The sequence below is a fragment of the Niabella sp. ZPM-14 genome, assembly GCF_055693045.2.
Genome location: NZ_CM181148.1, coordinates 3916311 through 3973981 on the forward strand (window position 1 = coordinate 3916311; position 57671 = coordinate 3973981).

At 47.1% G+C, this 57671-nt stretch carries 46 protein-coding genes and 2 tRNA genes (2 of these 48 cut by a window edge); 25 read left to right on the top strand and 23 right to left on the bottom strand.

Going from position 1 to position 57671, the window contains the following annotated elements; translation table 11 throughout:
• A protein-coding gene (gene secA, locus ACU37H_RS16655) for a preprotein translocase subunit SecA (RefSeq protein ID WP_472704988.1) crosses the window boundary here: on the bottom strand, positions 1–205 show its beginning. 3125 nt of this gene lie to the left of the window's left edge; the window shows 205 of its 3330 coding nt (coding positions 1–205); its start codon is at positions 203–205; its stop codon lies off the left edge, out of view.
• A gap of 213 nt (positions 206–418) precedes the next feature.
• On the opposite strand from secA, the gene ACU37H_RS16660 reads away from it, so the two are divergent.
• On the top strand, positions 419–2350 hold the full coding sequence (locus tag ACU37H_RS16660) for an LTA synthase family protein (RefSeq protein ID WP_472704986.1): 1932 nt from the start codon (positions 419–421) through the stop codon (positions 2348–2350).
• Positions 2351–2356: 6 nt separating this feature from the next.
• Here the strand turns inward: ACU37H_RS16660 and ACU37H_RS16665 are convergent, their stop codons facing one another.
• Positions 2357–4072, bottom strand: coding sequence for an ArnT family glycosyltransferase (locus tag ACU37H_RS16665; RefSeq protein ID WP_472704984.1), 1716 nt, complete (start codon positions 4070–4072; stop codon positions 2357–2359).
• Between the two features lie 80 nt (positions 4073–4152).
• On the opposite strand from ACU37H_RS16665, the gene ACU37H_RS16670 reads away from it, so the two are divergent.
• The gene (locus ACU37H_RS16670; RefSeq protein ID WP_472704982.1) at positions 4153–4665 is read left to right on the top strand and encodes an acyl-CoA thioesterase; all 513 of its coding nucleotides are present in this window, start codon (positions 4153–4155) and stop codon (positions 4663–4665) included.
• A 48-nt stretch (positions 4666–4713) separates the two neighbouring features.
• Here the strand turns inward: ACU37H_RS16670 and dapA are convergent, their stop codons facing one another.
• Together dapA and ACU37H_RS16680 are read right to left on the bottom strand one after the other, a co-directional pair.
• Positions 4714–5598: a 4-hydroxy-tetrahydrodipicolinate synthase gene (gene dapA, locus ACU37H_RS16675; RefSeq protein WP_472704980.1), complete on the bottom strand. Its 885-nt coding sequence runs from the start codon at positions 5596–5598 to the stop codon at positions 4714–4716.
• Positions 5599–5810: 212 nt separating this feature from the next.
• Positions 5811–6782 carry an acetyl-CoA carboxylase carboxyltransferase subunit alpha gene (locus tag ACU37H_RS16680; RefSeq protein WP_472704978.1) on the bottom strand — a complete coding sequence of 324 codons (972 nt, stop codon included), beginning with the start codon at positions 6780–6782 and terminating at the stop codon, positions 5811–5813.
• A gap of 256 nt (positions 6783–7038) precedes the next feature.
• On the opposite strand from ACU37H_RS16680, the gene ACU37H_RS16685 reads away from it, so the two are divergent.
• Positions 7039–7209, top strand: a complete 171-nt coding sequence (locus ACU37H_RS16685; protein WP_472704976.1) for a hypothetical protein — start codon at positions 7039–7041, stop codon at positions 7207–7209.
• 33 nt (positions 7210–7242) lie between these two features.
• Here the strand turns inward: ACU37H_RS16685 and ACU37H_RS16690 are convergent, their stop codons facing one another.
• The 6 genes from ACU37H_RS16690 to ACU37H_RS16715 form a co-directional block, all read right to left on the bottom strand.
• A complete protein-coding gene (locus ACU37H_RS16690; RefSeq protein ID WP_472704974.1) occupies positions 7243–8481 on the bottom strand; it encodes a glutamate-5-semialdehyde dehydrogenase in 1239 nt (412 codons plus the stop codon).
• Between the two features lie 60 nt (positions 8482–8541).
• Entirely contained in the window at positions 8542–9579 is a 1038-nt protein-coding gene (gene proB, locus ACU37H_RS16695; protein ID WP_472704972.1) for a glutamate 5-kinase, read from the bottom strand.
• 44 nt (positions 9580–9623) lie between these two features.
• Positions 9624–9980, bottom strand: a complete 357-nt coding sequence (locus tag ACU37H_RS16700) for a helix-turn-helix domain-containing protein (protein WP_472704970.1) — start codon at positions 9978–9980, stop codon at positions 9624–9626.
• 81 nt (positions 9981–10061) lie between these two features.
• The gene (locus tag ACU37H_RS16705; RefSeq protein WP_472704968.1) at positions 10062–10355 is read right to left on the bottom strand and encodes a type II toxin-antitoxin system HigB family toxin; all 294 of its coding nucleotides are present in this window, start codon (positions 10353–10355) and stop codon (positions 10062–10064) included.
• A gap of 73 nt (positions 10356–10428) precedes the next feature.
• Positions 10429–10908, bottom strand: a complete 480-nt coding sequence (locus ACU37H_RS16710) for a YkgJ family cysteine cluster protein (RefSeq protein ID WP_472704966.1) — start codon at positions 10906–10908, stop codon at positions 10429–10431.
• A complete protein-coding gene (locus ACU37H_RS16715; RefSeq protein ID WP_472704964.1) occupies positions 10886–11821 on the bottom strand; it encodes a sterol desaturase family protein in 936 nt (311 codons plus the stop codon). Before ACU37H_RS16715 ends, ACU37H_RS16710 begins: the two co-directional genes overlap by 23 nt.
• Before the next feature lie 166 nt (positions 11822–11987).
• Here ACU37H_RS16715 and gcvP point away from each other — a divergent pair, with 166 nt between their 5' ends.
• Positions 11988–14858 carry an aminomethyl-transferring glycine dehydrogenase gene (gcvP, locus tag ACU37H_RS16720; RefSeq protein ID WP_472704962.1) on the top strand — a complete coding sequence of 957 codons (2871 nt, stop codon included), beginning with the start codon at positions 11988–11990 and terminating at the stop codon, positions 14856–14858.
• Between the two features lie 80 nt (positions 14859–14938).
• On the opposite strand, the gene ACU37H_RS16725 is transcribed toward gcvP, so the two are convergent.
• Complete coding sequence (locus ACU37H_RS16725; protein ID WP_472704960.1) at positions 14939–15514, bottom strand: hypothetical protein; 576 nt, start codon at positions 15512–15514, stop codon at positions 14939–14941.
• Between the two features lie 438 nt (positions 15515–15952).
• Between ACU37H_RS16725 and ACU37H_RS16730 the strand changes: the two genes are divergently transcribed.
• The gene (locus ACU37H_RS16730; protein WP_472704958.1) at positions 15953–16480 is read left to right on the top strand and encodes an N-acetylmuramidase domain-containing protein; all 528 of its coding nucleotides are present in this window, start codon (positions 15953–15955) and stop codon (positions 16478–16480) included.
• 13 nt (positions 16481–16493) lie between these two features.
• Here ACU37H_RS16730 and ACU37H_RS16735 read toward each other — a convergent pair whose 3' ends face one another.
• Together ACU37H_RS16735 and ACU37H_RS16740 are read right to left on the bottom strand one after the other, a co-directional pair.
• A complete protein-coding gene (locus ACU37H_RS16735) occupies positions 16494–18323 on the bottom strand; it encodes an AAA domain-containing protein (RefSeq protein WP_472704956.1) in 1830 nt (609 codons plus the stop codon).
• Between the two features lie 123 nt (positions 18324–18446).
• Positions 18447–18521 (bottom strand) — tRNA-Pro (locus ACU37H_RS16740).
• A 113-nt stretch (positions 18522–18634) separates the two neighbouring features.
• On the opposite strand from ACU37H_RS16740, the gene ACU37H_RS16745 reads away from it, so the two are divergent.
• The 4 genes from ACU37H_RS16745 (at position 18635) to ACU37H_RS16760 (ending at position 22361) form a co-directional block, all read left to right on the top strand.
• Positions 18635–19900 (top strand): dihydroorotase, encoded by a 1266-nt coding sequence (locus tag ACU37H_RS16745; protein WP_472704954.1) that lies wholly within the window; start codon positions 18635–18637, stop codon positions 19898–19900.
• 108 nt (positions 19901–20008) lie between these two features.
• Positions 20009–20503, top strand: coding sequence for a DUF4199 domain-containing protein (locus ACU37H_RS16750; protein ID WP_472704952.1), 495 nt, complete (start codon positions 20009–20011; stop codon positions 20501–20503).
• Positions 20503–21447, top strand: a complete 945-nt coding sequence (locus tag ACU37H_RS16755; protein ID WP_472704950.1) for a glycosyltransferase family 2 protein — start codon at positions 20503–20505, stop codon at positions 21445–21447. The genes ACU37H_RS16750 and ACU37H_RS16755 overlap by 1 nt, the downstream gene beginning before the upstream one ends.
• 293 nt (positions 21448–21740) lie before the next feature.
• Positions 21741–22361: a hypothetical protein gene (locus ACU37H_RS16760; protein WP_472704948.1), complete on the top strand. Its 621-nt coding sequence runs from the start codon at positions 21741–21743 to the stop codon at positions 22359–22361.
• 29 nt (positions 22362–22390) lie between these two features.
• Here the strand turns inward: ACU37H_RS16760 and ACU37H_RS16765 are convergent, their stop codons facing one another.
• Entirely contained in the window at positions 22391–23428 is a 1038-nt protein-coding gene (locus ACU37H_RS16765; RefSeq protein WP_472704946.1) for a DUF2157 domain-containing protein, read from the bottom strand.
• A 512-nt stretch (positions 23429–23940) separates the two neighbouring features.
• Between ACU37H_RS16765 and aspS the strand changes: the two genes are divergently transcribed.
• Entirely contained in the window at positions 23941–25821 is a 1881-nt protein-coding gene (aspS, locus tag ACU37H_RS16770) for an aspartate--tRNA ligase (protein WP_494407565.1), read from the top strand.
• 50 nt (positions 25822–25871) lie between these two features.
• On the opposite strand, the gene yiaA is transcribed toward aspS, so the two are convergent.
• From yiaA to ACU37H_RS16790, 4 genes are all read right to left on the bottom strand, one after another.
• Complete coding sequence (gene yiaA, locus ACU37H_RS16775) at positions 25872–26303, bottom strand: inner membrane protein YiaA (RefSeq protein WP_472704942.1); 432 nt, start codon at positions 26301–26303, stop codon at positions 25872–25874.
• Between the two features lie 78 nt (positions 26304–26381).
• Positions 26382–26945, bottom strand: coding sequence for a Crp/Fnr family transcriptional regulator (locus ACU37H_RS16780; RefSeq protein ID WP_472704940.1), 564 nt, complete (start codon positions 26943–26945; stop codon positions 26382–26384).
• 27 nt (positions 26946–26972) lie between these two features.
• On the bottom strand, positions 26973–27635 hold the full coding sequence (gene rsmG, locus ACU37H_RS16785; protein WP_472704938.1) for a 16S rRNA (guanine(527)-N(7))-methyltransferase RsmG: 663 nt from the start codon (positions 27633–27635) through the stop codon (positions 26973–26975).
• Positions 27636–27761: 126 nt separating this feature from the next.
• Positions 27762–28874, bottom strand: a complete 1113-nt coding sequence (locus ACU37H_RS16790) for a glycosyltransferase (protein WP_472704936.1) — start codon at positions 28872–28874, stop codon at positions 27762–27764.
• Between the two features lie 228 nt (positions 28875–29102).
• On the opposite strand from ACU37H_RS16790, the gene tgt reads away from it, so the two are divergent.
• Positions 29103–30242: a tRNA guanosine(34) transglycosylase Tgt gene (gene tgt / locus ACU37H_RS16795; protein ID WP_472704934.1), complete on the top strand. Its 1140-nt coding sequence runs from the start codon at positions 29103–29105 to the stop codon at positions 30240–30242.
• A gap of 42 nt (positions 30243–30284) precedes the next feature.
• On the top strand, positions 30285–31061 hold the full coding sequence (locus tag ACU37H_RS16800; RefSeq protein ID WP_472704932.1) for a hypothetical protein: 777 nt from the start codon (positions 30285–30287) through the stop codon (positions 31059–31061).
• Positions 31062–31085: 24 nt separating this feature from the next.
• Here ACU37H_RS16800 and ACU37H_RS16805 read toward each other — a convergent pair whose 3' ends face one another.
• On the bottom strand, positions 31086–32189 hold the full coding sequence (locus ACU37H_RS16805; RefSeq protein WP_472704931.1) for an LptF/LptG family permease: 1104 nt from the start codon (positions 32187–32189) through the stop codon (positions 31086–31088).
• Positions 32190–32450: 261 nt separating this feature from the next.
• On the opposite strand from ACU37H_RS16805, the gene ACU37H_RS16810 reads away from it, so the two are divergent.
• The 9 genes from ACU37H_RS16810 to ACU37H_RS16850 all read left to right on the top strand — a co-directional run bounded on the left by ACU37H_RS16810 (position 32451) and on the right by ACU37H_RS16850 (position 41801).
• On the top strand, positions 32451–33776 hold the full coding sequence (locus ACU37H_RS16810) for a citrate (Si)-synthase, eukaryotic (protein ID WP_472704929.1): 1326 nt from the start codon (positions 32451–32453) through the stop codon (positions 33774–33776).
• A gap of 114 nt (positions 33777–33890) precedes the next feature.
• Entirely contained in the window at positions 33891–34160 is a 270-nt protein-coding gene (locus ACU37H_RS16815; RefSeq protein WP_472704927.1) for a YtxH domain-containing protein, read from the top strand.
• A gap of 102 nt (positions 34161–34262) precedes the next feature.
• Complete coding sequence (locus tag ACU37H_RS16820; protein ID WP_472704925.1) at positions 34263–34601, top strand: phage holin family protein; 339 nt, start codon at positions 34263–34265, stop codon at positions 34599–34601.
• The gene (locus tag ACU37H_RS16825) at positions 34594–35010 is read left to right on the top strand and encodes a hypothetical protein (protein ID WP_472704924.1); all 417 of its coding nucleotides are present in this window, start codon (positions 34594–34596) and stop codon (positions 35008–35010) included. Before ACU37H_RS16820 ends, ACU37H_RS16825 begins: the two co-directional genes overlap by 8 nt.
• Positions 35011–35075: 65 nt before the next feature.
• Positions 35076–35149, top strand: a tRNA-Ala gene (locus ACU37H_RS16830).
• A 105-nt stretch (positions 35150–35254) separates the two neighbouring features.
• Positions 35255–35431 (top strand): GIY-YIG nuclease family protein, encoded by a 177-nt coding sequence (locus ACU37H_RS16835; protein WP_494407616.1) that lies wholly within the window; start codon positions 35255–35257, stop codon positions 35429–35431.
• Positions 35432–35794: 363 nt separating this feature from the next.
• A complete protein-coding gene (locus tag ACU37H_RS16840; RefSeq protein ID WP_472704922.1) occupies positions 35795–36181 on the top strand; it encodes a hypothetical protein in 387 nt (128 codons plus the stop codon).
• Between the two features lie 130 nt (positions 36182–36311).
• The gene (locus ACU37H_RS16845) at positions 36312–40655 is read left to right on the top strand and encodes a CusA/CzcA family heavy metal efflux RND transporter (protein WP_472704920.1); all 4344 of its coding nucleotides are present in this window, start codon (positions 36312–36314) and stop codon (positions 40653–40655) included.
• A 15-nt stretch (positions 40656–40670) separates the two neighbouring features.
• A complete protein-coding gene (locus ACU37H_RS16850) occupies positions 40671–41801 on the top strand; it encodes an efflux RND transporter periplasmic adaptor subunit (protein WP_472704918.1) in 1131 nt (376 codons plus the stop codon).
• 604 nt (positions 41802–42405) lie between these two features.
• Here the strand turns inward: ACU37H_RS16850 and ACU37H_RS16855 are convergent.
• Complete coding sequence (locus tag ACU37H_RS16855) at positions 42406–43158, bottom strand: 3-keto-disaccharide hydrolase (RefSeq protein WP_472704916.1); 753 nt, start codon at positions 43156–43158, stop codon at positions 42406–42408.
• 61 nt (positions 43159–43219) lie between these two features.
• A complete protein-coding gene (locus ACU37H_RS16860; RefSeq protein WP_472704914.1) occupies positions 43220–44575 on the bottom strand; it encodes a Gfo/Idh/MocA family protein in 1356 nt (451 codons plus the stop codon).
• 859 nt (positions 44576–45434) lie between these two features.
• Here ACU37H_RS16860 and ACU37H_RS16865 point away from each other — a divergent pair.
• Both ACU37H_RS16865 and ACU37H_RS16870 read left to right on the top strand, forming a co-directional pair.
• The gene (locus ACU37H_RS16865) at positions 45435–48716 is read left to right on the top strand and encodes a SusC/RagA family TonB-linked outer membrane protein (protein WP_472704912.1); all 3282 of its coding nucleotides are present in this window, start codon (positions 45435–45437) and stop codon (positions 48714–48716) included.
• Positions 48717–48734: 18 nt separating this feature from the next.
• A complete protein-coding gene (locus tag ACU37H_RS16870; RefSeq protein WP_472704910.1) occupies positions 48735–50756 on the top strand; it encodes a RagB/SusD family nutrient uptake outer membrane protein in 2022 nt (673 codons plus the stop codon).
• A gap of 212 nt (positions 50757–50968) precedes the next feature.
• Here ACU37H_RS16870 and ACU37H_RS16875 read toward each other — a convergent pair whose 3' ends face one another.
• Together ACU37H_RS16875 and ACU37H_RS16880 are read right to left on the bottom strand one after the other, a co-directional pair.
• Positions 50969–51733, bottom strand: a complete 765-nt coding sequence (locus ACU37H_RS16875) for a response regulator transcription factor (protein WP_472704908.1) — start codon at positions 51731–51733, stop codon at positions 50969–50971.
• 1 nt (position 51734) lies between these two features.
• Entirely contained in the window at positions 51735–54923 is a 3189-nt protein-coding gene (locus tag ACU37H_RS16880) for a ligand-binding sensor domain-containing protein (protein ID WP_472704906.1), read from the bottom strand.
• A 254-nt stretch (positions 54924–55177) separates the two neighbouring features.
• On the opposite strand from ACU37H_RS16880, the gene ACU37H_RS16885 reads away from it, so the two are divergent.
• Together ACU37H_RS16885 and ACU37H_RS16890 are read left to right on the top strand one after the other, a co-directional pair.
• Complete coding sequence (locus ACU37H_RS16885) at positions 55178–56659, top strand: family 43 glycosylhydrolase (RefSeq protein WP_472704904.1); 1482 nt, start codon at positions 55178–55180, stop codon at positions 56657–56659.
• A 641-nt stretch (positions 56660–57300) separates the two neighbouring features.
• On the top strand, positions 57301–57671 hold the 5' end (the start) of the coding sequence (locus ACU37H_RS16890; protein WP_472704902.1) for a family 43 glycosylhydrolase. 1135 nt of this gene lie beyond the right edge of the window; 371 of the gene's 1506 nt are visible here — the first part of the coding sequence; the start codon lies at positions 57301–57303; its stop codon lies off the right edge, out of view.

A 57671-nucleotide genomic window follows, 5' to 3' on the forward strand; every position in this document is an offset into this window, starting at 1 on the left:
TCAGGTTGTCGATCTCCTCGTCAATCTTGCTGAGGTGTTCTTTGATACGGCTCCTGAATTCCTGTGTTTTATGGCGCAGCTCATCATTAGTTAATGACTGATACTGCGTGAAAAAACCGTTCACCTTTTCGATAACGGGTTGAAGTTTTTTGGTATCCTTTTCAGACTTACTGCCACCAAAAATTTTCGATAAAAAACCAAACATGATGATATATTAATTATTTAAATGCTTTAAAAAGACAAAAACAGTCAAAAACAGTGCTACATCAAATAAAAGACATTTTGACAGGGTCGCAAAGATAAGAAAAATAGCCTGGACGGCGAGAGGTGCTTTAAGGACTGCCCAACTTTTTCCTATTAGAAAATAGTTAGTTATTTATTATTAAATAATTAAATTTGATGGCAATTTTTACACACCATGACTGCCAAAGCTAACTACTATATCGTCGTCTTATACCGGCTAACGATTGTTTTGTTCCTGTTTTTTCTATGCCGGCTGCTATTTTACGCACTGAATCATAACCTGTTTGCCGATATCCAGGCGGATCAATGGCCATTGATCCTGAAAGGTGGTATGCGATTCGACATTGCTGCGATGTTTTATTTTAATATATTGGTCGTCGCCATGATGCTGCTGCCTTTCCCGGCCCGCTGGCGGAATAGCCCCGGATATCGTAAAGCGACTAACATTGTCTTTTATGTGTGCAACGGGCTGGCTATAGCCCTCAATTGTATTGACTTTATTTACTACCGGTTTACCTTGCGCAGAACTACGGTCGCTGTGTTGTCCGAATTCAGGCACGAGGAGCATATCGGGCAATTAGTAGTATCCTTTGTTGTTGATTTCTGGTATGTGGTCCTCATTTTCGGATTGCTTCTGGGGCTAATGATCTTTCTGTATAAGCGTATAGAAGCCAGGCCAATTCACGGGCCCAACCGGCTGCTATATTATGGGTATGCAACTTTGATTTTGATGGTGATGACCGCGCTTACGGTAATCAGTATCAGGGGCGGCTACAGACCGGGTATCAGACCGATCACTATCAGTAATGCCGGAGATTACGTCCATAATCCGTGTGACATCAACCTGGTCTTGAACACCCCCTTCACGTTTATTCGCACCATGAAAGTTCAGGGACTTAAAAAGATGGATTATTATACCGATGAAGAATTGCCCTCTGTTTATACACCTCTACACTTGCCGGACAATAGGAGTGATTTTAATAAAAAGAATATTGTACTTATCATCCTGGAAAGTTTTGGTAAGGAAGCTGTGGGCTTTTATAACCGCGATTTGGATGGCGGCACTTATAAAGGATTCACTCCCTTCCTGGATTCCCTTGCGGGACAGAGTAAAGTCTTTTGGAATTCTTTTGCCAATGGGAGAAAGTCTATTGATGCGATTCCCTCATGTATTGCGGGTATTCCAAGCGGTGCGGATCCTTTCGTACTAACGCCTTACGTCTCTGATACAATCGGCAGCCTGGGACATATATTGAAGAACGAGGGGTATCATACTTCTTTTTTTCATGGCGCGCCCAATGGATCGATGGGTTTTTCGGCCATCCTGAAGTTGTTAGGTATCGAGTATTATTACGGAAAGACGGAGTTTAACAATGATGCGGAAAACTATGGCGTGTGGGGTATATGGGACGAGCCGTTCTTACAATATTTTGCCAACACACTGGGCAGTTTTAAACAGCCTTTTTTTAGCACGGTTTTTACCTTGTCGTCGCATCACCCGTTTAAGATTCCGGCCAAATACGAGGGGATATTTAAAAAAGGTGCCTTACCTGTGTTTGAATGCATCAGCTATACGGACATGGCGCTGCAAAAGTTTTTTGAAAACGCTAAAAGTCAACCCTGGTTTAATAATACGCTGTTTGTAATAACCGCAGACCATGCAACGGTGACCCATCATGCGGAGTACCAAAATGCGTGGGGAGATTTCGCGATTCCAATCTTACTATACGCGCCTGGCGACAGCGCGATGAGAGGGATTGAGCAAGGAACTATTCAGCAAATCGACATCATGCCTACCATCTTGGGTTATCTAAATTATAATAAACCTTTCCTGGCTTATGGAAATAATGTATTAGACAGCGCGAAGCAGAAAGAGGCTTTTGCATTTCAGCAATCCGGTGAGTATCGATGGTTTCAGGGAGATTATGCGTTATTTTCAGATGGCCATACCATTAAAGGACTATTTAATTATAAAAGAGACCGATCTTTCAAACATGATCTGAAAGATCGGTCGGCGGTCGCTCCACAGCTCCATCGCCGGTTAACCGCCTTTATTCAACAATACAATAACCGGCTGATAGAAAACCGGTTGACCGTGCAGCGATAAACTGGCTTATTGAATTGTCACCGTATAAAAGGCGCTGGCAAAATTTCCTGAGAAGGTGCGGTTCCTGATGGAGAACAATAATTTATAAGTACCAGGCTTTTCAGGCGTTTTCAAGCGAATCGCAATCGACCGCTTTTCAAAAGGGGCCAGTGCCTCGCCCGCGATAGGGTACGTTTCCTCAGCATTAATAAAGTCTGATTTGGCTATGAAAAAAGCATAATCGATCTCCAGCGGGTTGTACATGTTAATGGCTTTAGCGGATCGGTTTTCCAAAAGGATCGTAACCGGGTATACGGTTTCCGGTTGCATCGTTTCCGGTAGTTGTAAAGGTTTTATCTTCAGCGTGTTCACACAGGTAAACGCTTCGACGGGATATAGCTTTCCGGGGTTGTATTTCGTGTCAATATAGATCAGGCTGGAATCTTTTTCATTGGTCATTTGATAATGCCAGGCGTTTTGTCCCGCCAGCAGGCAATCGTCTTCCAGGTTAAAATTAGTCTTCCTGTAACTTTTGGTATTGTAGTCAATAGCGACAGCGTCAGGATAGTAGTACGTGTACAACGATGGCAACACATAAGAGTTCTCAAATATCACCGGCGTATTCCCTACTTTATCGCGGAGGGTCTGCGCCCACTGCTTTCCGTAGAAGAACGGATAATAATGCCGGATCAGGGTAAAGGGAGAGTTGGGAACGATAAATAAAATTCTGGCCAGCAGAATAATGGAGATGTTGGCAATGGCGAATTTTTTGAAAAGCCGCTGATACCGCTCATTTCCGTTATTGATCAGCGTCATGAACAACGTGATGAACGAGGGCACGGCAATCAGCGTCCAATGGGCTTCAACGGTGTTTTTAAACGAAGAGATCAAAAAGAAGATCAGCGTGCCGGCAAAAATAAACAGGTGGCTTCTGAGCAGCTGGTCTTTTATTTTCAACCGGTAACAAGTAGCGTAAAAAAGCAGGGACACAAAGGGGCCGAAGACCAGTATCTGTCCGAGGAGATAGTCTGTCGTGTAGTTAATTCTGTAATGCCTTGCCAACCGCTCATTGAGATGATAGCGGAAGCTGGGCCAGTCGTGCGTGTATTGCCAATGCAGATGGGGCAGGAACAGCAGGGTCGTGATCAACACCGTCAGCCAGAAGTAGCGGTTGAGCAGGATCCTGATATTGGATAGCACGACAAACCCGATGAGTAAAATTCCGTGATATTTACTGTAAAACATTCCCGTGATGCAGAGTGCCATCAGCAGGCTGTTTGCAATACTTCTTTTATTTAGATAGCTTTTATAGGCCAAAAGAAACAGCGAGGCGAAGAAAAGCAACGGCGCATCAGGCGTCGTGATAAAGCTATAGACGTTGAGCAGCAGGGTAGAAGCACATAACAGAATATACCATCTGATATTTTTTAAATAGTCCGGAAGCGCTTTGTAGATAATTCCAACGGATAGCGTCGTGATAATGACAGTGCCCAGCCGCGTGAACAAAGAGCCATGCCCCAGGCTTTCTCCCAGGCGGATGAGCAGGGCAACCATCGGTGGATGATCAAAATAGCTCCAATCTATTTTTTGGGAAAGGTGCCAGTAGTAAGCCTCGTCTCCCTCGAGGCCCAGGAAGTAGGCCTGCAGCGCGTTAATGATAAACCAGCCCAGCATTAAACCAAGTAATAACTTGTTATCTTTCTCAGGGTTGGACACCGGTTTTTCGATTAATGTTGTACTCATATCAGGCGCTTTTTACATGCAGTTTCATCAAAGAACCGCAAAAGTCTTCAATTTGCGGCTACATTTGCAAAAAAATTGAGATGGCTAAAAAACCAGCGGACAGTTTAGTAATTATGACAGAGCTTGTGTTACCCAATGATACCAACGTGTTTGGCAATCTGATGGGTGGCAGGCTTATGTATTGGATGGATATTGCCGCAGCCCTTGCAGCACAGAAACACAGCAATGCACCTGTAGTAACCGCTTCAGTGGATAATCTTTCTTTTATGAACTCTATCAAACTGGGCAACGCCGTGCATATTGAAGCACGCGTTACCAGGGCGTTCAATTCATCGATGGAGGTTTATTTAAATGTTTGGGGTGAAGACCTGGTGGCACAAAATAAGTATCAGAGCAATACGGCTTATTACACTTTTGTTGCTTTGGATAAAGACGGGAAACCCACGCCCGCAGCGGACCTGGAGCCGGAGACGGATGAGGATATTGAATTATTTAATGGTGCTCTGCGCCGCCGTCAGGTGCGGTTGATTTTAGGCGGAAAGATGAAGCCAGGCGACGCTAAAGAGTTGAAAGCTTTGTTTGAGAAGGGGTAAAATTTATAATCGTCCATGGCCCGTTATTAACGGACCATGGACGACCGACTATATTTCGCTCATGAGCTTCCTGATATAAGCCGCATGCTTTTCGCTCACCGGTACTACCGGCAAACGGGCATCCAGGCTGCATAAGCCCATTTCGTTTAAATATTGTTTGATGCCCGCGGGGCTACCTTCAGTAAATAAGGAAGCTATAATATCAGTAAACTTCAGGTGCTGTGGAAGCGCCTCTTCAAATTTTCCAGCCAGGCAAAGACGGATCATGTCGCTGAATGCTTTAGGGTAGGCATTAGCTACAACAGAGATGACGCCTTTCGCTCCGAGAGCGATCATTGGTAGCGCAATAGGATCGTCGCCGCTGATCAGCATAAAATCGGCCGGCTTGTGCTTCATGATATAATTAAATTGCTCAAAGCTGCCTGATGCTTCTTTGGTGGCAATAATATTCCTGCAATCTTTTGCAATGCGAACGGTTGTTTCTGCGCTCACGCTCTGACCCGTTCTTCCGGGCACATTGTACATGATGATCGGCAAAGGCGCTGCATCGTTGATGGTCTTGTAGTGTTGATACAAGCCTTCCTGGCCGGGTTTATTATAGTAAGGAGCGACAGAAAGAATAGCGTCATAACCCGCAAGGTCCATTGTTTTAAAGGCTTCCACTACTTCGCGTGTATCGTTGCCGCCAATGCCTGCAACGAGTGGTACACGGCCGGCCGTTTTTTCTTTCACAAAGTTGAACAGTGTTTGCTCTTCTTCTCTGGTCAGGGTGGCGCTTTCGCCTGTAGTACCCGCAACGACGAGGTATTCTACGTTATTGTCGATCCAGAAATTGATCAGACGCTCCAATGCAGGCCAATCGAAGTCTCCGCTGGCGTTGAACGGCGTCACGATCGCGATACCGGTTCCTGTAAGTTTTTGTTGTAGAGACATGGAAAATTTATGATTTGAAATTTTTTATTTCTGATTTGTTGCTCATGGACAATAGTCGATACAGAATCGACGATGAGATATGTTCCGCAGTACAAGAGTGCGACGCCCGCCCGAACGGAAGTTCACCCGGGCGGGCAAGACTGATGCTATGTACTATATTGTTCGGACAATAAAAATACTGTCAACTATCAACCATCATCTGTCAACTTTTGCTACGCTTCTTCCCAGAAGCCCATTTTGCTGAACTTTTCGATGCGCGCTTCCACCCGCTTGTCGGGTTTCATGCCTTTGATCTCATCAAGTCCTGCCAGTATTTGTTTCTTCAGATTTTGGGCAGCCACTTCATAATCCCAATGGGCTCCGCCATCAGGCTCGGGGATAATACCGTCTATGAGGCCAAACCCTTTCATTTTGGTAGATGTAAGTTTTAATTGCTCGGCAGCTTTCATTTTATAATCCCAGCTGCGCCATAAGATGGTGCTGCAGTTTTCGGGAGAGATCACCGTGTACCAGGTGTTCTCCATCATGTACACCCGATCGCCTACACCGATGCCCAATGCACCGCCGCTGGCTCCTTCGCCAATAATCACGCAGATCACCGGCACTTTAAGCCGCATCATTTCATAAATATTGCGCGCAATGGCCTCGCCCTGCCCGCGTTCTTCGGCTTCCAGGCCGGGATAGGCTCCGGGCGTATCTATCAATGTGATAATCGGCTTGTTGAACTTTTCGGCCAGCTTCATCAGGCGGAGCGCTTTGCGGTATCCTTCAGGATTGGCCATTCCGAAATTCCGGAGCTGGCGTTTCTTCGTGTTGGATCCTTTTTGCTGACCGATGATCATGACGGTCTGGCCGTCCAGCGATGCAAAACCACCCACCATCGCTTTATCGTCTTTGATATTACGGTCGCCATACAATTCCACATAATTTTCCGTCATCAGCTCGATGTACTTATGGGTATAAGGCCGGTCCGGATGACGGCTCAGTTGCACGCGCTGCCAATCAGTGAGATTATGGGTAATGGTCTTGCGGGTTTCGTCTACTTTATTCTGAAGTTGTGCTATCTGACCACTTAAATCAATATCAGTCTTTCTTTCGCGTTCAGTCGTCAACTCAATTTCATCTATCAAATCTTTGATCGGCTTCTCGAAATCAAGAAACTGCCTGTTTACAACTTGTGGCATAGTGAAATGCTTTTTTAATGAGGCGGCTAAATTAATGATTATTTAGGGAATGAGGATGCGTTACTGAGCTCAAATATGGAAAAGTTCAACGGGCGGCAGCGATAGCGTCACCAGCTTCACTTTAGAGGCAGGATCTGGTCTGATGATAACCGGTTTTTCGCCTCCCCGGTGTCGGCTTAAAAATTTTTTTGTATGATATTTTTTTGTTATATTACGTAGGCTATCGATTTTTTACAATCAAACTAACGAGTTAACGATGAAAAATATACTGTTTATTTCAAGCCTGATCTTAATTGTTGTGTCTATTGTGATTGCTGTTCAGCATCCCGACTCAGGCCGGATGAGCATGATCGCGGGCGGTATCATCGCATTAGGATTTTTATTGAATGTGATTGCATTCAGTATTTACAGCCGGACCAGGGAATGAGTTGCTCTTGAATCATCAAACCCTATGTTGTTGTTATCTGATCTGTCCGTCTCCCTGTAATATCCACTTTTCAGTTACCAGTTTTTCCAATGCAAACGGTCCGCGAGCGTGGAGCTTTTGTGTAGAAATGCCTATTTCTGCGCCGAGCCCAAACTCCTCACCATCCGTAAAGCGGGTGGAAGCATTGGTGTAAACCGCAGCAGCGTCCACTTCAGCAATAAAGCGTTCGCAGGCTTTTTTATTTTTTGAAACGATTGCCTCAGAATGCCTGGTGGAGTAACGGGAAATATGGTCCAGCGCCTCGTTCATGTTCTTTACAATTTTAACCGCACATTTCAATGACAGGAATTCCCGGCCAAAATCAGCAGCACTTGCTTTGCTAAGAAGAGGATAACCTTTTAACTGCTTGTAAGATGCTGCGTCAGCAAAGATCTCTACGCCGTGAGATTCCAGTTGGGGTGCGAGCTTGTCCAGGAAAGTGGGGGCAACAGCTTCATCGACGAGAATGGCGTCGACGGCATTGCAAACCGAAGGGCGGCTTACTTTTGCATTGACCACAATGTTCACCGCTTTTTTAAGGTCAGCGGATTGCTCTACGTAAATATGGCATACACCGGCTCCGGTCTCAATGACCGGCACCAGGCTATTCTGGCGCACAAAGCTGATCAACCCCTCCGAACCGCGCGGAATCAATACATCAATATATTTAGTGGCGGTAAACATTTCCTGTACGATCTCCCTTTGCGGAGGCAGAAGCGTCACAGTGTGAGCTTCCAGGCCGAAGGTTTTCAGTGCTTTCTGGATGATGCCGATGGACACTTTGTTCGTATGCTGCGCGTCGCTGCTGCCTTTTAATACGCAGGCATTACGACTCCGCAGGCAAAGCGCCGCGATATCATAAGTTACATTGGGCCGGCTTTCATAAATAGCGCCTACCACGCCCAGCGACACGGTCACTTTTCGCAAATGGATGCCGTTGGGCAGGGTTCTTTCTGCCAGTAGCTGTCCGGTTGGATCCGGGAGGGTCGCTATATTTTTGATGGCCCGCGCAATGCCCTGCAAGCGCTCGGAATTCAGCATCAGGCGGTCGTTTTTAGGATCGTCAGCCTCTTTGGCCGCCAGGTCCTTACGGTTGGCTTTTAAGATAAGCGGCTCATTTGCGAGGATCCCATCAGCAATAGCGTGTAATAATTGCCTGAGTTTTTTTTCAGGCAATTGCTGTAGACCGATCTTCGCTTTATTAACTTTTTCCAGTGTGTTTTGTAATGACATGATTATTGCGACTATTAAATAGTAATTAAGATATAACCGTGCTGAGGAACAGCTGTAGTATTATAACAATACAATATCGTTGGCATGTGCCGCCAGGACATTTTTCTCTTTCAGTTTCCGTTTCAGATCGCCGCTGCCCAGTTTGGTTTTGGCAACGCCTATGATGGCTTCGTTGTCATTCATCAGCTGTACCACTTCACCAATGGCGAAGCTACCATTAATCTCAGCAATGCCGACGGTTAGTAAACTTTTACGTTCCGTAACAGCTTTGACCGCGCCTTTATCCAGCCGGATGCTTCCCAGGGTAATTGAGCCGCTGGCCAGCCATTTCTGCCGGTTCTTAAGATTGGATCTTTTTGCGTGGAAGCAGGTTCCCGCTTTTTTATTCAATGCATCACTGATAGGCGCTGCCGATTTTAGTCCGCACATGATGACGTTGATGCCCAGGTTCGTAGCGAGCCTTGTAAACGTTAACTTGGACAACATGCCACCGAGGCCAAACTCTGACTTTTCCTCTTTCTTAACCAAAGACAATACTTCCTTATCAATTTCCCGTACTTCGGGAATGATCTTTTTTTCATTGTCCAGGAAGCCACCCACGGAAGTGCATAATACCAGGGTCTCTGCATCGAACGCAATTGCTAAAAGTGTCGCCAGCTCATCATTGTCGGAGAATTTCAATTCCTGGTCGCTGATCACGTCGTTCTCATTGACGACCGGGATGATATTGTGGGACCAGAAAGTCATAAAGGTATCGCGGAGCTGAAGAAACTGTTTGCGATTGCTGAAGTGAGCGCGTTCGCATAAGGCCTGGGCCACCGTGAGCCCGCTTTTCTGAAAGTAATTCCGGTACAGCTGGATGAGGATCGGGTTGCCGATGGCGGCGGCTACTTTCCGTTGCAATAAAGTTCCCTTGTAGTCTTCAATAAATTTTTTTCCGCTACTTACGGCGCCACTGCTGACCAGCACGATCTTGTAGCTTTTAGAAAGATCGCTAACATCCCGGACGATCTTCCGGATGACCGCCTGGTTGATATTTCCATTGGCATTTGTGATTACTGCTGAGCCTAATTTGACTACTAAAACCTTTTGGGACATAATTGTGTTGGACGATGGTTATGTTAAGCAAAGTCAGGCTGTTTTTAGTACGCCTGGATCAATACCTCTGAAGGAATACGCAGTTTCTCGCTCAGGTTCCTGATCATTTCCAGCGAAAGCTTTCTCTTTCTGTTGAGAATTTCGCTTGCGCGGCTTTTTTGACCTACTAAATCAGCTAAGTCATTTTGAGTATAATCCATTTGTTCCATTCTGAATTTAATAGCTTCAATCGGGTCAGGCATGTCGATAGGAAAATGTTCATCTTCGTATTTTTCAATTAAAATTCCCAGGATCTCAAGTTCATCTCCCTCCTTAGTTCCTTCCTTCGCATCAAAGATATGCTCAAGCCGTTCCAAAGCTTGTGCATAATCTTTTTCAGTTTTTATGGGTTTTAATTTCATCCGTATATGTTTATTTTCGGGTCGAATAAGACTCCGCATGAAGCTGTCCTGTGCGCGGAAAACTGATTATGCCTCATCATTCTACATATTATTTGCGTCGATCTTATCATACTCAGTATGTGTACCAATAAAACGAATCCATATAATCCGGTATTCAAAATTGATGCGCACAATGAGGCGATATTTGTTGCCTTTTATATTGAAGCACATGCGTGCGTCGGTAAGAATGCTTGCGTTGGGATAGCTCTCTTTTAAATTGTTTAAGTTGCCCCATGTCGCCTTCCTGGCTTCACTATACCATGCTTTTAGTTGTTGCTCGCAGTCGGGATGACGCTCCCAAAAATCCCGCAATACTTTTTTAGCAATAACTCTCAAATTAAAAGCATTAGGGCTTAAAGATAAAGATTAGTTCCCGTTCTGGGAATTCTTTTTAGAACAGACACCGGTGCTATCGTTCCAGTAACTTCTCCAGCACATAATGTGTAATAGGACAGAACTCACTGTTTTTAAGTGTCAGGTTCGGTCGTTTGATGAGAACGTCCTCATCGGTATAAGGAAAGCGTGCGCAATCGGAAGGGCGTTCGTCGTAGATCTTGCAGGTATTGTCTTCTTCCAGGAAGGGGCAGGGTGAAGCTTTCACGACAAAATCTCCGTCTTCGTCCACGCGGAGATAGGTGTCGATAAACACACTTTCTTTCATACCCAGGTATTTTGAAATGCGCTTGACATCTGGCGTTTTGAAGCGGGGAGAGTAGTTCTTGCAGCAGTTGGCGCAGGAGAGGCAATCTATTTTTTCAAAAGCTTCCTCATGCAAACCCGGCAATTGCTTCAACACCTTATTCTTATCAGTTCTTTTCAGGAACTGCTGGTATTGCTTGCGATGTTCTTTGGATTTCTTTTCCCAGTTATGTAATATCTCTTTGGTCATGTAGGGCTCTTGTCGGATCAAACTCTTCTTGTTGACGCATCTGGTGGCTGGTCTGCCGGCTGCCGTTATGGCTCCAGCCGGGAGGCCCAAAGATATAACCCAGTTTTTGGCGGAGCGTCAGGCCGCGCTGCCGAAGGTCTTTGAAAATATTGATCCATTCATAAAATACGATATTAAAAGCATCTTCTTTTTCAATAGGCGTGGTCAGGCCATACCTGATGGGTTGGTAAGCTTCGGCCGGAAGCTCTTTTTGAAAGGTGCCAAACAGCTTGTCCCATACAATGAGCAACATGCCCATATTTTTATCCAGGTATTTGGGATTGGAGCCATGATGTACGCGGTGATGGGATGGCGTGACCAGGATATGTTCCAGGAATCCCAGCTTTCCTACTTTTTCCGTGTGGATCAGGATGCCCCAGATCTGCGTTGCTGAATAGACAAAGGCAATATCCAGCGGATGGAACCCGAACCATGCCAGCGGGATAAAATATACAAAGCGGTAAAGCGGCTCCATTACGGACGACCGGAAACCCACGGTCAGATTGAATTTTGGCGAGGAATGATGCGTGAAATGTGTGGCCCAGAACAAGCGGCATTCATGATCCACCCGATGCAGCCAATAATACATAAAGTCTTCAAAAAGAACCAACAACAGCCAGTATAGCCACGGTGTTGCTATAGGATCCACTACGCGATGGTTGTAAAAAAATAACAAAATGACGCCGATGTAGATGGAACGGAACAACAGGTCGATGCCGCTGTTGAGCAACATCAGGTAAATGTTCTGTACGGTATCTTTAAACGTGTAGGCGTTTTGTTTACGCAAATGGCTCAAAAGTATTTCCAGGCCGATTACAATGATATATAACGGGGTCGTAAGCAGCAGCAGTAAACTCTCTCTGGCAGATTGCATAGCAACTGCAAAGATAAATGGATAACCAGAACGCTCCATCATCGATCCGTCAGCTCCGAACAAAACAATTTATACACATGTTATTTGTGTACAATCGTGTGCGCAGAAAAGGCTGGCGAATTACCATTACCTTTGCGCATCCAAAAAATTTAATTTCTACCACACTATGAGTATCTTGGAGCTCCAATCTAAAGAGTTTTCGAAAAGACATATTGGTCCCGATGAACCCGAAACGAAGAAGATGTTGCACGAAACAGGTTTTAATAACCTGGACAGCCTGATCGAGAAAACCGTTCCGCAGGGAATCAGAATGAAAAATGCCCTGAAAATACCCCGGGCGATGAGTGAAAACGAATACCTGCGCCACATAAAAAGTGTTTCTCTTAAAAACAAGATCTTCAAAAACTACATCGGACAGGGATATTACGGTACGATCACGCCTTCAGTGATATTGAGAAATATTTTTGAGAATCCGGGATGGTACACGCAATACACGCCCTACCAGGCGGAAATATCGCAGGGACGCCTGGAGAGCTTACTTAATTATCAGACCCTGGTTAGCGATCTGACAGGGTTACCGCTGGCCAATGCTTCTCTGCTGGATGAGGCAACTGCCGCTGCGGAAGCTATGGCCATGTTCTTCAATATGAAAAACAGGCAGGATCAGATCGACCGGCCTAAGTTTTTCCTGGACACTCAGACCTTCCCTCAGACAAAGGACGTGATCTACACGCGGGCAACACCGTTTGGCATTGAGATCGTAGAAGGCGATTATAAAACGGCCGTCATCGACGAGACCTATTTTGGCGCCCTGATCCAGTATCCCAATAACATCGGAAGTGTGGAGGATTATAGCGGGTTCATTAAAAATGTTCAGGCGGCCGGTGCCTTCGTGGCTATGGCAACCGATCTGTTAGCGTTAACATTGCTGACACCGCCCGGTGAGCTGGGTGCAGATGTAGCCATTGGCTCGGCGCAACGGTTGGGCGTGCCACTGGGGTATGGCGGACCGCATGCAGCTTTTATGGCCGCTAAAGATGATTTCAAGCGGGTCCTGCCGGGCCGGATCATCGGTATCAGTGTAGACGCCCAGGGCAACCGGGCGCTGCGGATGGCTTTACAGACCAGGGAACAACATATTAAAAGAGAAAAAGCTACTTCCAATATTTGTACAGCACAAGCCCTGCTGGCCAATATGGCGGCGATGTACGCCGTGTACCACGGTCCCAAAGGCTTGAAAGCCATCGCGGAAAGGATAGCGGTGTATGCTCAAACGGTAGCGGCAGAAGTGGAAGCCAGAGGCTTTGAACTTGTTGCCGACAGCTTCTTTGATACCCTTGTGGTAAAAGCTAAGAACGTAGTTGACATCCGTGCAAAAGCCGAAAGCCAGAAAATTAATTTCCGGTATATTGGCAATGATCTGATCGGGATCTCGATCGATGAAACGATCATCGTAGAAGATCTCTTCGACATCATCAATTGTTTTGAAAACGATACCAATCCGGTGTCCTTCGATATCAGCGATGATGAAGGCATGTACCGGATCCCCGAACAGCTGGTAAGGACCTCATCTTACCTGACCCATCCGGTATTTAATACGCATCACAGCGAAAGCCAGATGATGCGGTATATTAAATACCTGGAGAATAAAGACCTCTCCCTGAATACATCGATGATCTCGCTGGGAAGCTGTACCATGAAACTGAATGCAGCTACACAGATGATGCCCTTGAGCTGGTCTCACTGGGCGAGCATCCATCCTTTTGTTCCTGCAGAACAGGCGGGCGGATACAAAGAGCTGGTGGATCAACTCAGTGCTTACCTCTGTGAGATCACTGCTTTTGATGCTTGCAGTCTTCAGCCTAACAGTGGTGCGCAGGGCGAATATGCCGGGTTGCTCACCATCAAAGCTTATCATGAAGCACAAGGCAATCCGCACCGGAACGTCATGCTGATCCCGATCTCCGCACACGGCACCAATCCTGCATCTGCAGTAATGGCCGGCATGAAAGTAGTAGTGGTGAAAGCGCTCGAAAACGGGTATATCGATGTGGAAGACCTGCGGGCGAAAGCGGTTCAGCATGCGGATAACCTGGCGGGTATTATGATCACCTATCCGAGCACTTACGGTGTGTACGAAGAGACCGTACGTGAGATCAACCAGATCGTGCATGATCATGGCGGACAGGTATACATGGATGGGGCCAATATGAATGCACAGGTGGGGCTGACAGCTCCGGGTCTGATCGGCGCTGACGTTTGTCACCTCAACCTGCACAAAACATTCGCCATCCCTCACGGCGGTGGTGGCCCCGGCATGGGACCTATCTGCGTGAAGTCGCATCTGGCTAAACATCTTCCCGGACACGTTTTTGGTAATGAGAACGGGCACCGGAACGCAGTGTCAGCCGCACCTTTTGGTTCGGCATCTATCCTGCTTATTTCTTATGCTTATATCAGGATGCTGGGCGCTGAAGGAGTGAAACTGGCTACGGAATACGCTATTCTCAATGCCAATTACATGCGCTCAAGACTGGCTCCTCATTTTGATATTCTTTATACGAACGACAATGGGTTGTGTGCGCATGAATTTATCGTTGATTTAAGACCTTTTAAAAAGACGGCGCAGGTAGAAGCAGAAGATGTGGCTAAAAGGTTGATGGACTATGGCTTTCACGCGCCAACGATGAGTTTCCCTGTAGCGGGAACCATTATGATCGAGCCTACAGAAAGTGAAGATAAAGCCGAGCTGGATCGTTTCTGTGATGCGCTGATCAGCATCCGGGAGGAGATCAGGGCGATCGAGAACGGTACGGCTGATGTGAAGGATAACCCGCTCAAAAACGCGCCACATACCCAACAGGTGGTGACAGCGAATGAGTGGAGCCACAACTATAGCAGGCAAGAGGCTGCGTTCCCGCTTTCTTATGTCAGTCTGAACAAGTTCTGGCCTTCTGTTGCGAGGGTGAACAATACAGTAGGAGACAGGAATCTGATCTGTACCTGTGAGCCCACTGAAATGTACGCAGAAGCATAACCAGATTTCAGCAAAGAATGAAATATTAAAGCCGGTTCTTCAAAGGAACCGGCTTTTGAATGTCTTTGAGCTTCGTTATTTTATTTTTTCTCAATTGAGATGGTGAAAGCTTTATTCGCCTCGTTAAAGCATGAGTTTAAAATGGTAGCTGCCGGCGCTTTAAATTCCAGTGTGGCTCCCGATGACGTGTTATAGTTTAAATAATCAAAGAGTTCATCTTTGCTGGCGTTGCTCGTATTCACGCCACCATCTGCGTCGATGGCATAGAACTTAGACAGCGTATACTTTTCGCTTAACAAGCGATCGAAATAATAAAAGGTGTTCTTAAAAGTGCCGTGACTGCCGACGGATGATCGGATCAGAACTTTGTTGATCATGCCATCCTTTCCGATGATCTCGCAGGTGAAATTGGGGTTTGGAGATTCCCGGTCTAATAAAGGCAAAACCGCCTTTTCTATTCCTGCCGAATCACTCAGTGTCACATTTCTTCCAGCAGCAAGGGTGATCACACTGGTATAAGGTTGGCCAACAAGCGCGACCATTTGTTCAATCTGTAAAGGGGCTGGTTCCTTAACTTCTGCCGTTACATCCGACTTTCCACAAGACGTCAGTAGCGCAACCGCTGCGGCAGTGATGAGTGATAGCCATTTTTTCATTCTTTCAATTTTTGTGTTCGGAGCCGGGGTGATTCGAACGTGTTTTCAGGTTAAATGCAGCTGGCAGGATATCATTAGCATCGAAGTAAGGTATCATGCCTGTTTATTGATTTTCAATCTATCCAATAAGTCTGGCTGTCTGCCAAAGATAACCAAGGCAAACAGACTCAGCAAATTTTGGTACTGCAAATTTTGATCCAAAACAAGTTATAAACGATTTTGGATATTTTTTAACCATTTTTCGGATAAAAAGTGAAACTTTTGCTCGTCAAATTTTAATTTTATTAATGCAAATCTCCTTATGAACCATTTTGTTCCTGCAATATTGCAATTAAATGGCTGGTAGCATTGAGATGGACATTGCCCTTAAACCTGCTCAAATGCGGGCTTAACAATTTAATGAAGTTAGAAGCATTACAAACATCTGATATTTCGACAATGGCGACATTACTCGGCTGCGACGAAGCAGTAATCAGGACCCTCATAGACGTAGAAGGTTGTTCCGACAGTTTCCTGGAAAGCTCCGAACCGCTGATCTGGTTCCACAGGGACATTTTTTCCAAGCACACACGTGGCGTTTTTGATGAGATAGCCCCCGACATTTCACATCGCGAAGGCGGCGGCTATGGCGATCGCGAGGCGCAGCATGAAAGGCTTCACAAGGCCATTCTTTTAAATAAAGATGCGGCGTTAATGGCGACCAGCTGGGGTAAATTTCAGTTAATGGGATATAATTATGCGCTTGCAGGATTCGCCACGTTACAGGAATTTGTAAGCGCTATGTACGACAACGAAGCCAGGCAGTTAAAGGCTTTCGTCACTTATCTCATCAACCTGTCTTTAGATCAGGATCTGAAAAACCTGGATTGGCAGGCGTTTGCGGTTAAGTATCCTCCGGTAAAGGACCGGGAAGCCTATGCCCACAGGTTGGCGCAGACCTATGCCAGATACAGGCAGGCCTCCTAAAGCCGGCAGGTCATCAGGCGATGTCAAATTCCCAGGCGGTCCGGTAGTTACCGTTTTTCTCAATGTATTCCAGGAGTGACTGGTAAAAGGGATCAATACCGATCGTGGCGCTGTCGCCGATAATGATCAATTGTTCCTTTGCCCGGGTAATGGCTACGTTCATTCTCCGGTAATCTTTCAGAAAACCTATTTCGCATGAGTCGTTGCTGCGTACCAGCGAAAGCAGGATGATCGCATTTTCCTGTCCCTGGAAACTATCGATCGTGCTGGCCCGCATACCGGCCGGCAACACTTCTTTCGCCATCGTGACCTGTCCGGAATACGGCGAAATAAAGGCCATATCTGATACCGGCCATTCTTCTGATTGCAACAACTGCGTTATAATGGAAAGTTCGCCTTTGTTCTGCAAGCTCACTCCGTCCGGTCCGTGCGTTTCATTGAATCCCGATCCCGCCGTATCAATGAAAGTGATATGCGGAGCCGCATTGGACAGGTGTTTTGCTGACTGCAGCAATCCGTTATAAAAATAGCTGCTGCTAAACCCTGCAATGACGGGCTTCATGCGATACTGGGTATTCAGTAAGTTCACACTGTCGCAGTGGTCGACCGCGATTTCGAGGATGGACCGGTTAAGGCCTTTTTGAGCAGCAACGGGACTAATGACGGTGGGCGGCAGCTGCAGGTGATCTCCCGCGAGGACGATCTTGTCCGCCAGCGGAAAAAGGCACCAGGCCAAAGGTTCAATACATTGCCCGGCTTCATCAATGATCACCTGATCAAAAGGCGTTTTGTGGAGACCGGCATCATAAAGCCCGATGGGCGTTCCGGCAATCACACGGGCTTCCTCGAAGAGCTTCTCTTCATTGTACTGGCGCAGTTGTTTGATCTCTGCCCGGATGTTTTTTACCTCTTTAAATAACAGGCTTCTTTGTTCCCGCTCGGCCTTTCCAAAACTTCGTTTGTACTTTAAAGCCATCCGCCTGAAATCATCGGCCCTCAATCGTAATTGGCGGATCTCCTTATTGAATTTGCTGTTGTTCAATTTTCCTTCCGGCGTATGCGCAAAAATTTCCTTGTCCGTCTTGTCCGCATTTCCTACACGCAGCAACGGGATGCCTTTGGCCAGCAGTCCTTTACAGATATTGTCAACCGCGGCGTTGCTCGGAGCCGCTAACACGATCCTTTCACCGCGCTGCACCAGCTGTTGTATCGCTTCGATAAGCGTGGTGGTTTTACCTGTGCCAGGCGGTCCGTGAACGATAGTCATATCGTCGCATTCGAGGATGGATGCCACCGCCTGCTGCTGGCTTTCATTCAGAGATTTATTGAAGAGCTGTTTTGGCGGCTTAAGCTGAGGCGCCGGTGTGGCAACGTTTTCAGGGCCATGCAGCTTTTCAAATAAAGAAAACAAGCGCTTATCTTTTTCAAGAGCTGCCAGCACCTTCTTCATAATTTCGGTGGTTCTGGTATCCGGTGCCAGTTTGATCCCTACACCCTCATCTTCTATCCATTCCGGGAAGTCGGGTGCAAACAAACGGAATTCGCCAGACCGGCCTTCCAGTTGCAGTAGCATCCCTTTGACAGGCTCTTCATCATGTTTAAAACATTCAATCGCTGCGCCGTCTCTGAACAAATGGGTTTCCGCCGGATACTTTAGCCGGAAGCTGATTTCAGGGTAGTCCGCATATCCAAAGGTTTTCCGGGTGATCGTCAGCGGATGCAGCGCGAGCCCGTCGGCCTTTAGTGATCTAAGCGTGTGTGCCTGATCCAGTTGGTACCGCGCCGCCTGTTCTTTCTCTTCGAGATCAATACATTGTATCAGGTTTTGTATATAAGAATGCATGAATAAGGTCTGATAAATTTGAGCGCAATGTAATTTTTTTTGCTGAGGAGCAAAGAAAGGGAAGTGTCGACCTGTTGAAGTGCAATAAAAAAGCCATGTAGCTGATTGCTACATGGCCTTTTGTCGGGATGACTAGATTCGAACTAGCGACCACACGCCCCCCAGACGTGTACTCTAACCGGGCTGAGCTACATCCCGAACCGGCTTCCGGATGTTTGTCCGGAAGGGATGCAAATGTATATAAAACCTGCACAATTTTCAAATTTCGAAATGGCAAATTTCAAATCGCATTGCCTTATCTTCGCAACTTAATGAACATCATCATTAAGAAGGCCAGGATCATCGACCCCACATCGCCTCACAACGGTCAAATTACTGATATACACATTACGAACGGTACCATCGTTTCCATCGGAAAAGATATTGCAGCCAAAGGCGCCCAAAGCGTTGAGGTAAAAGGGTTGCATGTTTCTCCGGGATGGATAGACCTGTTCAGCGACTTTGCCGACCCGGGTTACGAATACCGGGAGACTTTGGAAACGGGTGCCCGTGCTGCCGCAGCAGGAGGGTATACCGATGTTTGCGTGGTGCCCAATACCAGGCCCGCGATCGATCAGAAGTCGGTGGTGGAGTACGTCGTACAAAAAGCCAGGCAATTGCCCGTGAGCATTCATCCGCTTGGCAGCATCACCCGCGGCGCGGAGGGAAAGGAGCTGGCGGAAATGTACGATATGAAACTCAGCGGCGCAGTGGCTTTCAGTGACGGCAAGGCTTCTTTGCAATCTGCCGGTATACTGGTAAAGGCCTTGCAATATGTCAAATCTTTTGACGGCGTACTGATCCAGGTGCCTGACGATAAGACGATCAGCCCTAATGGCCTGATGAACGAAGGGATTACCTCCACCCGGATGGGTTTAGCCGGCCGTCCTGAAATTGCCGAAGAGATCGCAGTTGCTTCTAATATTAAGCTGGCGGCTTATGCGGAGTCCAAATTGCACCTTACCGGCATCAGCACTGAAAACTCTTTAAAGCTGGTAAAAGAAGCCAAGCAAAAAAAGGTTGGCGTGAGCTGTTCAGCAGCGCCGTATCATCTATATTTCTGCGATGAGGACGTGACGACCTACGATTCGAATCTAAAAGTGAACCCGCCCATCCGGAATAAGAAAGACCGCAAAGCCCTGCAGAAAGCGGTGTCAGACGGTTTGATCGATTGTATCGCTTCTCATCACATCCCCCAGGACAAAGACCACAAAGTGGTGGAGTTTGAATATGCCAAAAATGGTATGATCGGGTTGCAAACCAGTTATGCTATATTGAACACGGTGTTGCCGGAAGTGCCCCAGGAGCGGTGGGTAGAGCTGCTGGCGATCAATCCCCGGCGCATTTTGAACCTGCCGGTTCCCTCGATTGCTGAAGGCGAGGAAGCTTCACTGACCCTGTTCCTGCCCAAAGAAACATGGACCCTGGAAGCCGGGGCCATTGCCTCGCTCAGCAAGAATGCCCCCTTTGTCGGGAAAACCTTTACGGGTAAGCCTTTGGGGATTTATCATAAAAATACTTTGACGCTGCATCAATGATCATTGGCGGCTCACATTCGCTTTGAAACAGGGTTATGATATCCGCAAAAGGCGGCCCTGTTCCGACTAAAAATAATCGCAGCCAGGCTGCAAAATGAAAAATTACGGATGAAACTATCATCAACAATAAAAGGGCTGATCACCGGCTTGCTTATGGTAGCGGTGGGAATGCTGTTTTACATCAATAACGTGGATGAACAGTCACCAGCCAATTATGCGGGATATTTAATCTATGGTTTGGGTATTGTATGGACTATTACTGCTTTTGTTCGTACACGCCCGGACACCTTGACGTTCGGCAGTTTATTCAACCAGGGATTTCGCTGTTTCGTGGTGGTGACGTTGATCATGGCGCTATTTACCCTGATTTTCTATAAGGCCAACAGCAGCATTGTGGAGGAGAAAGCAGCGCTTACCAAACAAGAGCTGCTGAGAACGGAGAAAAACAGAACTCCCCAGGAAATTGATGCTATGGTAGAAAGCGGCAAAAAGAACTTCGCTGTGCTGGCGGCTTCCGCGGCCATTTTCCAGTATTTATTTATCGGTACGATTGTGACCATGGCAACGGCCGGGTCTTTATATTTGCGTAACAAAAAATCATAATGGACATTTCAGTTGTTATACCGCTTTTGAATGAGGAAGAATCTTTGCCGGAGCTGTCACAGTGGATCGGGCGGGTGATGTCGGATAACAATTTTGCCTATGAGATCATTTTTGTAGATGATGGCAGCACGGATAATTCCTGGAAGGTGATACAAAATTTGCGTGCGCAAAACAGCAATATCAAAGCCATCAAGTTTCAACGGAACTACGGGAAATCTGCTGCGCTGAACGAAGCCTTCCGTGCCGCGCAGGGTGAGGTGGTGATCACCATGGATGCAGATTTGCAGGACAGCCCTGATGAAATTCCCGAGCTGCGCCGGATGATCATCGAAGACCGCTACGACCTGGTAAGCGGCTGGAAGAAGAAACGTTACGATAACGCGCTGACTAAAAATATTCCATCTAAATTCTTTAACGCGGTCACCAGCAAGGTGTCTAAAATCAAATTGCATGATTTTAACTGCGGGCTTAAATCTTACAGCAAAAAAGTAGTAAAGAGCATCGAAGTCTATGGCGAAATGCACCGTTATATCCCTGTGATTGCCAAGTGGGCAGGATTCAAAAGAATCGGGGAGAAGGTGGTGGAGCACCGCAAACGAAAGTATGGCGTCACCAAGTTTGGCTGGGATCGCTTCATCAACGGGTTCCTGGACCTGATGTCGATCACTTTTGTAGGGAAGTTTTCTAAAAGACCGATGCATTTCTTTGGCTTGTGGGGCATGATGTTTTTCCTGGTAGGGTTTATCACTTCCATCGTGTTGATCGTCTCCAAGATCATCGATCCGGGCTATGCCATTACCAACAGGCCTACGTTCTACATTGCGTTGACGACTATAATCATCGGGGTGCAATTATTCCTCGCAGGATTTCTCAGCGAGCTGGTATCGCGCAATGCGTCGAACCGCAATTCTTATCTTATTGAAGACAAGGTGGGCCTGAGCTGATAGTTAGCAGTCACGTTTTTTCTAAAGAGATCTTTTTTGTATAGTTGAAGCCGGATAAATAACCGATGATGTGAAGGGATCGCGCCTACGGCACTCAACGATGATGAGACTATCAACCTGCTTTAGCACGGTTTTATACAACATTTGCGAACCTGCGGTTTGCTCCGGTCCGTTTCGGGATGGTTATCATTTCAGATACGTTTGCGCCGGGTCTTCATGAATTTCGTTGTAGTCAAATTATTTGACTAACTTTAGACGGATATCCAACATCATGATCAAACCTTGTTTCTTCCATGAAAATCAATAAACTGGCGCTTATAAGTCTCCTGCTTCTCTGCAGTCATTCTTTGCTGGCACAACTCCGTGCCAAAGAGGGGAAGGGGTATTTTAACATCACTAACATCGCGGAACCTCAATATCTTCAATCGCTGGATTCGACCAACCTGACCTACGCAAGCGCGTATGTAAAAACGATGGGGTATTCACTAAGCACCATCAACGGTGTGTTCCTGAATCCGCATCTTTCTATCGGGCTTGGCGTGGGGCTTCAATTCACTCGTTATAAAGCTTATGAAGCTTCTTTCACGCCTGATAGCAGCTTTACGGGCGGATATTTCAGCGATAGCCATAGCATGACCTTGCTGCCCGTTTTTGCTGACTTCCGGTATTACCCCAACGGAACCAGGAACAGTTGGATGCTGCTTTTGAACGTAGGATATGCACCCTTATTAAAAATCGCAAATGATTTTGACAAGTCCAATCTGAATGGCGGAGCCTTAGTGAAAGTGGGCGCTGCTTACCGGGTGCCGCTGAATGAGACAATCTCCTTTTTGCCATCGGTGAACCTGAACGCGCAACGTTTCGGAGACAACACCGGCCTCGGTGGAAATATCGGAATCGGCTTTATGTTTTGATAAGTGCGGACAAGAGTTTGAACAGCTACCTATTGGTCTGATAAACGTTTTCTAAGCTGTTCCGCTTTTTTACCGATCAGCCAGAAGGATAATGCTAACAGTGCAAAGAAGAGCCCCTTGTTCGTTCTATCCCAGAAATATTCAAAATAGCGGGTGTAGATATTCAAAAGAAAAAATACAATTGCTATATCGCGAAGGGCGTCATCCTTCCGCCGGATCGAATAGCCGATCACAGCGATGACGGCAAGCGTGTAAGCCAATGCCCAAAGAAATAATTTTCCCTGCTTAATCGCTGACCACACATCATAGCTTAAGTTGCCGGAAACCGAGAGGAATAACCCGGACAACAGGAAAAAGATCCAGCTGGTATACCAGGATAAATTGTAGAAGGTCTTGGTGGCCGGGAAGCGGTTGAGCAGGGAGGTGGACAAAATCATCAATCCTCCGAAAAAGGTCATGCGAAGCGGATAGTTCATGCCCAGGAAATAAGAATGGTTGAGATCTCCGGCCCAGGCATATGTTTGTGTCGCCCAGCTGGTGATCAATGCCAGCAGACCGCAGCACCAAAGTATTTTTGATTTCAGGTAGACAGCGAGCACGCAGTATAAAATCGCCGCAACAAAAATCCCTAATCCATAAGATAAATAGGTCGCTTCAAAGCTGCGGGTAAAATAGGCAATGGAGACTCCCGTCGTCAGTGCGATTAATATTGTAAAGCTCTCGTTCGCCAGGGATGCGTACTGGTATTTCCTGTTTCTTTTCCGGGCGGTCCAGATCAGCAATGCAGAGATAGCGCCGAATATCACGCCGATCACCATTTCTGAGAAAGCAAAAAAATTACGGAGTCGCTCAATCCATTTCTCGTCCAGTACCAGCGCACCAAAGGCCAGCAACGCGCATGAAATTGCGGCGATGGATGCATAAAAAGCCACTGAGTCAAATTCGTTGCGATAAGAGGAGATGGTATTCTTCAACTCGCCCGCTTTCTTCTCGTCAAGAAGGTTTTCCTTTTGCCATTGCTCAATGGCGGCTTCAAGCATTTGCGCTTCTTTTTTGTTAACACGCATTGGTTATTAGTTTTTCCCCGGGGGACAGTCAAAGGTACGGGCGTTAATGCTAGAAATCGCATCGAGGGTTGGAGGTCTCAGGGCAAACGCATCTAAATTGGGCAAAAAAGCCTTCTTTTTACTCAAATGGACTTCTGACGCCAAAATTTGACATACGAAAAGAGTTTCGGATGAAATTCAACGATAATTTTAAGTGCTCAGTTGTAAGCTTGCTCTGCTTTTTTCAGCTCTAACGATATTTTGACATATAGCCAGTGTCATTTTTGATTACTAAAAGCATTTAAAAAAGGAACCCGGTGGGGTTTTTCATTAAAAATTAGATGCGTTTGCCCTGTTGGAGGTCTGGGTCAGAAGTCGGAGTTCAGGGTCATAAGATTTATTTCTAAATCATGCAGAAGCGAAGTTGTACAAGCCTGCAATAATCTATCTTTCTTACCTTTTCAGATCCGTTGCCCGGTAAAAACATGCAGCTTCGAGTTGGGAATCGGTCAATCATGGTATATTTGCACCCCGTGAATACGACATTAAATGTCGTAAATCAGAAATTAGAAATCGAAAATATGTTTCGTACGCATACTTGTGGCGAGTTAAGAATCGCAAATAAAGAAGAAGAGATCACCCTGGCCGGCTGGGTGCAAACCGTTCGTAAGTTTGGCAGCATCACTTTTGTGGACCTGCGCGACCGGTACGGTATTACGCAGTTACTGTTCAATGAATCGTTAAATGCACAGCTGGATGAGCAGCCGCTGGGCCGTGAGTTTGTATTACAGGCAACCGGAAAGGTTAGCGAACGCAGCAATAAAAATCCCAATATTCCTACGGGAGATATAGAACTGCTGGTGGAAAGCTTTACTATTTTAAATAAGAGCGTGACACCGCCTTTTACCATCCAGGACGATACGGATGGAGGTGAGGATCTGCGCATGAAATACCGCTACCTCGATCTGCGCCGCAATGCGGTAAAAAGAAACCTGGAATTGCGCTATGCTGTAAATCGTGCAACACGCGATTACCTGCACCAGCAAAACTTTATGGACATCGAAACGCCTTTCCTGATCAAATCTACTCCGGAAGGAGCGCGGGATTTCGTAGTGCCCAGTCGCATGAACCCAGGCGAGTTTTACGCGCTGCCACAATCGCCTCAAACCTTTAAACAGTTGTTGATGGTAAGTGGCTACGACCGCTATTACCAGATCGTAAAATGTTTCAGAGATGAGGACCTGCGTGCAGATCGTCAACCCGAATTTACACAGATCGATTGTGAGATGTGCTTCGTCGAGCAGGAAGATATCCTGAGCATGTTTGAAAACCTGATCAGGTATATTTTCAAAACCGTAAAAGGTATTGATTACAATGAAGCGGTAGAGCGCATGAGCTGGCAGGAAGCGATGTGGCAATACGGGAATGATAAGCCCGATATCCGTTTCGGCATGAAGCTGCTCAATATCAAATACCCGGGACATATTTTCTCGGATAAGGAAGATAATGGACACCTGGTGGATGGTGCCGGCTTCCAGGTGTTTGATTCGGCTGAAACAGTGATCGCTATTGCGGTTCCCGGTTGCAGTGAATACACCCGTAAGCAAACGGACGAACTGACCGAATGGGTGAAGCGCCCGCAAATCGGGATGAAAGGATTAGTGTTCATCAAATGTAATGCTGACGGCACTTTCAAGAGCAGCGTAGATAAATTCTATAGCGAAGAAAAGTTGAAAGCCATTGCCGATGCGGCCGGAGCGAAAGCCGGTGACCTGATCTTAATACTGGCCGGAGCTGAAGAACGGACGCGCAAAGCGACCAGTGAGCTTCGCCTCGAAATGGGCAAAAGACTGGGCCTGCGCAAAGATGATGAGTTCCGTTTATTATGGGTGTTGGATTTCCCGCTGTTTGAATATGCGGAAGAGGAGAACCGCTGGGTAGCGCGTCACCATCCGTTTACCTCGCCCAAGCCTTCGGACATTGACACCATGATCAATAACAATCCCGTTATTGAAAACGCGGCTGAATATTTAAAGCACCCTTACGCGAATATCAAAGCCAATGCCTATGACATGGTGTTGAATGGTAACGAGATCGGCGGCGGCAGCATTCGGATCTATCAAAAAGAACTGCAGCAAAAAATGTTTGAAGCGCTGGGCATGGACGAACAGGAGCAGCAACACAAGTTCGGATTCCTGTTAGGCGCCTTTGAATATGGTGCACCGCCACACGGGGGTATTGCCTTTGGCTTTGACCGGCTTTGCTCGATCCTTGGCGGCAGCGAAAGCATCCGTGACTTTATTGCCTTCCCTAAAAACAATAGCGGAAGAGATGTAATGCTCGATGCGCCGTCAGCCATAGACGACAAACAATTTACGGAGCTACAGATCAAGCTGGATCTGAAACCGGAATAAATTTGAATCGATAGTCCATCGACAATCGTCTATGGACTATCGACTCTTTATCAGTCCTGAGCATTTACATTCTCCCTTTTACCCTCAGCAATCCGCGCATCCCTGGTATTTTTCTGCACAGCAATAGCGGAGAAAATACTCAGTATGAAGGTCATCGCATAAAACCCCTTCTCACTTCTCGTCAGTGTAGCATTCCATAACCCAACCGTCAATAATACGATCGACAAGATGGTCGCGAACCAGGCCAGGCTGTAATACAAATTTGTAACAGGAATTCCTTCGAGTTGATCCCGAACCGCTTTCTGCACGGAGATTGAAGCAAACAGGCCAAACATCAATACTGTAAAATAGTACCCTTTTTCGTTGAGCTGCATGTCGGCATTCCATAAACCGATAATGAAAGCAGTAACTCCTGTAAGCAAGGCAAACCAGGATGCTCCGACAAATGCGCTCGATGGTTTTTGTAATTGTTGCGTTTCCATATATTCTATTTTGTTGACACAAAACTAAACGCAGGAACGCCGGTGTGATTTGACATTTGTCAAAAAGTGCAAAGGATGCTATCTGGGTTTCCTGACACGGCTCAATGTTTCCTGGGTAATGCCCAGGTAGGACGAGATATAGCCGAGCGGTACGCGTTCCAGGATATGGGGAGCGTTGTTAAGCAGGTTGTCGTATAGCTCGGATGCAGTCTTAAATTGCGCGTTGACGTAGCGTTCTTCCAGCTGCATGTAATATTTCTCATAGATGATCCGCACCAGCCGCTCGATCTCATGAAACTCATCGAAGAGGCCGGTTAATTCTTTTTTGGAAATGGCCCAGAGTACACTGTCTTCCAGGAATTGGATGTGCTCAACAGAGGGCTGCTCCGTGATATAGCTGTGAAAGGAGGTGATAAAAGTATTTTCAAAGCCAAACCAATGCGTCACTTCTTTTTCATTAAGGTGGTAAAAGCCACGCAAAGCGCCTTGTCCGAGAAAATAAAAATGGCGGCATACACGTCCCTGACGGATCAGGAAATCATTCTTGGCATAAGTTCTTTCTTCCAGACAATTCATCAGTGCGTCGATGGCCTTTTCTCCTAAGCGATGATAGTGATTGAGATGTTGAATCAGCTGTTCCATAATGGAGCGGTTAGAATTGGTTACCGATTATTTAGGTACATACAAGATGTATTTTTCTTCAAAGAAGGGTTCTTCAAAAAGATCTTTGATAGCCGTAACATAAGGCCTGGTGCCGCTCTCTTGTATTTCTACTGCCAGATCGCCGCCTTTCAAGCAGATCAGTCCGGGCGCCGCTGGTTCTTCACTTTCGCTTCCCTTTCCTTTTGGAGAAGGGCCGGGGGTAAGCCTTTTCCGGATCAAGGGTCTGCCCCAGGCCCAGAGGTCTTTCAGCGGAGCTACCGCGCGGGATATCACGTAATCAAACTGCCGGTTTTTGATGTCTTCAACACGGGTATGCTGGACGGTAATGTTAGTGAGCCCGACAGCATCTGATACTTCCTGCACAACCTTCAGCTTTTTGGCAATACTGTCTACCATGTGAAAATGAACCTCGGGGAAGAAGATAGCGAGCGGTACGCCCGGAAAGCCGCCACCACAGCCGAGGTCAACGATCGTGGCACCGGGATCAAAGGGGAAAGCCGCCGCAATGGCCAGCGAGTGTAACACATGTTTTTCGTATAAACTGTCGATATCTTTGCGGCTGATCACATTGATCTTCTGGTTCCACTCTTTATACAAGCCTTCCAGTGCCTGCAATTGTTGTATCTGCTTGTCAGAAAAGTCGCTGAAATATTTTAAAACGATATCCATTTTATAAAGTTAATATTCTTCAAATGATTACCGGACCACGGCCGGCGATGGAGTTGTTCAGGTGCATTTTAAACTTGTCCGCCCTTGTCCAGGTTTAAAGAAGTTCTATAATAATGCATCTGCCGGCTACCAGGTTTTCTTTTCTTTCTTCCACAATGTGGGTGCGAACAGTAAGTAATAAACCAACATCCACACGTCCATAAAAAATATCCAACCGGTCAGATCCGTTTCGTTCAGCTTTTTCATCGCCTTTGAAAATACGATATATTGAATGACAGATTTGATGACGAACGCGGCGAGTACCAACGGCCAGTTAGAGCTAATAGCCGCGGCAATCAACAATGGGTAAAAAAGGAATTGAGAGAGGCTATACAATCCCAGCAGGAATTTGTGTTTGGGTTTATAATATTTGGAAGTGCTGTAGTGCCTGGTTTTTTGTCGCCTCCAGCTTTGCCAGGTGGTTTGGGGGCGGCTGAGCGTGTGTGCATCGGGGTCGATGACGATAGCGGTGTTATCTGCAGTAGCCGCTTTGCTGATGAACAGGTCATCATCTCCTCCGGGGATATGACTGATGCCGGCAAATCCTTTATGCCGGAAAAACAGTTCTTTTTTATAACTTAAGTTACGGCCCACACCCATATAAGCCTGTCCGGCCAGCGCGTAGGATAAATACTGCAGCGCGCTGTGGAAGGTTTCAAAACGGATGATCTTGTTCAGCAGCCCCGGAAGCTTCTGGTAGGGGCCATAGCCCAATACGATTTCCGTGTTGCCGGTAAACGCTGCCGTCATTTTCTGCGCCCAGAGCGGAGAAGCAGGACTGCAGTCGGCATCGGTGAGCAGCAGATGATCGTTTTTAGCCTCCCGGATGCCGATCGACAAGGGATATTTTTTACCGACGCTTTCCCGGTTTTTTCGCTCGATATTTATCAGCCGCAGCTGCTCGTTACTTCTGGCCAGCCATTGCATGGCCTGCTTGGTATCGTCTTCCGAACTGTCGTTTACCAATACTACCTCATACCCCGCCCCCCATTGTTGTTGAAGCACGCCGGGCAGGTGGTGTTCCAGGTTATATTGTTCGTTCCTGGCGCAGACAATTACCGAGACCTTCGAGGCAGCGGAGGGTGCAGCGCGCTGGTCTTTATAGAACGCCAGTCGGGCAAAAAAATAGGCATAATAAAAGATAAGGATACCGGTCGTGAACAGGAAAGTATAGAGCAGGATATGAGCTACAGGAGGCATGGCGCAAATATATTCATCTTCAGGCTGCGATCGGGCCAAACCTTTCTAAATTAAAATGCCGGACGACCAGCGCTTTTAAAATCATTTGGATGAGGTTCAGCTGATCTGTGCCACCCGCGACAGGAATTGATTCCCGTGCTGGTTTGTGATAGCAGATTAAGAGGTTTCATCTGTTGGGTCACATAAAAAAAGTAACAGTTGTGATACTAAGATTTACTTTTGTGCCACATGGCAACACTTAGTTTTAAGCTTCAGCATAAAGATCCCGTATCCAATGCCCGTGCGGGGGAAATTACCACTGATCATGGCGTCATCAACACTCCGATATTTATGCCCGTAGGGACCGTGGGGAGTGTGAAAGGCGTTTCGCAGCAATTGTTGAAATCTGATGTGCAGGCCCAGATCATCCTGGGAAACACGTATCATCTGTACCTGAGGCCCGGGACCGGCGTCCTGGAGCAGGCCGGCGGGCTTCATCAGTTCAACCATTGGGACCGCCCCATTTTAACGGATAGCGGTGGTTACCAGGTTTTTTCACTGGCCGGAACCCGGAAGATCAAAGAGGAGGGGGTCACTTTTCAATCTCATATCGACGGAAGCAAGCATTTGTTTTCACCGGAAAAAGTGATGAACATTCAACGCAGCATTGGCGGTGATATTATCATGGCTTTTGACGAATGTCCGCCCGGCGGAAGCGAGTACGGGTATGCACACAAAAGCATGCAGCTGACGCATCGCTGGCTCGACCGGTGTTTCGAACAGTTCACTGCCACTCCCGACCGGTATGGTTACACTCAAAACTTGTTTCCCATTGTTCAGGGAGGCACGTTTAAAGACCTTCGCCAGCAATCCTGTGAATATATCGCTTCTAAAGAGGCGCCGGGCAATGCGATAGGCGGCTTAAGCGTGGGCGAGCCCGAACCGGTGATGTATGAAATATGCGACTGGTGCTGTCAACACCTGCCCCAGGATAAACCACGTTACCTGATGGGCGTAGGCACGCCCTGGAACATACTCGAGTGCATCGGTATGGGCGTTGACATGTTCGACTGCGTCATGCCCACTCGAAACGGAAGGAATGCCATGCTGTTCACTACCCGGGGAGTGATCAATATCGATAATAAAAAATGGGAATACGATTTTTCTCCCATCGATGAAGGGCTGCCTTGCGAGATGAGCCAATATTATTCTAAAGCCTACTTGCGGCATTTGTTCAAAGCCGGAGAGCTGCTGGCGCTTACGATCGCCAGCGTGCACAACCTGAGTTTTTACTTGTGGCTGGTGGGCGAAGCGCGCCAACATATCATGACAGGCGATTATGCCGCCTGGAAAGATGAAATGGTGGTAAGATTAAAGACGAGATTGTGATGTGTAATCAGGTATAGTCCTGCATCATAGGTGAAAACTAAGATGAGAAAAGAGGAATTTATTTTCAAAATTGAAAAACCCTGCCATGAAAGCTGGGACGAAATGAGCCTCACTGCCAGAGGAAAATATTGCGCCACCTGCCAGAAAGAAGTGTTGGATCTTACGGGGCTTTCCGATAACCAGCTTATCGCGTTTGCCAAAACGCAACCTGCCGGTTTTTGTGGCCGGTTAACAGCGCAACAATTAAATCAGCCGATATCCGGCTCGGTAGGAAATAGCTCCCGTTTGCTCAACAAGATGGCAGCAGCCATGTTAACGGGTCTTGCGTTATTATGGAACAATAAAGGAACTGCGCAAAATAGCGCAACCGCTGTTGCTACCAGTCTCCACATGGGAAAGCATAAAGACGATCCCCGGCCCCGGTCAGGAGGACGTATGTTAGGCAAAAGAGTGTATGGCCATATTATTGACAGTAGCAACAAGGGGAACATTGGTATTGCCGGCGCCGTTGTCAGGATAGCAGGTAACGATCTGGTAGCTACCATTACTGATAGATGGGGCTATTACGAACTGGTTGTTCCTGATAAATATGAAAGAACGATTATTTATATCGAGGTAGAGAAGACCGGTTATTATTTTGGAGAGGGATTCCCCGTGCGGTATAAAGAACTGCCCTTTCATCATAACTTTTATTTTGATCCAAGTAAAATGAGGCACTGGTCCTCCGTCGGTGGTAGCGTTACAATACTCCCCGCACCCGAACTGCCCTGGTGGAAAAGGATCTTCAGAAAGAAAAAAGTAAAAAGCGCGTGCGATTAGAACATTGTCGAACAGCCTGCGCTATTATTTCGGAGTGGTGAAATAGAGTCTTAACGCGACGAACAGGAACACGATATTCGGCAGCCAGGCCGCCAGGAAAGGGGAGAAGTTGCCTTTAACAGAGAATACGGTGGAGAACTGGTCTGCAATGATGAAGATAGCGGCAATCAAAATACCTAATGCAAGGTGAAGCCCGCTTCCGCCGCGGGTTTTGCGGCAGGCGATCACGGCGCCGATAATAGTGAGCAATAGCACCGTGAACGGTGTTGCCGAGCGTTTATACAATTCTACTTTCAGGGTATTCAATCCCTCCGTGCCCCGGAGCTCTTCTTTTTTTATAAAATCAACTAATTGCGGCGTAGTGAGTTTATCCTTCTGATATTCGTCACGAATCAGCTCGTTCGGTAAGATATTTAGCTTTACATCTTTTTCAGGATAACGCTTCACCCGTTCGCCCAGGCTGTCCACAAACCGCTCCACTACATTGACCGCCACCCATCTTTTCTTCTTGCCGGTAGTGTCCCACCGGAGGGATTCGGCTCTTAAGTTATACACCACTTTTCCCGCCTTGACCCGCTGCATAAAAAAGATGCCGCTGGTTTGCGACTCTGGATTAAAGTTCTTAACGCCCATATAGGCAGTGCTGTCAATCCTCTTGTAAAAGCAATTGGTACAACTCGTTTCCTGCCGGTTCTTTAGCGGGTTATGTTTATCCAGCTTCTCCTGCATAAAGGTGGTGTACAGCACGTTGGCTTTCGGAATAAAATAATACCGGCCGAAAAACAGCACCAGCGCGAGGAGAATGCCCCCTATAATATAAGGTCTCAGGAAGCGGTTGAACGACGTGCCGCTGGCCAGGATCGCGATGACCTCGCTGCGCATGGCCATTTTGCTGGTGAAAAAAATCACGGCGATAAAGACAAATAAGGGGAACAGCAGGCTCCAGATAAACGGAATGAAGCCGACATAATATTGTTTAAAGATCTCCCAGTTGCTCAATCCTGTTTTTACAAAGTCGTCGGTTTTCTCACTACTGTCTACCGCTACGGCGATTACGGTAAACAACAACATGCAAAAGATGAAAGTTACCAGCAGACGTTTTAATATGAACCAGTCGATTATCTTCATTCAGCCGCCAAAAATAGTTGAATTTCGAGATTTAATAATCACCGGTTTATATTTTAGGAAGGTTTTTGCAGAACTGCCAAAAACAGGCGTCCATAAAGGCCCGGGACGCAGTGCAATCGTTTCCGTAATACACTGTTGTTAAAACTTTAATATAATTTGCTGAACCACTTGCCTTTAATTATCTTTAGCCCGCCCGGATGAATTGGTCGGACGGGCGCGAATGCTCACCCGAATAATCAAAGAACAAATATTTTACGTGTTATGGAAATGCTGAAACAAAAGTTTAAAGCGCAGGCTGATAAGCTGGGCGATGAGATCAAAGCTATACTGAAAGAACATGGAGATACGGTCATCGGACAAACAACGCTCTCTCAAATTTATCAGGGCATGCGCGGTATGACGGCCCTGGTTTCGGAAACTTCATTGCTGGATGCCCAGGACGGGATACGTTTCAGAAGACATTCCATAGACGAGTTGCGCGAAAAGCTTCCCAAGGCTGCCGGTGGCAGCGAACCTTTGCCCGAAGCCTTGTTTTATCTGATGCTGGTAGGAGAGATTCCCACGCAGGAAGAGGTGGAAAACCTGACTTCCATTTTACAGCGTCGCAGTCATGTTCCAACTTATGTTTTTGATACCATGGGCGCGTTGCCCAAGGAAACCCACCCGATGACCATGTTCGTTGTCGGCATTATGGCGCTGCAGGGCGAGAGTAATTTTGCCAGACGCTATGCGGAAGGAATGAGCAAAAAAGATTACTGGGCAGCTACTTTTGAAGATACCCTTGACCTGATCGCCCGCATTCCCCATATCGCAGCGTACGTGTATCGCCGCAAGTACAAGCAGGGAAAAGCGCTTCAGCCCGATGGTCTGCTGGACTGGGCAGGCAATTTTGCCCACATGCTGGGATACGATAATGATCAGTTTAAAGAATTGATGCGTTTATACATGGTGATCCACGCGGATCACGAAGGTGGTAACGTGTCTGCACACACCACCCACCTTGTTGGTTCTGCGCTCAGCGATCCTTATTTAAGTTATGCCGCGGGTATGAATGGCCTGGCCGGACCGCTACACGGATTAGCCAACCAGGAAGTAATCAAATGGATCTTCGAGATGCAGCAGGAGCTGAAAACAGATGAACCCACTGCCGAGCAGATCAAAGAGTATGTAGAGAAGACGCTGTCAGAAGGGAAAGTGGTTCCCGGGTACGGTCATGCGGTATTGCGCAAGACTGATCCGCGCTTCACCGCTCAGATGGATTTTGGTAAAAAGCATATGCCCGACGATCCCCTGGTAAATACTGTTTGGCGGATCTATGAGACGGTGCCCCCCATCCTGCAATCTCTCGGAAAGGTGAAAAACCCGTGGCCCAATGTGGACGCGCACAGCGGGGCATTGCTGGTACATTACGGAATGGTAGAATATGAATATTATACAGTATTGTTCGCCGTGAGCCGTTCATTGGGCGTTTTATCCAGCCTTTGCTGGGACAGGGCCCTGGGTATGCCACTCGAACGTCCCAAGTCTGTAACGACCGCTGCTGTTAAACGTTGGCTTAACAAAGAGGTTGAAAATCTGGGAGATTAAGACGCCTGTTAATTTAGATTAAAATTTCGCACAATACAAAAGCCCTCACTTTTTGGTACGATTTTTCGGTATTTATTAAAAGAAAATAATTAGTTCATTGTAAACAGTTAAATTATGAAAAATAAAGACAAGATCTTGTTGGGTATTTTAGGTGCAGCGGCAGCTGGTGTGGCGATAGGACTTTTATTCTACACGGACGAAGGTAAAAAGACCCGCAAAAAAATCAAACATACTGCAGGCGACTGGGCTGATTCTCTTGGAAGTCTTCTGGAGTCCGGAAAAGAGAATCTATCCGATCTGTCCCAGAAAGCGAAAGATCGTTTGAAGAAAGTAAAAAGTAAAGCACAAGATGCTTCAGAGGAATATTCCAATCAGTTAGGATAATACCCTAATTAATAGAAAGGGGTTGCCGGTAGGTTTTTCATGATATTATATTATGATGAATTTTGCAGGCAACCTTTTTATTTAACTACACAAACTAATTCTATGTTCGACATTAAAGAAAAGATCGATGATATTATAGATAATGTAGAAGATATTACCAAGTCCTATTACCGGTTGTCTGTGTTAAGAGCTGCTGACAAAGGCAGCAAGCTGGGAGGTTCTCTCGTACTGAGTATTCTTGTGTTTGGTATTTTCCTGTTTGCCATGTTTTTTGCCTGTCTCGGGTTGAGTTGGTGGATCGGAGAACGATTAGATAACCGGATGGCCGGTTTTTTTATTGTGGCAGGCGGGCTTTTTTTGATCCTGCTGCTCATGTTACTATTTAAAAAGAAAGTTATAACCCTTATCGGAAACATTATTATAAAAATGATTTATGGCTAAGCCTGAAATAAACAACTACGAAGACCTCATGGAAGAAAAAGAACGCCTGAAGGCGCGGATCCAGGAAAGTAAAGCAAACATCAAAAAGTCCTTCGAGGGAATAAAAGATGAGGTGAATCCTATGAATGCCCTGCGAAAATCTACTCATAGCGCCTTTCAGACAAGCACTACCAACCCACTGGTCAAGTTTGGTATCAAACGTGCCACCGAATTTCTGATCGGGAAAGTATTGCTGAAAAGAGCCGGCTGGTTGCCTCGCTTAGTGGTTCCGTTTCTTGTAAGAGAAATTGCTACCAGGACGATTGGCATGAAGGCAGACAAAAAGATCGCCAGTACCCTTAGAAAGACGGCGGACAGGATAAGAGACGTAGACATCCCGAAACCATCGAAAGGAGGCACTGCCGTTTAAGTATTTCCAAAAAATCTATTGGTTAAATTAATTGTTTCCATTAATTTCGCCCTCCATTTGGTTGAGGGGGATTAGCTCAGCTGGCTAGAGCGCTTGCATGGCATGCAAGAGGTCGTCGGTTCGACTCCGATATCCTCCACCGATTAAAAGTCCGCAATATGCGGGCTTTTTGGTTTTTATGCTTACTGTCTACATCATCTATAGTTTAAAATTAGACAAGTATTATATTGGCTATACTATAGATATGTCCGCGCGATTACTTCAACATAATACCGGGAAATCAGGGTTTACAAGCAAAGCATCTGACTGGACCTTAAAGTATCAGGAGTTATTTAAAACACGACAGAAAGCAGTGGCCCGCGAAAAAACTATTAAATCCAGAAAGAGCAGAAAGTTTATTGAATTTTTAATATCGGGCTGAGGTCCCGAAAGCATTCGGGAAAGAGGTCGTCGGTTCGACTCCGATATCCTCCACTGATCAACAAAAGCCGCTTCGGATATTTCGTAGCGGCTTTTTCGTGTAAGCCGTATTGTATTGTTAGACTATATCATACACTACCTGGATAGCGCCCCATTCTTATAATTGATCTCGGAATCACCGAAACCGAGTTATTCGCCTATTCACGGCGGAGATTTCGTAATTAAGATGTAGGGCCGGATCTACTTATGCCAGAGCAACGTCAAAGAAAACACAGAGGCGCGTCACGAGATAAGAAGTAAGATTGGATGTGCGCCCGGCCAGCATCAATCACCATCGAAACTCTTATATCTTTATATTTGCCGCGTGAAAAAAGTAGCGGCCATATTTTTTTTATTTGTATTACTGGCCACCAATACCGTGGTGGGACAGGTACTTAAAATGCCGAGACTGATTCATCATTACCTTGAGCATTGCGAATGGGATAACAACGATTCGATTGTGGATTTCCTGGCCAAGCATTATTCCGGAACCATTACGCATCCTGATGATCAGCATAATGATCACAAGAACCTTCCCTTTAAAGCAACCGGCGGTCATGCCACACCCACCATTACGGTGCTGATGCAGCAGCCTGTTGTATTGCCCAGGATACCGTTGTTGCAATTAAATCTTCAGGAACCGGTCTATTTGAAGCAGGACTATTCCAACGCGTATTTAAACACCATCTGGCAACCTCCGCGCCTTAGTTAATCATTTTCTCGGTACATACATAGAATGTGATGCATTCCGCATCACCGGCACCGGCATTTTCTTGCCCGGTTTCCCCATTTGGAATGATTAACAGAAACTCTTTAAACTCTCTAAACCCTCTAAGCCCTCCATGCTCAATAAAATTATAGCGTTCTCCATAAAGAACAAGCTGCTCATAGGCCTGTTTGTACTGGCACTCGTGGGATACGGTATTTATGAAGTAAAGCGATTACCTATCGACGCCGTTCCTGATATTACTAATAACCAGGTCCAGGTGATCACCGTGGCGCCTGCCTTAGGCGCTACGGATATTGAACGTTTGATCACGTTTCCTTTAGAACAGGCGAACAGCAACGTGCCCGGACTGAAAGAGCTCCGTAGTTTTTCCAGCTTCGGGCTATCGGTCATTACCATCGTATTTGATGATGATGTAGACATATACTGGGCGCGCCAGCAAATTTCCGAACGGCTGCAACAGGTGCAGGAAGAGATGCCTAAAGGGTTTGGCACCCCTATGCTCGCGCCGGTTACGACAGGTCTCGGCGAGATCTACCAATACACCCTCCGCCCAAAAAAAGGATTTGAACATCGATACGATGCTATGGAGCTACGCACCATGCAGGACTGGATTGTAAGAAAGCAACTGCTCGGTGTCAAGGGTGTCGCTGAAGTGAGCAGCTTTGGCGGGTTGCTGAAACAGTATGAAATAGCGGTTGATCCGCGCCGCCTGCTGGCCCACCAGACTAGTATTGGCGAGGTATTTCAGGCGCTCGAAAGCAACAATCAGAATACGGGCGGATCCTATATTGAGAAAGGGGCCACCGCGCTTTTCATCCGGAGCGAAGGACTTGTGGGAGGTATCGCTGACATTGAAAACATTGTGATACGCCATCTTCCCGGCGGAGCGCCGTTATTGGTGCGGGATGTGGCAACAGTGAGGATGGGACATGCTACGCGATACGGCGCGCTCACCTACAATGGTGAACTCCAGGTGTCAGGCGCCATTGTGTTGATGCTGAAAGGAGCCAATAGCAATGAAGTCATAAAAAGTGTAAAAGAGCGCATCGAGCAAATCAAGAAGACCTTGCCCGAAGGCGTCACCATAGAGCCTTTCATCGACCGGACCAAGATGGTGAACAATGCCATCAGCACGGTGACCAAAAATCTTGTCGAGGGCGCCTTGATCGTCATATTCGTGCTGGTGCTTTTCCTCGGCAACTTCAGGGCCGGTTTCCTCGTAGCTTCTGTGATCCCGCTGTCGATGCTGTTTGCCATTATCCTGATGAACCTCTTTGGTGTCAGCGGTAACCTTATGAGTCTTGGTGCCCTGGATTTCGGATTGATAGTAGATGGTGCCGTCATTATTGTGGAAGCGGTCATGCACCGGCTCAGCCATAGCAAACACTTTGCGAATATCCGGCAGTTAAGTCAGCCGGAGATGGATGCGGAGGTGCAGCAGTCTTCGTCCAGGATGATGAATAGCGCGGTCTTTGGACAAATCATCATCCTGATCGTCTACCTGCCGATCTTCACGTTGGAAGGAATTGAAGGTAAAATGTTCAAACCGATGGCGCAGACCGTGGCCTTTGCACTGGCGGGCGCTTTCATTTTATCGCTGACTTATATACCCATGATGAGCACGCTGTTCTTAAGTAAAAAGCCTGCTCATGATCCTAACTTTTCAGACCGGATGATGAATCGCCTGGTGCGTTTTTACCAGCACCAACTGGTAAAAGCGCTGCGTTATCAAAAAGTAATTCTGGCAGTAGTGCTTGGCTTGTTTGCACTGTCGGTCTTCCTGCTTAGCAGGTTAGGAGGTGAGTTTATCCCGGCATTGCCTGAAGGAGATTTCGCAGTAGAGACGCGGGTCTTGCCGGGAAGTAACCTCAACACTTCGATAGCTGCGGTATCAAAGGCCTCTAAAATATTGCTGGATCAATTTCCCGAAGTGCAGCAGGTGGTCACCAAGACGGGTACCAGCGAAGTGCCTTCGGAGCCACTGCCCATCGATGTTTCCGATATGATCATTGTGCTCAGGGACCGGGATGAATGGCAGTCCGCATCCACCTACGAGGAGTTGGAAGCGAAGATGTCCGAGGCGGTGAAAGAAGTGCCTGGCGTTACTTTCAGTTTCCAATATCCTGTAGCCATGCGATTCAATGAACTCATTTCCGGCGCACGACAGGATGTGGTCTGCAAAATATTTGGGGAAGATCTTGACACGCTGGCCCGGTATGCGGCCCAGCTCGGCAAGATCTGTAACACGGTCGATGGCAGTGAGGGGCTATATGTAGAGTCGGTGACCGGCATGGCACAAATCGTTGTGGGATACAACCGGGCCGCGATCGCACAGTATGGCCTGAACATCAGCGACATCAATCGGGTGTTGAATGCAGCCTTTGCCGGCGAAAGCAGCGGAACCGTTTTTGAAGGTGAGAAAAGATTTGACCTGGTGGTGCGGCTGCTGGGAGAAAAACGACAAAGCCTCGAGGATGTCCGAAACCTGCTCGTGCCGCTGCCTGACGGCGGACAGTTGCCATTGACTACGGTCGCCAATGTAGACATCATAGAGGGACCCAACCAGATACAGAGGGAAGACTCACAACGCAGGATCATTGTAGGGTTCAACGTACGCGGCCGGGATGTGCAGAGCACCGTGGAAGAGCTGCAGCAAAAAGTGGCGCAACAAATGAAGTTGCCCATCGGCTACCGGGTTACTTATGGTGGTGCTTTTGAAAATCTCGAAGCGGCTAAGTCGCGGTTATACATTGCGGTCCCGGTATCGCTGCTGTTGATTTTCCTCTTGCTCTACTTCGCTTTCCGGTCTGTAAAGCAGGGACTGCTGATCTACTCTGCTATTCCGCTATCCGCGATTGGCGGTATCATCGCCTTAGTGATCAGGGATATTTCCTTTAGCATCAGCGCCGGCGTGGGTTTCATTGCCTTGTTTGGCGTGGCCGTGTTGAATGGCATCGTACTGATCGCAGAATTTAACCGGCTGAAAGAGGAAGGCTATACCGATCTCAAACGCATCGTGATACAGGGAACCAAGATCCGGTTGCGGCCGGTATTGATGACGGCCTGTGTTGCTTCGCTGGGCTTTCTGCCCATGGCGATCAGCACTGGTGAAGGCGCGGAAGTGCAGCGCCCGCTGGCGACTGTAGTGATTGGTGGTTTGTTAATCGCAACCTTGCTTACCCTTTTTGTATTACCCATTCTTTACATCATGTCTCATCAACAAATCCGTTTAAAAAAAGTAAAAAAGGCTGCTATCATTTCGATTGTCTTTTGGATGCTGTTGCCTGTTATGCAATCAACGGCGCAAACACCTATTAGCCTGGAAGCCGCAGTGGACACGGCCTTGAAGAATAATTTATCGGTTAAAAACGAGCGCCTCCGGGCCGAGTACCAGCAGCGGCTGATACAATCGGCTGCCGCTATTCCGGCGACTAACGTTGACGCAGGCTACGGGCAGCTCAACAGTTTTTACTCCGACATACAATTGGGTGTGTCGCAAGCGGTGCAGTTTCCGGTAGTCTACAGGCGACAGAAAGCCCTGTTGACCGAAGAGTGGAAAACCAAGCTGTTAAACGTTGACGTGCAGGAGGCACTGCTCAAAAGAGAAGTAGCTAAAGTCTTTTACCAATTGGTGTACCTGCAGCAAAAGAAAGCGTTGCTGGTTCGCAACGACAGTTTGTTTGCCGCTTTCCTCGACAAGTCTACGTTGCGTTTCAACAAAGGCGAAAGCAATATTATGGAAAAAACAACAGCCGAGCATCAGCGGGGACAGGTGGCCTTGCAGCTGTCTCAACTGGAACAAGACAGGACTACGGTTCAGTTGCAGTTTCAATTATTGCTCAACACGGAAACATCGTTTTTCCCCATTGCTGAAAATGAATCTTTGCTGTACACGGACAGCACTGCGCTGGCGGGGCACCCTGAATTAAAGTACCTGGAGCAACAGCGCCAGGTGGCCAGCGCTGCTACACGAACAGAACGATCCAGGCTGCTGCCTGATCTGAAGCTGGGCTATAACCTCATGGGCATGAAAGGAACGGGTGCGGATAACAGGGAATACAACGCCATGCCTCGTTTTCAGTCGGTACAGGTGGGGCTGGGCATCCCTATTTTCAATGCAGCACAAAAGGCCAGGATCAATGCTGCTGAACTTAATGAACGCATTGCCGGAAGGGAGCAGGAGCTCAAGCAAAAGGAGCTGCTGACAACCCTAAGGGGGGTGGTGGCACAATACGATAAATACAATGAAGCCGTACGCTACTTTGAACATGCCGGACTTGAACATGCCCGGACCATTACCAGCACTGCGGAAGTACAGTTCCTGAATGGTGAAATTAATTTCCTCGAATGGGTGTTGTTAATTAACCAGGCCATCCAGATCCGGAGTGATTATATCGAAGCCATCCATAACCGGAACAACGCCCTTGCAGATCTTAACTATTATCATCAACCTTAATCATATTCTTAAAGAATGAAACATATATCAGCTATTTTAATGATCGCAGCGATGCTCACTGCATGCTCTGAAAAACAAACAAAAACCCATGAAGAACCTGTTGTGGCGAAGGGCAATACAATTACCCTTTCTGCAGCGCAGGTCAAAAATGCAGGCATCATGACCGGCCGGTTAGAAAAGAGGGAAGTGGGGGCAGTAATGAAAATGACCGGGAAGATCGATGTACCTCCTCAGAACCTTGTCGCAGTCAGCGTTCCGCTCGGCGGCTATTTAAAAAGCACCCGTCTCATACCCGGTATGCCCGTCAGGCGCGGCCAGGTGTTAGCGGTGATAGAAGATCCTCAATATATCCAGTTGCAACAGGATTATCTCACTTCCAAAGCGCAACTGGCTTTTGATGAAACGGAATATGAGCGGCAGCGGGATCTTAATCAGAGTAAGGCAACCAGCGACAAGGTTTTTGAAAAAGCAAGAGCTGCTTATCAGACACAATTGATCCTGATGAAATCGCTGGAACAGAAGCTGCTGCTCATCGGTTTGCAACCCGGCAAGATCACGGCGGGCAACATCAGCAGGAGCATCAATGTGTATGCACCCGTTAACGGCTTTGTGTCATCTGTAAAGGTCAGCATAGGAAAGTATGTGACGCCCAGCGATATCCTGTTTGAGCTGGTAGATCCCTCTGCGATTCACCTGGTGCTGACTGTGTTTGAAAAGGACGTCCCTAAAATCTCGATCGGGCAAAAAATAACGGCTTATACGAATGCGCAACCGGATCAGAAATATTCATGTACGGTAGTGTTGATCAATAAAAACCTGGAAGACAATAATGCCACCGAAGTGCATTGCGAATTCAATAAGTATGACAGCCAGCTGCTTCCGGGTATGTTCATGAATGCCGATATAGAGCTGGCGGGCAACACGGCTTATGTCTTACCGGAAGATGCGATCGTCCGGTTCGAAAACAAGTTTTATGCATTCACCACCGGTGATAACAAAAACTTTGAGATGCAGGAAGTGCAGGTCGGAAATTCAGAGAACGGATTCACTGAGATCCTGAACGGGGGAAGCCTGCATGAGCGCGTCTTTGCGGTGGAAGGGGCCTATAACCTGTTGATGGCATTTAAGAATGTGAGTGAAGAGTAGGGGGCTCAAACTGTTGTGCGAATTTTACAGCATAGTCAAAGTCTAAAAACGCAGATGCACCTTTTTAAATATCGGAGAAGATCCTACAGGCATAGGCTTCTTTTTGGCATTCACACCTTCAGCGCTTTAATGTGCTGCCATCCATTTTTGCAAGATAATTCCATGTCAAAATCACTGATGATAGAAGTTAAGGCAGCTCCATAGCTTTTTCAGGCGGCTTAAACATAGTAGAAGAAGATTTAAATACGCGTCTGACCGGGACGGTCAGACGCGTTGATAAAGCCACGGATACACGAATAAATATTGGTGGTATCTTACTGGTGCTTCGATATTAATCAAACATCAAGACGATAGAATAGCATTGAAAGTTAAGGCGATAACACGTTGGGCTCTTGATGCATCATTAATGTATTCGTGGCGTTGATTTGTCAGCTGATGCATCCGCTCTGCTAAGCCGGGCGAGACGTGTTTTTTCGGGGAGCGTAGTTTAGTTGGGATAGTTTCTTTTAAATACGCGTCTGACCGTCCCGGTCTGACGCGTTGCTATAAACAAAAGAGGCTGTTTCCTAATCAGAAACAACCTCTTTCAATTCGTGTAAATTGATTATTTTAATTCCCTGATCTTAATGTTGCGGTAGCTTACTTCGTTGCCATGATCCTGCAGCAGGATATGACCTTTGTCTGCTTCGCCAAAGTTCTTCCATACTTTGTATTTACTGATCTTAACGAGGTCGCGGAATTCAGGCGATTTGCGCTCATACTCCAATACTTTCACGCCGTTCAGCCAATGTTCTACATGATTGTTGGGATATACAATTACTTTTCCGGTGTTCCACTCACCAATTGGCCGGACAGCGTTTGCCTTATCAGAAGTTTTCAGATCGTATAACGAAGCGAGCGTGCGATTGCCATCGCGGCCCAGCTTCGCATCAGGATGCACTTCGTCGTCCAGGATCTGGTATTCCAGTCCGATGGCCGATGCGCCGGTTTTTTCTTTAAGCGTTACAAAATATTTCACACCGCTATTCGCGCCTTTTGTCAGTTTGAAATCAAATGACAGTTCAAAAGCGCTGTACTCACCAGTGGTTACAATATCGCCGACGTTTTGAGATTCTGATCCGTCTGCAGCCTGGATCGTCAACACGCCGTCCCGGATGATCCAGCCGTTAGCCGCCGTAGGGAAAGTGGCCGAGTTGGCGCCGCGCCAACCCTTGCTGGTTTTGCCGTCGAATAATAATGTCCATCCTTCCTTCTTTTCCTTTTTGCTTAGGCTGTTATGCTTCTGAGCTAATAAAAGATTACTGGTCAACAGCAGCAATGAAAACGCCACCACTTTCATAATCGGGTTTGTCTGCATCTTACGTTTTATTATTTTATGTTGTTTGAAAAATTCAAATTGATTTTTTATTATCAATACATTAGTATTTAAAAACCTTATTGTTCACCATCACTTCCTGTGTTTTCTCATCGAAGGTGGCTTTCGATCCTGTATGTGCAGCAGCTGTTGTCATAATATTGGCGATGCTGTGGCTGTATCCCGCTTCCACAGGGGCATTCGGCTGTTTACGGCTGCGTACACATTCCATCCAGTTGCGAACGTGGTTAGACGTGAGCACGTCACCACCGGTGTTGGCCGAAGCTACTACCTGTTCGTTGTTAGGCAATGTCATCTCCGGCAACAGGTTCGGTTCCATGTTCATGGCTGCTGCCATCTTTTTAGTCAGACCTCCCTGCGGAGAAATTTTATTGGTGATCAGGTTCAATTCACCGCCGTTGGAGTAATAGATCTCTGCCGGGCGCTCTTCACCGTTATGCATGCGTGATCCAAAAGTTACCTGGAATCCTTTGGACAGATCATCTGACGGACCATAATCGAAAGCCGCCATGATCGTATCCCAGTTGCGGCGACCATCTTTCCATTGGTAAATACCACCGTTAGCCACAACGCTACGTGGATGTTTCAGTCCGGTGAACCAATGCACCGTGTCGATCTGGTGGCTCATCCATTGCCCGGGCAGGCCGGAGGAATACGGCCAGAACAAGCGATACTCGAGGTAAATCCGCGGATCAAATTTTTCGAACGGACGGTTCATAAGGAAACGCTTCCAGTCAATGTCCTGTTCTTTCAGTTGTTTCAGGAGCTCGGGTCGGCGCCAGCGGCCGGGCTGGTTGACATTCCAGGTCAGCTCTACCATGGTGATGGGCCCGAACTTTCCGGATTTGATAAAATCATTAGCCGCATGATAGTTGGCGCCACTGCGGCGCTGCGAGCCGATCTGCACGATCTTCCCTGATTCTTTCACGGCTTTCAGTGCAGCGCGGTTGTCTTCCATGCTTTCTGCGAAAGGTTTTTCAACGTAAGCATCACAACCGGCCTTTACGGCTTCGATGGTATGCAGGGCGTGTTGAAAGTCCGCGGTGCTGATAAAGACAGCATCCACCATTTTGCTGTTGTACAGCTCTTCATTATTGCGGAAGGCTTTTACATCATTCTTCATCTTTTCCTTCCACATAGCGGCACCTTCTTCCCGGCGCAGCTTCCAGATGTCGGAAACAGCGACTACTTCAAAGTTCAGTTCCCTGGCATGGTTCATAAAGCAGGGCATATGAGAAAAGCGATGGCGGTCTGAAAATCCCACCACGCCGACGCGAACACGCTCGTTGGATCCTACGATGCGATTATAACTTTTGGCGCTGAAAGCATTGTTGGACAAGATCAGTCCGGCGCCGGCCACTGAGGCCTGCTTAAGAAACCTGCGACGCGATTTTTTCATTAGTACTTGTTTTATGCCCGCCCGGATCTACTCTGGTCGGACCGGTTTTTAATGGTGAGATGGAACATTGCAGTATACTTTTCATATACGAAAAATTACTTCCTGTTTTGTTTCATCAGTTTTTATATTTCATGCCCGCCCCGATAAAATGCCGGGCAGACAGTTTTTGTTACAATCGATTCGATCGCTGTCAGATCGCTTATATAAATCCAGCCTCATTTCCTTGCATGAATATAAGCATCTGCTTCGCATTTTTTGAGAGATCATTTTTGGGCTATGAACTGGCAATCCGGATCAGGCACATCGTTTTAGAGCTTAACGTTGCGAATTTATGAAAAGGTTTCAGCGTTTGGCGCATCTTTCCGTAAAGCCGTGTCTATGTTATGTAATAATGCGTTGATATTCATTTTTTTAAATATCGTTCAAGTCCTTGTTTTGAAACAAATCGTCAAATAGTTGAATAAATACTTGTATCAGATGGAAGGTGCTTTTGCCCGAATGGTTGCCTGCCGCCAGCCGGTCAATAGATCATTGATACGGCTGAAAGCCCCTGTTTACGGGCTGTCAGCCCGTATGGTCTGACGAAAGTTGGAACGATTCGTCAAAAAGTTGGATAAAACATGCGAGAGATGTTCTCTTACTTTACATCCGATTTGAAATTGGGATTTTAACGATTGCAGCTCTGATAAGATCCACCTGGTGGAGCCCGGTCAACTTGCAAAAAATCATTACAAAATTTTTAGATAAGAATCAGTCCTGATGCCTGAAGTCCGCATGGTCACTGGCATCAGGGAATAGCAGTCTGTAGCCCTTTAATGTACTGCTGGTAACTGTCTTCGGAAACGATTATATGACTATTATGAATACAAACTTCAAAATGATCCGGCAATATTATGCCTTTGAACATTACAGGAAACTGCTGGTGTCCATATTGTTTACAGCTGCATTATTTATAATGGCTGCCTTGAGTGCATCGGCGCAGGGCCAGCCGGTCACCGGTACGGTCACAGACTCCCTCGGAAATGGAATCGGAGATGTGACGGTCATCGTTAAGGGCACTAATATCAGTACAACCACTGACGCCCAGGGAGCGTTCAGCATCCAGGCAGTTGATGGCGCCGTGCTCACCGTGTCCCACGTCAGTTATCTTACGAAGGAGGTGACCGTAGAGGGAAGTGTTCCCTTGTCAATTGTGCTGCAGGCGTCCGCCACAGGGATGGACGATGTAGTGGTAGTGGGATACGGTACTATGAGAAGAAAAGATCTTACCGGTTCTGTAGTTCAGATCCGCCCCGATAACATCGCCAATGAAAACCCCAAGACCGTTCAGGATATCCTTCGTGGTGCGCCTGGCCTTCGGGTAGGTTTCGATCCTTCGGCAAAAGGTGGTGGTAATATTGAAGTGCGCGGGCGCCGCACGGTTTATAACGACGGCGGACATAATAACCCGCTGATCGTTTTGGATGGAATGCTATTCTATGGTGAGCTTTCAGAGATCAACCCGGATGATATCGACCAGATCGATGTATTGAAAGATGCCTCGGCCGCCGCAGTATACGGGGCCAAAGCGGCAAGTGGTGTGATCATGATCACCACGAAAAAAGGAAAGCGCGGAAAACCCGTGATCACGGCTACCATGAATGCCGGTATCACGCAGCGCAGCCTTTATCGTGAACGGTTTACGCCGGAAGCTTACCTGCAACACAGGGTGGACTGGTTCACCAAGAATACTTACGGATTGAACCAGGAAACAGGTGCTTACGAAGCCTACAGAACGGGCGTGTACGCCAACAAACCTGAATATTTTACCAGTCCGGATAAACTGCCTTCAGATATCTCTGTTGAACAGTGGAGGGGATATGATCCGCAGACGACAGATGAGTCTGACCTGAGCATCTGGGCAAGAAGGATCGGCTTTAACGGTAATGCACTTCAGAACTTTCTTAATGGTAAAACAGTGGACTGGGAAGATCATACTTATCGTACCGGCTTCAACCAGGATTATAACGCTAGTGTAAGCGGCGCGAGTGAGAATGTCAATTATTACCTGTCGATGGGCTACCTGAAGAATGAAGGCGCCATCATCAGCGATAATTACAAGGCCATTCGCTCCAACATGAAGATCAATGCGAAAATCACCAAATGGTTCGAAGTAGGCGCTAACGTGAACTTCCAGGACCGCTCTGACGGAAACGTTGATATCGATGTAGATCAGTCGCTGCGCAATAGTCCTTATGCGGATTACGCGGATGACATGGGAAACCCGATCCAGTTTCCATTGAGCTCTGAATTCAGCCAGCGCGGATATAACTATGACTTCCAGAAAAAATATCTTGAGCTGGAAAAAGGATACACGGTGTTGAACACCATCCTGAATGCTAAATTGAAATTACCTTTTAATATTACTTACTCGTTCAACGTGTCGCCGCGTTACCAGTTCTTCTATGATCGTTATTTCATGTCTGCAGAACTGCCGGGATCTGATCCTAAAACGCGTGGTGCCAACCGGGAGCAGGCTAAACGTTTTGACTGGTCGCTGAACAATACAATCAACTGGGATCAGACCTTTAACCGGAAACATCATGTAATGGTGACATTGGTGCAGGAGGCGGAAAACCGCAGATCCTGGATGGATCGCATAGAAGCGCGTAACATCCTGCCTTCTGACGCATTAGGGTTTCACAATACCAAGAATGGTTCTAAAGAGAACAGCACGTACTCCAGCAGCGATGCGCGTGAAACCGCCGACGGTTTGCTGGCTCGTTTGTTCTATTCTTACGATAACAGATATATGTTTACCGGGTCGGTACGCCGGGATGGATACTCTGCCTTTGGAACTTCCAATCCCTATGCGTTTTTCCCTTCTGCTTCTCTTGCCTGGACCTTCACTAATGAGAAATTCTTCAAGTGGAACAGCATCATGAGCAATGGTAAGCTTCGGTTGTCCTATGGTAAGAATGGTAACCGTTCCCTGGCCAATCCTTATCTGGCCTTGGCCAACCTTTATGAAGGAGCAGGTAAGATGCAAGGCTATCTTAATTCATCAGGACAGTTGCAGCTCTACAGGTACTTAATGGCTGACAGGCTCGCTAACCCTAACCTGCAGTGGGAGAAAACGGCCTCCTGGAACGTGGGTCTGGACTTTGGTTTCCTCAAGGACCGTATTACGGGAACGCTGGAATATTACCGCATGCAGACGAAAGACATGGTGATGAACCAGCGCCTGCCGAGCTTTACCGGGTTTGGTAGCATTACCACCAATCTGGGACAAGTTGATAACTCAGGTTTTGAGGTAGCATTGAATACCGTAAATATTACGAATGATAAAGTACAGTGGACGACGACCATTGGTTTGTCTTACAACAAAAACCGCATCGTGCATCTTTACTATGACCGGGAAAACATCCTGGATGCCAGCGGAAATATCATCGGCACTAAAGAAAGAGATGATATACCCAACGGATGGTTTATCGGGCAACCTATCGGGGCGATCTGGGATTACAACGTGACCGGTATCTGGCAGGCCAACGAGGCGGCACAAGCCGCTGAATACGGACAGGCTCCCGGCGATCCTAAGGTAGCAAACAACTACACCGCTGATGATGTAGTGGGCGCCGATGGTAAAGTGACGCACACCTACAATGACAAGGATAAGGAATTCCTGGGTGTGAGCACACCGCCCGTGCATTGGTCTTTCCGCAACGAAGTGGTGTTGTGGAACAACCTGAGCGTTTCCTTTAATATTTATTCTTACATGGGACATAAAAGCCTGGAAGGCTATTATCTGAACAATGACGATGATGGCGGCCGGATGACGTACGCACTGGCTAACCTGCCTGCGAAGGAATACTGGACCATCAACAATCCTACGAATGATTATGGACGCATCGAAGCCAGAGGCCCAACGGGAGCAGCAGGTGCGGGAAAATTGTACGACCGTTCCTTTATCCGTCTTGACAATATTTCAGCGGGTTATACATTGCCACAGCAGTGGACCTCTAAGTGGAATATCAATCGCGTTAAGGTCTTTGGTACGGTGCGCAATGTGGCCGTTTGGGCTAAGGACTGGGAGTTTGGCGATCCTGAAACCGGTGGATGGGCTGCGCGCGTGTATAACCTGGGCTTGAACTTAATTTTCTAATTTATTAATCTGAAAGATATGCGACAGATAATGCAAAAGATTACTCATATAAACAAGTGCCTGGCATTGGTAGTAGGCAGTTCTCTGCTGTTCAGCAGTTGTTCAAAAGATTTTTTGAAACCCGAGCCGCTGTCATTTTATGAGCCTGACGCGACCTTCAGTACGGAAGCGGGTTTGATGTCAGCGGTAGCTATTTGCGACCGCCACCTGAAAGGGTACTGGGCTACTGATCACAACGAAATGCTCACCCTGGGTACGGAATACATTTTTTCTGAGATGATGGTAGCGGGCGCTACGGACAAGCGCAACATGCTTGCGGATGTCGCCAATATGCTGACGCCTACCAGTGAGACTTCTTATCAGAATCTCGACAGGACCAACAGTATCTGGTATTTATGGGAAGAGACTTACAAGGGGATTATGTATGCCAATACCATTATACAATATGTGGATGGTGTAGAAACGCTCGATGAGGCTACCAAGAATGCTTATAAAGGCAGGGCTTATTTTCACCGCGCCTTTCGCTATATGGCTTTAGTGTTCGAATTCGGAGATGTGCCGCTGGTAACAAAGTTATTGGAGGTTCCCAAGCAGAACTATCGGAGCACCAAGCGCGACGCGATCCTGCAAATGCTGGTAAAGGACATGGAGTTTGCGGTACAATGGGTGCCCGAACAAAAAAACATGCCGCTGGTAGGGATGATCAACAAAGGCGCTTGCCGCATGTTGCTGACCAAATGTTACCTCGCGTTGGGTGAGTATGCTAAAGCAAAAGAACAAACAGATATATTGATCAATCAGTCGGGGTACGCACTGATGCAGGACAACTTTGGTACCTTCAACGATGGCGGTGAGCCACAGACCTGGCCTATCACCCGTAACGTGATCTGGGACCTGCACCGTGCGGAAAATAAACTGATCCCGGCTAACCAGGAAGTGATCATGGGCATGCCCAATCGTGGTGCAGATGCTGAGTCGTTCGTACAGATGCTGACGATGCGCATTCTTTACCCCTTTGTTTTTGACGCCCGCGTAAAAACAAAAGATGGTAAGCAGGCCTTGTTAAACATCAGGCGGGATAACACCGCCAATTACAATCCCCAATATGATTACATGAGGGCGTTTGGCCGTGGTATTGCTACTTTCCGGCCTACGCATTTCGCTACTGATGGTTTGTGGAGCGTGAATGGCGTGATGGATGATGGTGACCTGCGTCATAGTTCTGAAGTAGGTAACTGGGTGCGTATGGAAGATTACAAGGTGAACAACAAAGCATCTACTGAATTTGGAAAGCCACTTACCTTGTACAATCCGGACAACGGCGCCCTGCTTTGCAGCGACACTATTCGCCGCTGGTTTGATGTGCCGCACTATAAACTGTTTTTAGATGATCCTGTGAATGAGGCGAACATTAAAGGTTCTGATGGACTTAGGGGAGCTACGAACGGCGGTAATGCAGACTGGTACCTGTACCGGCTGGCGGAAGCCTATTTGTTGAGGGCGGAAGCTAAATACTACATGAACCCGGGTGATGCGAGCATTGCAGAAGATCTGAATGTGATCAGGAGAAGAGCGAGATGTAAGCAATTGTACCAGGGTGCTGTTACGATAGGTGATATCATGAATGAGCGTGCGAGAGAATTGTATTGGGAGGAATGGCGCAATGTAGAGCTGAAGCGTGTTTCATTATGCCTGGCGCGGAGTGGTAAGCCTGATGAGTGGGGGCAGACCTATGTTCTTGACAACTTCGACAAGCAGAGCGGCACAGGGCCTACAGGCGGCAGCTATTGGTACCAGCGGATCGTGCACTACAGCATGTACAACAAAGGACCGATCCAGATCGACGCGACCGGTAACAGCAATCCGAATTATACCATGGATAAGAAAAACCATTACTGGCCGATCCCTTATGCAGCGATCACCGCGAATAATAAAGGAGAGCTGGCTCAGAACTTCGGATATGACGGTTATAATGCCAATGCACCCAAGTGGGATAATTGGGAAGATGCCGTGGCAGATGAGGAGATAGCAGGACAGTAAGAGATATCATGAAAGGATAAGCAAGGGAAGACGGTCAGTCTTCCCTTTTTATATGCAATACCAGACATGGTTGCAGCTCCGCGAAGTCACAGTCGTGAATCTATGTTAAGACAATTATACGCGCTGTCTTTTAAACAATAGTGACACCGGCATTTGAAAAGTGATCATTCGTGAACTCGTGGCGAACCCTTCTCCAGTAATTTGCTAACTGCTCATACTCTGGGCAGAGAGTTGAAATATTCCGCGGGGGACATTTTGAAATATCGCTGAAAGTTGCGCGTGAAGAGGCTTTGAGAGCTGTAGCCCACCATTTTCGAGATCTCAAAAAAAGTGAACTCGTTTTCCGCGATCAGGCTCGCTGCTTTTTTCAGGCGGGTAATATCTACCAGCTCTTTCGGCGAAAGGGAAGAAAGCGATTTGATTTTCCGGTAGAAGGTAGTGCGGCTCATGAACATATGTTCCGCCAGTTTGTCGATGTCGATATTCGGGTCCTTGATATTTGTGCGAATGTACTCATCCAGTTTCTTCAGGAATGCCTCGTCCGTTTTGGAATGTGCCATCACGCGCACATCTTCAAAGGGAGAGCTGGCAAAATGATCTTTTATTTTACGGCGGTTCTTCAGCAGGTTGGCGATCTGCACCTGCAGCAGCTCTGAAGAAAACGGTTTCTGGATATAAGCGTCTGCGCCTACTTCCAGCCCTTCGATATGCGCTTTATACGTATTCTTGGAAGTCAACAGAATAATGGGGATATGGCAATATTCCACATTTGATTTAATCCGGCGGCACAGTTCAAACCCATCAATGCCCGGCATCATGATGTCGGATATAATTAAATGGATTACCTCTTTGTCCAGGATCTGCTGGGCCACTTCACCGTTGATCGCTAAATGCAGGGTGTACTGATCTCCTAATACCACGGATAAAAAGTCAAGGATGTCTTCGTTGTCATCAATAATCAGAATACTGTCAACCATATTAACCTAATTTTTTCCAACTACTTAATTGAAATTCAAATTTTTGATGTATGGGCAATTGAAGTTCAAAAATAGTCAAATCTGCCGCACCTGGCACGATTTGCAGCGATCCGTTGTGCAGCTCTGTAAGTGAGCGGGCCAGCGGCAGGCCAATGCCGGTGCCGGGTTGATCGTTCCCGCGCAGCCTGAAGAATGGCTCAAACACTTTTTCGCGAAACTCCGGCGCGATGCCTTTGCCATCGTTGATAAACCGTATCGTAAACAGGGTGTCTGATGGTGCTACCGGGCTAATATCCACGGTGGCCATCGTTGCTGCATATTTGACGGCGTTGGACAACAGGTTGGTGCAGATCTTGATCAGCGCCTCCCGGTCTACAAAAGCCACAAAGTGGTTAGGCGGTAAGACGGTGTTCAATGTTACCTGCTGGGCCGCTGCCTGTTGCTGAAACGTAGCGGCCAGGTCGCTGACAAGCGCAACAATATCGGTCTCAACAAAATTGAGACTGAATTGATGTGCCTCCGTCTTCCTGAAATCCAGTAACTGGCTGGTTAGCTCTACCAGGCGATTGGCGTTTTTCTCCGCGATCATCAGGCTTTTTCGCACGTCAGGCTGGGTGTCAGATTTTTTGATCATCCATTCAATAGGCCCTGCGATCAGCGTGAGCGGGGTTTGGATCTCATGCGTAATATTTGTAAAAAATTCGATCTTGGCCTGGTACACTTCTTTCTCTTTTTCATGTTCAAACAGCTGAAGCTTTCTCAGGTTCTTCCGTTCCTGGTAGCGGTGATAAAGACGAATGCATATATAAAGTGCCAATGTTGCAAGCAAAGCATACAATACATAAGCCATTGTGCTCTTCCAAAAGGGCGGCAGGATCGTGATATAAAGGCGGCGCTCTTTCCCCGCCCAGTTTCCTACATTGCTTTCTGCTTTGACTATGAATTCATAATTGCCTGGCGACAGATCCGTGAAATAGGCATTGCGATTGATGTCCAGGTAGGTCCAGGCATTGTCCATTCCTTTCATCAGGTATCGGTATCTGGTCACTTCCGGCGAAGAAAAATTTAATGTGGCAAACTCGATACTGAAATTATTCTGGTCATGCGACAAGACGATCGTATCAGTATACAAAATGGATTGGGAAAGAGGGCTTCTGTCGTCGTTGGGGTCTACTTCGCGGTTATCGATTTTAAAGCCGGTGATGTAAGTAGGCGGATTGGAGGGTTGCTGATCAAAAGAGGCAGGGTCAAATGCGATCATGCCCTTCACGGAGCCAAAGTAAAGTTTACCGTTGGTATGTTTGTAAGCTGAGTTATAATTGAACTGGTCTGTGATCAAGCCGTTGGCCCGTGTATACACTTTTGTTTTTTCCGTGCGCATGTCCAGGCATATCAATCCTTTAAGCGAGCTGATCCAAAGACGTTTTGAGTCGTCTTCCAGAATGCCGTACAATACGTTAGTCGGCAATCCATTGGAAGTAGTAAACCGTCTCATCGTTTTCCAGTCAGGGCTTAGCCGGATCAATCCGCCGCCGGTGGTGGCAAACCACATATTCTGATCGCTGTCTTCAAAGATGTCGTACACGGAGAATTCATTGATTGCTTCGCCGTTGAGGGTGTCACCAAACCGGAAGTTACCATGACTGCCATCTTTAGGATTATAATAGTAAGCGCCCTGGACAACGCTGCCCGTCCATATATTACCCTTCGAGTCTTCCAGTATGTCGAATACATAAGAGTTGAAAGGAATTTCTTTGATGCGCTGAAACGTCTTTTTGAGCGGATCAAAAAGGAACAGGCCTGAACCATGGTAAGCGGTGCCCACATATAAGGAGTTGTCCCTGGTACGATATACCGAAATAACAAAGTCGCTGGGTTGTTCGCCGTCTCCGCCGATCAGCTTAAACCGGTCGGTAATAAGTCCGGTGCGCATGTCCATTATTTCTAACCCTTGCAGAAAAGGACCAATAAATAATTGATGATCCCAGGCCAGCAGCCCGTGGATGTTGGGGTAGGAGATCGCACCCTTTTTTCCTGTGGCAGCAAATTGAGTGAATTTTCCTGTTTTTAAATTCAGTTGATTCAGTCCCGCATCTTCGGTGCCGATCCACAAGTTGTTATTATTGTCTGCACAGATTTCCCTGACTGCATTCCCTGAAATGGAGTTAAGGCCGGGTTGTGTGTAGTATTTCTCAAACCGGGCATTTTCCTGCGAGTAATAATTCAGGCCGCCAAAGAAAGTGCCCAACCACATGCCGCCCTGGTTGTCCTTGCACACGGCATAAACTGCGTTGTCGGAGAGGGCATAAGGATCGCCCGCTCTTTTGCTGAGATGTTGGCTGGACCCGCACACCCTATCGTGGATGTAAACACCTGATTCCGTGGCGATCCAGTATTCATCGCCGGTTCCGCGGGTAATATCCCGCACATAGATATCGGTATTTTTATCAGGCAGCAAGGCTATGCCCGTCACCTGTCCCGTTGGTATATGATACCGCTTTAGCCCTTGTTTGAAACACCCGATCAAAAGTTCGTCTTTATTAACCGGGTATATTCTGCTGATCGAACGCGCGTTGACCGGAACACTGGTGTTGATGATCCTTCGCGTGCCAACGGCTGCTCCTTTTTTGGCGTCAAAGATGCTGATCGTTCCGTCATTGGTTCCCAACCATAGATTTTTATTGTAATCCAGCGACATACAAGAGGCGGGTGTTTTCAGATCTTCAAATTGATGCCGCCGCTGATCATATTTACGAAGAGAAAAATTGACCAGGCACCAGAGATTATTTTCATCATCGATAATAATATTGCTGGTATACTGACTCGGCGCAATATCGAGTTTAACAAAAACTTCTTTGAACGGATCGTATTTAAAAATGCCCTTGCCGGTACCGATCCAGATCATCCCGTTCCTGTCTTCTGCAATGCTGTTAATGATGTTATTGCCCAGGCTGCCAAACTTATTGTTCTTGTTTTTATAATTCTTAAAAGTATACCCGTCAAAACGGTTCAGTCCCGCGCGTGTGCCGATCCAGATCATACCCTTGCTATCCTGCATGATAGCCGACACGGCGTTATGCACCAATCCGTCATCCACCTGGTAATGTTTAAAATAATACTGACCATGGCAGGGCGATATAGCAAGCTGGAATAGAACGCTCAGGCAGAGCAAAAACTGGAGGACACGCATGTTTACTAACTCAAATATAGAAAATGACGTTTACACTTGCTACATTTTAAACAGCACCTTGCAAAAACGCGACATGAGTACCAATAATTGATACATTTTTGAAAAAGTTCGACCAATGGTTGTCGTGATAATTCATTTATTTTGGCCCAACATCATTGCTCCAGCCGCTCTTTAAAGTATGGATGGAATACTGATAACAATTGCGTTCATGTGATTCTGATCTGTACTACTTAAAATTGAATAAAACTATAACAATGCGCTTGCTTTTATCCTTACTCTTCATGGGGTTGATGCTCCATAGTAAAGCCCAGCAACTGGTGTTACCGGGTGATCATCCGGATCCTTCGGTCGTTCAAATCGGCAAAAAATATTGGGCCGCAGGTACCACATCTAACTGGTTCCCTGCTTTTACTTTGTACCAATCCGAAGATCTGGTGAATTGGAAATCCTCAGGCCATGTGTTTAACAAATTGCCCGATTGGGCTGATTATTACCTGTGGGCGCCTGAAATTACTTACGATAACGGAAAAGTGTATCTCTATTACACTGCGCATAAAAGAGGCGGCAACCTGTGTATTGCGACTGCCGTTGCAGACAGTCCGGAAGGGCCTTACACCGACCTGGGCCCTTTGATGTGCCAGGAGTATGGCTCCATTGATGCTTTCCCCATGCGGGATGAAAACGGGAAGTTATACATGATCTGGAAGGAGGACGGCAACAGTGTGAAAAAGCCGACACCTATATGGGCGCAGGAAATGAAAGAAGATCGCACAGCGCTGATCGGCGAAAAGAAGGAGCTGTTTCGTGGCGATGCGCCCTGGGAGAAGAACCTCGTAGAAGGCGTTTCGATCATTAAGAACGGCGAATATTTTTATGCGTTTTATGCAGCGGCGGCTTGTTGTGGCAAGACCTGTAACTACGGCACCGGGATCGCGCGGGCAAAAAAATTACTTGGCCCTTGGGAGAAATATCCCGGGAACCCTGTGTTGGCCAGCGATTCCAAATGGACCTGCCCGGGTCATGGAACGCCCGTTCAGCGCGATGGACGTTTCTACTTTTTATACCATGGTTATAGCACGTCCAGCGGCGCATATGGTGGGCGCCAGGGTTTGTTAAACGAGTTCAGGTTCACACAGGATGGTTGGATAACATTTTTGAATGGCACTCGTTATGGAAAGGTGCGGCACGCCAAAGCGATCACGGACCATTTTTCTGCGAAGCAACTGGGTGATGGCTGGCATTGGAGCGTCTTCAAAAACGTGGAGCACACGATATCGGGAGATGCTTTGCAATTAAAAGCTTTGCCGTCGCTGACAGGCGCCTACATGGGACAGTCGGTGAGATGGGCAGATTATAGTGCACAAGTTACTTTAAAAAAAGGATACACTTCTGAGGCCGGTCTGGCCCTGATTGGCGATGATAAAAATGTGGTATGCGCTACTGTTGAAGGCGATCATATTCGCATCAAACAAATCAAGGCTGGCGAAACAAAAGTGCTGGCCGAAAAGGAAATAACACCTGGTGCAAGCCTGGTCTTTAAGGTGCAGGTGATGGATAACACGCAGGCATCTTTTGCTTACAGTACGGACGGAAAACGTTTTATGACGCTGAACCGGGAGGCAGCTGATATATCGTTCCTTCCTCCGTGGGATCGTTCGGTACGGGTGGGGATGATTTCGAAAGGCACTCCGGCTCAATCGGCCTGGTTTGAAAAGTTCAGCATGAAGAGCCTGTAAGCTGCTGCAGGTACTGCTTTACACGAGTGGGACAGGCTTGTCTCTTTCAATACAAGGAGATGGTTCCCCGCTGAGATTTCTCCCCGTCCGTTCCGGCACGAGCGGGCGCTCATTTTCCTTTCAGAAAATTCGGTCAGAACGACGTTTTTATTGAACTGCTTCGAGATACGTGATCAGCAACGATCCTCAAACTTGGCACGATTCGTCAAAAGCTTGAATAGAATTTGTTAATCACATGTGTTTTCTTCGTAGAACGAAACGATTGTGTGAAAGCCGATGCCGTAAAAACGTAGCCATTGATCCATGCAGGTACTATCATTAATAATATAGTTTGAGAGATTACGCCGGAAACTCTGTGTTGACTACTTCCTGGTGATGATTACCGTTGGTTCGGAATACGCGGATGGTAACAGCTGGCTGGGTGTATAACTTTAAGTTGTCTTACAAACAAGTTTGCACATGGAACTCATTGTCTCACTGACGCCCGGGATAACAAAGATTGGATCATACAGCCATTAAAGGTCTTCCGGCGAAGTCGCTCCTTAATCACTCTGGCAAGGGCAGGTGAACCGAAAAAACAAGCTAATGAAACGCTCCATATAAAAAATCAGCGGCTTAGCCGCAAACTAAAAACTCTACGAATGAAAAAGATCACCCTCAACCTCAGTTTTCTCCTCTTCCTCCCGCTGTTGTGGACCGCTTGCCGGAAATCGCCCGGCTGGTCAGAGCCACCCGAAGACCTTTCCACGTTAATCGTTGACAGCACTTTCACCAATCCTATTCTGACAGGCGGCCCTGATCCCTGGGTCACTGAGAAAAACGGCACTTACTACTACACCTACACCCAGGGAAGCAAACTCGTTATTCTGGAAACCCGCAATGTATCAGAACTCGCTTCTGCCAAAAGATATGAAGTCTGGACGCCACCGGCAGGACAGGCCTACTCAAAAAATTTATGGGCTCCTGAGCTTCATGAAATCGACGGAAAGTGGTATTTGTATTTTGCTGCCGA

What these genes read in the sequence shown, in the direction of transcription:
- ACU37H_RS16660 (WP_472704986.1), top strand. Translation starts at nt 419, where the DNA reads ATGACTGCCAAAGCTAACTACTATATCGTCGTCTTATACCGGCTAACG.
- ACU37H_RS16665 (WP_472704984.1), bottom strand. Translation starts at nt 4,072, where the DNA reads ATGAGTACAACATTAATCGAAAAACCGGTGTCCAACCCTGAGAAAGAT.
- ACU37H_RS16670 (WP_472704982.1), top strand. Translation starts at nt 4,153, where the DNA reads ATGGCTAAAAAACCAGCGGACAGTTTAGTAATTATGACAGAGCTTGTG.
- dapA (WP_472704980.1), bottom strand. Translation starts at nt 5,598, where the DNA reads ATGTCTCTACAACAAAAACTTACAGGAACCGGTATCGCGATCGTGACG.
- ACU37H_RS16680 (WP_472704978.1), bottom strand. Translation starts at nt 6,782, where the DNA reads ATGCCACAAGTTGTAAACAGGCAGTTTCTTGATTTCGAGAAGCCGATC.
- ACU37H_RS16685 (WP_472704976.1), top strand. Translation starts at nt 7,039, where the DNA reads ATGAAAAATATACTGTTTATTTCAAGCCTGATCTTAATTGTTGTGTCT.
- ACU37H_RS16690 (WP_472704974.1), bottom strand. Translation starts at nt 8,481, where the DNA reads ATGTCATTACAAAACACACTGGAAAAAGTTAATAAAGCGAAGATCGGT.
- proB (WP_472704972.1), bottom strand. Translation starts at nt 9,579, where the DNA reads ATGTCCCAAAAGGTTTTAGTAGTCAAATTAGGCTCAGCAGTAATCACA.
- ACU37H_RS16700 (WP_472704970.1), bottom strand. Translation starts at nt 9,980, where the DNA reads ATGAAATTAAAACCCATAAAAACTGAAAAAGATTATGCACAAGCTTTG.
- ACU37H_RS16710 (WP_472704966.1), bottom strand. Translation starts at nt 10,908, where the DNA reads ATGACCAAAGAGATATTACATAACTGGGAAAAGAAATCCAAAGAACAT.
- ACU37H_RS16715 (WP_472704964.1), bottom strand. Translation starts at nt 11,821, where the DNA reads ATGCAATCTGCCAGAGAGAGTTTACTGCTGCTGCTTACGACCCCGTTA.
- gcvP (WP_472704962.1), top strand. Translation starts at nt 11,988, where the DNA reads ATGAGTATCTTGGAGCTCCAATCTAAAGAGTTTTCGAAAAGACATATT.
- ACU37H_RS16725 (WP_472704960.1), bottom strand. Translation starts at nt 15,514, where the DNA reads ATGAAAAAATGGCTATCACTCATCACTGCCGCAGCGGTTGCGCTACTG.
- ACU37H_RS16730 (WP_472704958.1), top strand. Translation starts at nt 15,953, where the DNA reads ATGGCGACATTACTCGGCTGCGACGAAGCAGTAATCAGGACCCTCATA.
- ACU37H_RS16735 (WP_472704956.1), bottom strand. Translation starts at nt 18,323, where the DNA reads ATGCATTCTTATATACAAAACCTGATACAATGTATTGATCTCGAAGAG.
- ACU37H_RS16745 (WP_472704954.1), top strand. Translation starts at nt 18,635, where the DNA reads ATGAACATCATCATTAAGAAGGCCAGGATCATCGACCCCACATCGCCT.
- ACU37H_RS16750 (WP_472704952.1), top strand. Translation starts at nt 20,009, where the DNA reads ATGAAACTATCATCAACAATAAAAGGGCTGATCACCGGCTTGCTTATG.
- ACU37H_RS16755 (WP_472704950.1), top strand. Translation starts at nt 20,503, where the DNA reads ATGGACATTTCAGTTGTTATACCGCTTTTGAATGAGGAAGAATCTTTG.
- ACU37H_RS16760 (WP_472704948.1), top strand. Translation starts at nt 21,741, where the DNA reads ATGAAAATCAATAAACTGGCGCTTATAAGTCTCCTGCTTCTCTGCAGT.
- ACU37H_RS16765 (WP_472704946.1), bottom strand. Translation starts at nt 23,428, where the DNA reads ATGCGTGTTAACAAAAAAGAAGCGCAAATGCTTGAAGCCGCCATTGAG.
- yiaA (WP_472704942.1), bottom strand. Translation starts at nt 26,303, where the DNA reads ATGGAAACGCAACAATTACAAAAACCATCGAGCGCATTTGTCGGAGCA.
- ACU37H_RS16780 (WP_472704940.1), bottom strand. Translation starts at nt 26,945, where the DNA reads ATGGAACAGCTGATTCAACATCTCAATCACTATCATCGCTTAGGAGAA.
- rsmG (WP_472704938.1), bottom strand. Translation starts at nt 27,635, where the DNA reads ATGGATATCGTTTTAAAATATTTCAGCGACTTTTCTGACAAGCAGATA.
- ACU37H_RS16790 (WP_472704936.1), bottom strand. Translation starts at nt 28,874, where the DNA reads ATGCCTCCTGTAGCTCATATCCTGCTCTATACTTTCCTGTTCACGACC.
- tgt (WP_472704934.1), top strand. Translation starts at nt 29,103, where the DNA reads ATGGCAACACTTAGTTTTAAGCTTCAGCATAAAGATCCCGTATCCAAT.
- ACU37H_RS16800 (WP_472704932.1), top strand. Translation starts at nt 30,285, where the DNA reads ATGAGAAAAGAGGAATTTATTTTCAAAATTGAAAAACCCTGCCATGAA.
- ACU37H_RS16805 (WP_472704931.1), bottom strand. Translation starts at nt 32,189, where the DNA reads ATGAAGATAATCGACTGGTTCATATTAAAACGTCTGCTGGTAACTTTC.
- ACU37H_RS16810 (WP_472704929.1), top strand. Translation starts at nt 32,451, where the DNA reads ATGGAAATGCTGAAACAAAAGTTTAAAGCGCAGGCTGATAAGCTGGGC.
- ACU37H_RS16815 (WP_472704927.1), top strand. Translation starts at nt 33,891, where the DNA reads ATGAAAAATAAAGACAAGATCTTGTTGGGTATTTTAGGTGCAGCGGCA.
- ACU37H_RS16820 (WP_472704925.1), top strand. Translation starts at nt 34,263, where the DNA reads ATGTTCGACATTAAAGAAAAGATCGATGATATTATAGATAATGTAGAA.
- ACU37H_RS16825 (WP_472704924.1), top strand. Translation starts at nt 34,594, where the DNA reads ATGGCTAAGCCTGAAATAAACAACTACGAAGACCTCATGGAAGAAAAA.
- ACU37H_RS16835 (WP_494407616.1), top strand. Translation starts at nt 35,255, where the DNA reads ATGTCCGCGCGATTACTTCAACATAATACCGGGAAATCAGGGTTTACA.
- ACU37H_RS16845 (WP_472704920.1), top strand. Translation starts at nt 36,312, where the DNA reads ATGCTCAATAAAATTATAGCGTTCTCCATAAAGAACAAGCTGCTCATA.
- ACU37H_RS16850 (WP_472704918.1), top strand. Translation starts at nt 40,671, where the DNA reads ATGAAACATATATCAGCTATTTTAATGATCGCAGCGATGCTCACTGCA.
- ACU37H_RS16855 (WP_472704916.1), bottom strand. Translation starts at nt 43,158, where the DNA reads ATGCAGACAAACCCGATTATGAAAGTGGTGGCGTTTTCATTGCTGCTG.
- ACU37H_RS16860 (WP_472704914.1), bottom strand. Translation starts at nt 44,575, where the DNA reads ATGAAAAAATCGCGTCGCAGGTTTCTTAAGCAGGCCTCAGTGGCCGGC.
- ACU37H_RS16865 (WP_472704912.1), top strand. Translation starts at nt 45,435, where the DNA reads ATGAATACAAACTTCAAAATGATCCGGCAATATTATGCCTTTGAACAT.
- ACU37H_RS16870 (WP_472704910.1), top strand. Translation starts at nt 48,735, where the DNA reads ATGCGACAGATAATGCAAAAGATTACTCATATAAACAAGTGCCTGGCA.
- ACU37H_RS16875 (WP_472704908.1), bottom strand. Translation starts at nt 51,733, where the DNA reads ATGGTTGACAGTATTCTGATTATTGATGACAACGAAGACATCCTTGAC.
- ACU37H_RS16880 (WP_472704906.1), bottom strand. Translation starts at nt 54,923, where the DNA reads ATGCGTGTCCTCCAGTTTTTGCTCTGCCTGAGCGTTCTATTCCAGCTT.
- ACU37H_RS16885 (WP_472704904.1), top strand. Translation starts at nt 55,178, where the DNA reads ATGCGCTTGCTTTTATCCTTACTCTTCATGGGGTTGATGCTCCATAGT.